This is a genomic window from Emticicia sp. (genome assembly GCF_049241225.1).
GTDB lineage: Bacteria > Bacteroidota > Bacteroidia > Cytophagales > Spirosomataceae > Emticicia.
Map to the genome: position 1 here is coordinate 1 of NZ_JBMLRC010000129.1, position 42,935 is coordinate 42,935.

The 42,935-nt window shown below is 36.3% G+C and carries 34 protein-coding genes; 12 read left to right on the forward strand and 22 right to left on the reverse strand.

Translation table 11 applies throughout. The features are described 5' to 3' along the window. Positions 1 to 855: alcohol dehydrogenase catalytic domain-containing protein (locus tag ACOVO2_RS07840; protein WP_421769427.1), on the reverse strand; the 855-nt coding region annotated here is incomplete at its 3' end. Beyond that, a complete protein-coding gene (locus ACOVO2_RS07845; protein WP_421769428.1) occupies positions 852 to 1,658 on the reverse strand; it encodes a phytanoyl-CoA dioxygenase family protein in 807 nt (268 codons plus the stop codon). The genes ACOVO2_RS07840 and ACOVO2_RS07845, both read right to left, overlap by 4 nt. 322 nt (positions 1,659 to 1,980) lie before the next feature. Here ACOVO2_RS07845 and ACOVO2_RS07850 point away from each other — a divergent pair, with 322 nt between their 5' ends. Together ACOVO2_RS07850 and ACOVO2_RS07855 are read left to right on the forward strand one after the other, a co-directional pair. Next, positions 1,981 to 2,823, forward strand: coding sequence for an AraC family transcriptional regulator (locus ACOVO2_RS07850; RefSeq protein ID WP_421769429.1), 843 nt, complete (start codon positions 1,981 to 1,983; stop codon positions 2,821 to 2,823). 29 nt (positions 2,824 to 2,852) lie between these two features. Further along, complete coding sequence (locus ACOVO2_RS07855; RefSeq protein ID WP_421769430.1) at positions 2,853 to 3,311, forward strand: hypothetical protein; 459 nt, start codon at positions 2,853 to 2,855, stop codon at positions 3,309 to 3,311. Between the two features lie 210 nt (positions 3,312 to 3,521). Here ACOVO2_RS07855 and ACOVO2_RS07860 read toward each other — a convergent pair whose 3' ends face one another. The 4 genes from ACOVO2_RS07860 to ACOVO2_RS07875 form a co-directional block, all read right to left on the reverse strand. Continuing rightward, entirely contained in the window at positions 3,522 to 4,943 is a 1,422-nt protein-coding gene (locus tag ACOVO2_RS07860) for an amidohydrolase (RefSeq protein WP_421769431.1), read from the reverse strand. Between the two features lie 100 nt (positions 4,944 to 5,043). Beyond that, on the reverse strand, positions 5,044 to 5,886 hold the full coding sequence (locus tag ACOVO2_RS07865; RefSeq protein ID WP_421769432.1) for an alpha/beta fold hydrolase: 843 nt from the start codon (positions 5,884 to 5,886) through the stop codon (positions 5,044 to 5,046). 92 nt (positions 5,887 to 5,978) lie between these two features. Then, entirely contained in the window at positions 5,979 to 7,082 is a 1,104-nt protein-coding gene (dprA, locus tag ACOVO2_RS07870; RefSeq protein WP_421769433.1) for a DNA-processing protein DprA, read from the reverse strand. Positions 7,083 to 7,207: 125 nt separating this feature from the next. Continuing rightward, entirely contained in the window at positions 7,208 to 8,311 is a 1,104-nt protein-coding gene (locus ACOVO2_RS07875; protein ID WP_421769434.1) for an endonuclease/exonuclease/phosphatase family protein, read from the reverse strand. A gap of 150 nt (positions 8,312 to 8,461) precedes the next feature. Between ACOVO2_RS07875 and ACOVO2_RS07880 the strand changes: the two genes are divergently transcribed. The 4 genes from ACOVO2_RS07880 (at position 8,462) to infB (ending at position 14,255) form a co-directional block, all read left to right on the forward strand. After that, positions 8,462 to 8,917: a hypothetical protein gene (locus ACOVO2_RS07880; protein WP_421769435.1), complete on the forward strand. Its 456-nt coding sequence runs from the start codon at positions 8,462 to 8,464 to the stop codon at positions 8,915 to 8,917. 183 nt (positions 8,918 to 9,100) lie between these two features. Continuing rightward, the gene (rimP, locus tag ACOVO2_RS07885; protein WP_421769436.1) at positions 9,101 to 9,622 is read left to right on the forward strand and encodes a ribosome maturation factor RimP; all 522 of its coding nucleotides are present in this window, start codon (positions 9,101 to 9,103) and stop codon (positions 9,620 to 9,622) included. Between the two features lie 125 nt (positions 9,623 to 9,747). Further along, a complete protein-coding gene (gene nusA, locus ACOVO2_RS07890; RefSeq protein WP_188766274.1) occupies positions 9,748 to 10,992 on the forward strand; it encodes a transcription termination factor NusA in 1,245 nt (414 codons plus the stop codon). A 197-nt stretch (positions 10,993 to 11,189) separates the two neighbouring features. Next, positions 11,190 to 14,255: a translation initiation factor IF-2 gene (gene infB, locus ACOVO2_RS07895; RefSeq protein ID WP_421769437.1), complete on the forward strand. Its 3,066-nt coding sequence runs from the start codon at positions 11,190 to 11,192 to the stop codon at positions 14,253 to 14,255. 49 nt (positions 14,256 to 14,304) lie between these two features. On the opposite strand, the gene ACOVO2_RS07900 is transcribed toward infB, so the two are convergent. The 5 genes from ACOVO2_RS07900 to ACOVO2_RS07920 form a co-directional block, all read right to left on the reverse strand. Then, positions 14,305 to 15,015, reverse strand: a complete 711-nt coding sequence (locus ACOVO2_RS07900; RefSeq protein ID WP_421769438.1) for a hypothetical protein — start codon at positions 15,013 to 15,015, stop codon at positions 14,305 to 14,307. A 98-nt stretch (positions 15,016 to 15,113) separates the two neighbouring features. Further along, on the reverse strand, positions 15,114 to 15,944 hold the full coding sequence (locus ACOVO2_RS07905) for a mechanosensitive ion channel family protein (protein ID WP_421769439.1): 831 nt from the start codon (positions 15,942 to 15,944) through the stop codon (positions 15,114 to 15,116). Between the two features lie 76 nt (positions 15,945 to 16,020). Further along, the gene (locus ACOVO2_RS07910) at positions 16,021 to 16,314 is read right to left on the reverse strand and encodes an HPF/RaiA family ribosome-associated protein (RefSeq protein ID WP_421769440.1); all 294 of its coding nucleotides are present in this window, start codon (positions 16,312 to 16,314) and stop codon (positions 16,021 to 16,023) included. A 9-nt stretch (positions 16,315 to 16,323) separates the two neighbouring features. After that, complete coding sequence (locus ACOVO2_RS07915; protein ID WP_421769441.1) at positions 16,324 to 17,697, reverse strand: HAD-IB family phosphatase; 1,374 nt, start codon at positions 17,695 to 17,697, stop codon at positions 16,324 to 16,326. A 6-nt stretch (positions 17,698 to 17,703) separates the two neighbouring features. Beyond that, on the reverse strand, positions 17,704 to 18,654 hold the full coding sequence (locus tag ACOVO2_RS07920) for a universal stress protein (protein WP_421769442.1): 951 nt from the start codon (positions 18,652 to 18,654) through the stop codon (positions 17,704 to 17,706). A 278-nt stretch (positions 18,655 to 18,932) separates the two neighbouring features. On the opposite strand from ACOVO2_RS07920, the gene ACOVO2_RS07925 reads away from it, so the two are divergent. Together ACOVO2_RS07925 and ACOVO2_RS07930 are read left to right on the forward strand one after the other, a co-directional pair. Continuing rightward, positions 18,933 to 19,610 carry a response regulator gene (locus ACOVO2_RS07925; RefSeq protein WP_421769443.1) on the forward strand — a complete coding sequence of 226 codons (678 nt, stop codon included), beginning with the start codon at positions 18,933 to 18,935 and terminating at the stop codon, positions 19,608 to 19,610. Beyond that, positions 19,607 to 20,977 carry a HAMP domain-containing sensor histidine kinase gene (locus tag ACOVO2_RS07930; RefSeq protein WP_421769444.1) on the forward strand — a complete coding sequence of 457 codons (1,371 nt, stop codon included), beginning with the start codon at positions 19,607 to 19,609 and terminating at the stop codon, positions 20,975 to 20,977. Before ACOVO2_RS07925 ends, ACOVO2_RS07930 begins: the two co-directional genes overlap by 4 nt. Before the next feature lie 47 nt (positions 20,978 to 21,024). Here the strand turns inward: ACOVO2_RS07930 and rny are convergent, their stop codons facing one another. The 8 genes from rny to ACOVO2_RS07970 all read right to left on the reverse strand — a co-directional run bounded on the left by rny (position 21,025) and on the right by ACOVO2_RS07970 (position 28,981). Then, positions 21,025 to 22,632, reverse strand: coding sequence for a ribonuclease Y (rny, locus tag ACOVO2_RS07935; protein WP_421769445.1), 1,608 nt, complete (start codon positions 22,630 to 22,632; stop codon positions 21,025 to 21,027). 263 nt (positions 22,633 to 22,895) lie between these two features. Next, positions 22,896 to 23,192, reverse strand: a complete 297-nt coding sequence (locus ACOVO2_RS07940) for a cell division protein ZapA (protein WP_421769446.1) — start codon at positions 23,190 to 23,192, stop codon at positions 22,896 to 22,898. Between the two features lie 125 nt (positions 23,193 to 23,317). Then, entirely contained in the window at positions 23,318 to 23,695 is a 378-nt protein-coding gene (locus ACOVO2_RS07945) for a hypothetical protein (RefSeq protein WP_421769447.1), read from the reverse strand. A gap of 52 nt (positions 23,696 to 23,747) precedes the next feature. Further along, positions 23,748 to 24,923 (reverse strand): trans-sulfuration enzyme family protein, encoded by a 1,176-nt coding sequence (locus tag ACOVO2_RS07950; protein WP_421769448.1) that lies wholly within the window; start codon positions 24,921 to 24,923, stop codon positions 23,748 to 23,750. A gap of 57 nt (positions 24,924 to 24,980) precedes the next feature. Then, entirely contained in the window at positions 24,981 to 25,550 is a 570-nt protein-coding gene (locus tag ACOVO2_RS07955; RefSeq protein ID WP_421769449.1) for a 1-acyl-sn-glycerol-3-phosphate acyltransferase, read from the reverse strand. Positions 25,551 to 25,678: 128 nt separating this feature from the next. Next, a complete protein-coding gene (locus tag ACOVO2_RS07960) occupies positions 25,679 to 26,830 on the reverse strand; it encodes a site-2 protease family protein (protein ID WP_421769450.1) in 1,152 nt (383 codons plus the stop codon). A gap of 34 nt (positions 26,831 to 26,864) precedes the next feature. Further along, complete coding sequence (locus ACOVO2_RS07965) at positions 26,865 to 27,485, reverse strand: HAD family hydrolase (protein ID WP_421769451.1); 621 nt, start codon at positions 27,483 to 27,485, stop codon at positions 26,865 to 26,867. Between the two features lie 149 nt (positions 27,486 to 27,634). Beyond that, complete coding sequence (locus ACOVO2_RS07970) at positions 27,635 to 28,981, reverse strand: sigma-54-dependent transcriptional regulator (protein ID WP_421769452.1); 1,347 nt, start codon at positions 28,979 to 28,981, stop codon at positions 27,635 to 27,637. 782 nt (positions 28,982 to 29,763) lie between these two features. Between ACOVO2_RS07970 and ACOVO2_RS07975 the strand changes: the two genes are divergently transcribed. The 4 genes from ACOVO2_RS07975 to ACOVO2_RS07990 all read left to right on the forward strand — a co-directional run bounded on the left by ACOVO2_RS07975 (position 29,764) and on the right by ACOVO2_RS07990 (position 37,389). Then, the gene (locus tag ACOVO2_RS07975) at positions 29,764 to 32,154 is read left to right on the forward strand and encodes a DUF4114 domain-containing protein (protein ID WP_421769453.1); all 2,391 of its coding nucleotides are present in this window, start codon (positions 29,764 to 29,766) and stop codon (positions 32,152 to 32,154) included. Positions 32,155 to 32,796: 642 nt separating this feature from the next. Then, entirely contained in the window at positions 32,797 to 33,102 is a 306-nt protein-coding gene (locus tag ACOVO2_RS07980; protein WP_421769454.1) for a LytTR family transcriptional regulator DNA-binding domain-containing protein, read from the forward strand. A gap of 751 nt (positions 33,103 to 33,853) precedes the next feature. Beyond that, a complete protein-coding gene (locus tag ACOVO2_RS07985; RefSeq protein WP_421769455.1) occupies positions 33,854 to 34,939 on the forward strand; it encodes an FIST signal transduction protein in 1,086 nt (361 codons plus the stop codon). After that, the gene (locus ACOVO2_RS07990; protein ID WP_421769456.1) at positions 34,939 to 37,389 is read left to right on the forward strand and encodes an ATP-binding protein; all 2,451 of its coding nucleotides are present in this window, start codon (positions 34,939 to 34,941) and stop codon (positions 37,387 to 37,389) included. Before ACOVO2_RS07985 ends, ACOVO2_RS07990 begins: the two co-directional genes overlap by 1 nt. Before the next feature lie 203 nt (positions 37,390 to 37,592). Here ACOVO2_RS07990 and ACOVO2_RS07995 read toward each other — a convergent pair whose 3' ends face one another. From ACOVO2_RS07995 to alaS, 3 genes are all read right to left on the reverse strand, one after another. Beyond that, positions 37,593 to 39,722, reverse strand: coding sequence for an ATP-binding protein (locus ACOVO2_RS07995; protein ID WP_421769457.1), 2,130 nt, complete (start codon positions 39,720 to 39,722; stop codon positions 37,593 to 37,595). Then, positions 39,719 to 40,258 carry a heme NO-binding domain-containing protein gene (locus ACOVO2_RS08000; RefSeq protein WP_421769458.1) on the reverse strand — a complete coding sequence of 180 codons (540 nt, stop codon included), beginning with the start codon at positions 40,256 to 40,258 and terminating at the stop codon, positions 39,719 to 39,721. Before ACOVO2_RS08000 ends, ACOVO2_RS07995 begins: the two co-directional genes overlap by 4 nt. 559 nt (positions 40,259 to 40,817) lie before the next feature. Continuing rightward, a partial coding sequence (gene alaS, locus ACOVO2_RS08005; RefSeq protein WP_421769459.1) for an alanine--tRNA ligase occupies positions 40,818 to 42,935 on the reverse strand: 2,118 nt, incomplete at its 5' end.

A 42,935-nucleotide genomic window follows, 5' to 3' on the forward strand; every position in this document is an offset into this window, starting at 1 on the left:
GGCCATGCCTGCATTGCGAACCATCGCCAACGGAGCAGCCCCAAGTTCAGGAATAGCAGTACACTCAAAGGCATAATCAGCTCCTCGTCCGTTTGTCATAGATTTTACAACCTTGGCGGCTTCGGTCAAGCCTTTATCATTTTTTTCTGCCAACACCGTGTGCGTTGCACCGTATTCTTTGGCCATTTCGAGTCTTAACGGATTAATATCTACGGCAATGATTTTACCAGCACCCGAAATCCTCGCTCCTTGAATCACATTCAACCCAACCCCCCCCGTACCCAAAACCACTACCGAACTACCAGCTTTTACTTTTGCTGCGTTTACAACCGAACCGTAGCCAGTCATTACGCCACAGCCCACAATAGCCGCTGATGAAAAAGGCATTTCGACGTGCATTTTCACACAAGCAGCTTCTCGAACGAGCGTGTATTCCGACATCGTTCCGAGACTAAAGGCCCGTTCGATTGGAGTATCGTTAAATGTAGTTGAGGTAAAAGTGGCGTGTCCTTCGCTTACCTTATTACCTGCCGTTACGGCCGAGTTTCGCTCGCAAATGTGCTGGTTACCTTCTTGGCATTGAAAGCATTCGTAGCATGGTATGGCCCAATTGAGCATGACTTTATCGCCAACTTTGAGCGATTTTACATTTACCCCGATTTGCTTTACAATTCCTGCTCCTTCGTGGCCCATGACCAAAGGCTTACCCCACGACTGAGAGTCCCAGTCGGTATGGCAAACTCCAGCGGCTTTGATTTCGACCAAAACCTCATCGCCTTGTGGCTCGGCAACTGATATTTCTTGAATGGAAAAACTACCTTTTCCATCCGCAACTGCGGCTTTGCAATGTATCATTTGCTGTAAATTACGGGGTTCAAGTAAGTATCAATCACTTCACCGACTTTCGCACCAGGACACCACACTTCCCAGTCTTTTTTCTGATTTTCGTTTTCTGGCTCTTTCAAAATCATATCTCTGTCCATGTAAATCATGGTCATTACTTTGCGGATTTGGTCGGTATTATTTGCCCCTGCACGGTGAAAAACCCAACCCGAATGGAAACTTACTTCGCCCAAATCATACGGCTCAATTACATGCTTAAAGTCGGTTACTCGCAGTTTTTGCTGAATTTTTTGCTCGCTATCGTCGCTGATGGCCAATTCACGTCCTTCGACAATGGCGTGGCTACCCGCACTAAATTCTAAAGGCCCCATTTCGAGCGGAACAGGCTGCAACGGAATCCAAGCCGTAACGGTTTTGTCAGAACTAAGCGGCCAATAATACTGGTCGGCGTGCCACGGTGTAATGCCACCACCAGCTTCTTTAAAAAGAGCTTGGTCGTGGTAAAGTCTTGCACCATCGGCTTGCATTAATTCGGCGGCAATTTGACCCAAACGTTTGCTCAAAACAAACTCTTTGCAGGTTTCGTCTTCACGCCAGAGGTTAAAAATCTGTAAAAATGCTTTGCCGTAAGTATCTCTTTGGTCGAGCGGCTTATCTTGTTTATTGATTTCGTTTACTTTTCGGGTAATTGCCTCGCCGTAATAGGCCAATGTTTCAGCATCTAATACATTTTTTAGCTTGATATAGCGATTTTTTTGATAAAACTCAATTGCTTCGACTGGAAGCTGATAAGTTTCGTTTAATAGACTTTTCATTGCTTAGATTTATTAAGATATATTTAAGTTATAACCTATAAAATTCATCGTAAAATTAGAACGCTGATGACGCTGATTTATACAGATTTACGCTGATTTTTAAATTAATTTTTGCTTTTATCTGCGAAAATCAGTCAAATCAGCGTCATCAGCACGGTACGCCGTAGCGGTTCCATTTTTTGAAGGCTACAACTTACTTTAAGATAGATTTGATGCAAAGTTGAATAAATTTTATTTAGTGAGATTTGAGTTTTTTTTCATATAATTGTCTTATATTATCATGATTATTGAAAATTGAGTCGAAGAATGCAAAAATGAAACTATGAAAGCAGTTTTTGAGCAATTAAATACCGAACAATCAAGTTCATTTATTTTCCGAAAATTTGATGTCCCGAAGTTCGATGCTCCGTTTCATTTTCATCCAGAGTATGAATTAACCTTAATTTTGAAAGGAGAGGGGCAACGCTACGTTGGGCAACAAGTACATGAGTTTTTTGCAGGAGATTTAGTTTTTTTAGGAGCAAATCTGCCACATTGCTGGATTAACCAAGCCATCGAGAATGAAAATGCTTCGGCCATTGTGATACAGTTCGGTGACTTATTCTTAGGAAAAGGAATAGTTGAATTACCTGAAATGAAAAAAGTACAAGCTTTTTTAGAAAAATCGAAATCTGGTTTTGAAATTATTGGTAAAACAAAAGAGATTCTCACCGAAAGGATAGTATCGTTACAGCATAAAACTTCCTTACAAAAAATCGCTGGCTTATTAGAAATCTTCGATATACTGAGTCATTCAACTGAAATTATAACAATCGATGATTTCTTTTTCGAGCATCAGTATAATCAATCGGAGACGGCACGTTTTCAAAAGGTTTTTTCGTATTTGATTGAAAATTTTAAAGAAGAAATCACCCTCGAACAAATTGCCAATATTGCTGATTTATCGCCAACGTCGTTTTGTCGGTATTTTAAAAATATTACCAAGAAAACTTTCGTTGAGGTTTTGATTGAGTTTAGGCTTCAATATGCTTGTCGGTTGCTCAACAAAACCGACCTACCAATCCAGCAGGTAGCATTTGAGAGTGGTTTTGGCGATGTTCCATACTTTAACAAATTATTCAGAAAGCACAAAAATCTAACACCAAAAGAATGGCGAGGTCGATAATTCATTTTCATTGAAAATATAATAAGCAAATGGCAAACGAAAAGATTAATTTACAAACCCTTGAAGGGAAATGGTATATCATTTTATCGAATTTCCCGATGTGGTTGAAAGGTGATAAGACCAATCCGACTTTCAATTACAAGAAGGCCGAAAGAGATGGAGTTATGGGTTTGACTGATGAAGTGAGATACACTCAAAATGGTCGAACCAAATCAATTAATGGTTTTGATAAACCCTTAAATACTGAAAATACTTCGTTTGAATGGCGTGGAAATGGCTTACTTTCACTTTTATCAAGCAAATGGCAAATTTTATATGTAGATACTATCGAAAATTGGGCGATTATTTACTTTGAAAAGACACTTTTTACACCCAAAGGTTACGATGTGATTTGTAGAGATAAACAACTAAATAGCTTGATAATGAGAAAGATAGAGGAAAAACTAAGAGAGCTAAAAATCAGTGAAAAGCTAAAAAAAATATCGTGATAGATTTTCGATTCTATCACGATATTTTATATTTTTTTTCTAGAAACAAAGTCGGTTAGTTGGTATAACCTTCATGCTAAAAGTTCTATACTTATATTGTAGATTGGCGATTGATGATTTCAAATTGAAAAATTTTCAGAATTATTGTATAGTATTCAAAAATCTTCAATCATCATTCCTTTATCTACAATTTCTAAATGCTTAGGGTTTTTACTTCCTATAATCTAAAGCAGGTTTTCTATCGCCAACCATTGCTTGGTATTTGAATTCTTTCGTGCCACGAGCTTTTTCGAACTCAGCTTTTGCATCTTTTAAAATTTGTGGATTCTCAAAAAGGTCTGTAATTGTTAAAGCCATTGTTTTAGCAGCATTTACCATTCCTTTTCTTCCGATACTCATGCCACCAGCGGCCACTGCTTGCCAGCTATGGGCAGGCGTGCCAGGAACCCAAGCGGCGGTTATCACTCCAACCGTCGGAACTGTCCAGCTTACATCACCAACATCCGTTGAGCCACCACCATTTTTTTCTGCCGCCAACGGTTTTACGCCTGTGGCATCTTCATATTTCACACTTTCAATGCCTAAGCTTTTGACAATTTTTTCAGCAAATGCTTTTTCTTCAGCCGTGTATGTAAAGCCACCAACTTTTGTCAAATTTGCGTGCATGACCTGTGCAAGAGTTTCGTTGGGCAATAATTCATAAGTTCCGCCAGTCAATTCCCAATCAGCACGAGTGCCAGTTCCCATGGCTGCACCTTTGGCTGCATTTTCGATTCTCGACCAAACATCCATTACATCGGTTCTGCGTGGACTACGAGCATAATAATAAACCTCCGCAAAATCGGGTACAACATTTGGTGCTTTGCCACCATTTGTAATTACGTAGTGAATGCGTGTGTCTGATGGCACGTGTTCACGGAGCATATTTACCATATTGTTCATTGCCTCGACACCATCTAGAGCCGAACGGCCTTTTTCGGGCGAAGCTGCCGCGTGGGCTGAAATACCGTAAAAACGGAATTTTCCTGATTTATTTGCCAACGATGTACCAAAACTCGCACTATTCACCGACATTGGGTGCCAGTGAACCACAGCATCAACATCGTTGAAAAGCCCTTCACGAACCATATAAACTTTTCCAGAGCCACCTTCTTCAGCAGGTGTTCCGTAAAAACGAATAGTTCCTTTGATATTATTGGCTTTCATGTATTCTTTTACAGCAATTGCGGCCGCTGCCGATCCTGTGCCAAATAAATGGTGTCCGCAAGCGTGGCCAGCAATTCCGCCAACTGATTTTTGGTCAGCTGTTGAATCCTGTGATAATCCTGGAAGTGCATCAAATTCTCCTAAGATACCGATAACTGGTTTTCCTTCGCCAAATGTTGCCGTAAAGGCCGTAGGAATTCCCGCCACACCTTTGTCGATTTTAAAACCTTCTTTACTAAGAGTTTCCTGCAAAAGTGCCGAACTTTTTGTTTCTTGATAACCTACCTCGGCATAATTCCAGATTTGTTTGGCAATTCCGCCATAATACATTTCTTTTTTACTAATACTTTCGAGCATTTTGTCTTTGGGCGATTGGGCAAAAATACTCACACTTACCAATGAGCATAGAATAAAGAGTTGCTTCATGTTGTTAAAGAAGATTGGTTAATGGTTAATTTTTTTAGTCCACGGTCTACAGTCCATTGTCCACAGTGTTTACTATTGACCATCGACTATCGTCTGTGGACTACTTAAATATTTCTTTTTTCACCAGATCGGGCCTTGAACTTGAAATTAGATGACCTGATTCGGGAATAAATATAAATTTAGCATTTTTTCCGATAAGCATCTTTTTTGCGAACGAAAAATTTGTTGTGTCCACAATCCAATCTTTTCCTCCGGCCATTACCGTTACCTCCGAATTGATTTTTTGCCAGTCGTTTTTGAGTATTTTTAACTCTTTTATATGTGCGTATTTTTCATCAGTGGCGGTGTTCATGCGTTCGGGCAAAAACCAACGTACCAAAAAGACTTTTCCAAACTTCGAAAACCACCAAAACTTCTCAGTATCGGGGTCTATTGCTGGTGAAAGTAGTATAATCTTTTCGACTCTATCGGGGTACATCGCTGCCAACTTTGCCGCCACCGGAGCTCCATACGAACGCCCAACTACAATCGCTTTTTTGTTTGAATGATTACTTTTCAAGGCCAAAATGATACTTTTTGCTTGCTCTTCTAAACTGTACGTCTTTTTCTTAGGGCGTTTTTGAGATTTTCCGTAACCCGGGCGGTCAACTGAAATCAAATGAAAATTATGTTGAAGCAAACTGTCGTCTAATAAATTTAGGTAACCATCCCACGAACCTGGGGCTCCATGAACGAATAATACGGGTTGAGCAGTATCAACTCCGAAAGTTACGAAGTGAAGCTTTGTTGAATCATTTTCTATGATGTGAAACAAGGGTTTTGAAATCCGATTTGCGTAATGAGCTTTCAACTCTTTTTCGGTCAAAATCCATCGACTAAAGCACGAAACAAAAACTGTACTAAGCGTCAGGAATACAAAAATAAGTTTTAGACGAGATTTCACTTTAATACTTAATTGACTGATTATAAACAATGATAACAGTCATATTAACGCAAATTGAACATAAAACGTTTTGTGTTAAATGAAATTTAACATTATTTCAAGCCGAACTTTTTGCCTGGCATTGCCTTAATGATGCCCTGAAATTCGAGATTGAGTAGGAGCGAAGCCAGTCGGTTGAGGGGAACTTGTGTTTGCCAACTAAGCTCATCAATCTGCATTTCGCCGTGTGAGCGTAGGTGCGAAATCACCTGAGCTTCTTCGTCGGTAAACATGCTTAGATCAACATCGTCTTTCTTAAATTTGATATTATCAGGGTTTTCTTCTAAGTCCCAATTGAGTGCCTCAACGAGGTCATCGATTTTTGTGAAAATATTGGCCTTATTTTGTTGAATGAGTTTATTACAACCTTCGGAGGTTTTATAATTTAAAGTGCCAGGAACTGCAAAAACCTCCCGGTGATAATTATTAGCAAACTCGGCGGTAACCAAAGAACCGCCTTTTGCGGCTGACTCAATTACAATGGAAGCATCGCTAAGCCCCGCAATAATTCTATTTCGAGATAAAAACATATTTCTGATGGGTTGTTTCCCGAATGGATGTTCAGAAACAATGCCACCATTAGCCACGATTTGCTCAATGTATTTTTCGTGTTGCGAAGGATAAATGATATCAATTCCGCTGGCCATTACAGCAATTGTAGGTAAACCAAAATCAATGGCCGCTTTGTGTGCCGTAATATCAATTCCATAAGCTAAACCGCTAACTATTAGTGGATTATAGGGTTTTGATTGTTCAACAATGCTTTCGGTTACTTTTTTGCCATAATCAGTTGCTTGGCGAGTTCCAACAATACCAATCGAACGAAAATGGTCTAAACATGAAGTTCCACGATAATACAAAACGGCAGGAGCATCATAAAGTGGCTTTAGACGAGAAGGGTAATTTTTATCCGTCGAAAAGAAAAGCTGAACTCCTTGTTTTTCAGCTTCTTTGAGCGTTTTTTCGGCATCGGTAATTAATTCCTTATTTTTTAAGCCTTCAATAACAGTTTTGCCTACTCCCGGAATTTTTAGCAATTTATCAGTTTTTGCTTTAAAAACATTTTCAGCCGAGCCACAATAGCTAATAAGTTGTCTGAAAAATACACTTCCTACACCATCGACATTCGATAAGGCAATCTGATAAATTTTCTCCATGCTTTAAAATAATGAATGATTGATAGAATAATTGAATGGTAGAGTGAAGACAATAATTTTAACCTTTCAGAATAAAGGTAGATTGTTTTTAAGGTAAGTTCTTATAAATTCACTCATTGTACCATTCAATCATTCAAAATTAAATATTCTCCCCAAATTGGGTAATGATCAGAATAAGGTATCTCCGAAAATGTTTTAAAACGCTTTACTTCTAGTTTTTTTTCATCAAAAAATAAATTGTCGATTCTCAAAAAACCTGGTTTTTTATGATAGGTAAAACCAAACCCACGGCCAGCATCTTCAAAACTATTACTTAAATATTGTCTAATTTTACCGTAGGCAAATCCGTAAGGCAATTCATTTAAATCTCCGCAAACCATTACAGGATACGGGCTTTCTTCAATCCATTTCTCTAGTTCCTTTACCTGAATCGCTCTGTCTTCAAAGCCTCCTTTTAGTTGGTGATAAATAGTTTTTGCTTCCTTTTTGGCTAATTCTTTATCTTCTTTGGCTTCAAGCACTTTCTGGACACGCACCCCCATCGAGCGTAATTGTACATTTATGACTCGAATCGTATCTTTTTTTATGACAATATCAGCCGATAGCAAGCCATTATGATTGATCGACCAATGTTTTTCTTGTTTTCTTATAATAGGGTACTTAGAGAATATAGCCAGTCCGATTTCTCCTTGTCCGCGATCATTACCAGGTGTTGAGTGAACATAAGTATAATATTTATGAGTCCCTCTAAATTTTTTAATTGTTCTAAACTGCGGAAAGCCATCCCAGTTGTATAATTCTTGTAGGCATTTAATATCAGCTTCGATACTAACCGCCTTTTTTACAAGATTAATCGCATTGGTAGTATCATGCTCATGTACATAGGTTACGGCATCGCACCACATCATATTATAGCTCATTACACTAAATCCTTTGCGGGTATCACGGCTATCAATATTATGCCATGTAATGGTTCGGAAGATGAAAGGATAGCCGATTAGTAGTATGATTAAAGACAAAAGTGCTCTCGGAGATAACCTGATTGCCCAAATAAGAAAGAAAATAAGATTTGCAACTAGAACGAAAGGCATTGACATCATCAAGAAACCCGCCAACCAATGTTTTACGCTTACCGAATAGCTCAACTGATATACCAATAAAGTATAGATTGCAAGCAATATATTCAGGAAGAATAAAAAACGTTTAATTATTTCTCTAATCAACTGCATGGTTGGGTTGGGGCAATTTCTGTGCCTAAAATTACTACCTAAACTCGACTTTCAGAAACATATACGATAAAAAAGCAGATAAACTAACATTTAAGTTCGTTTGAAAGCATAAAATAAACGAGATTTGTGACTTCAACATTTAATATGTTTATGAAAAACAAAGTCTTCGAATGGATAAAAAGATATTTGCCTGCCGAAATAATCTCAATTATTCTGACACTAGCTTCATCGGTTTTTACCTATAAACTCACAAAGAATAACCTCACAACTGCTTTGGTAGGTACTTGGGTGGGTAATATTGGATATTTCGGAACAATTCTTTTAACTGATATTTTCCAAACAAATCGTGCATTAGCATACAAAAATAAGCCATATACTTTAAAAATCTTTGGTCGGAATATTCGAGCATTATTCGTAGAGTTTGGAGTTGCTGAGTTTTTCGATAGTTTGTTCGTAAGACCAACCTTGATGTATTATTTGCCCGTTTGGCTAAATGATGTTTCTTTGGGAGTAATTATAGCCAAATTTACCGCTGATATTACATTTTATGTGCCTGCCATTGTTGCTTATGAGCTATCTAAGAAAAAACTTCGTCGTTTTGAATAGAACTTTAAAAAGATGCAATGTTATTATCTAATAAAATTTGTAAAATATTTAAAAATTGTCTATATTTGCGATAGAATTGTGAAAAAGGAGGAGCGAAGCCCTCCTTTTTTTCTTGTAAACTTGTTTCATTATCAACAATAACTAGTAGTAGAATAGGGCTTTTTGGCCAATATACCTACTCAAATGAAAATCAGTTTACCAGTAACCGATATAATTGCCAGTAAACAATATATGAATACCAATACCGAAGTAAAACAGAAAGTAGAGCAACTTCTAGAGCCTTTACTCGAAAATGATAAATTTTTTATTGTTGATATAAAAGTATCGTTATCGAAAGTACACAGTAAAGTTACGATTCTGCTTGACTCCGATGAAGGTATCAAAATTGATGAATGTACAGCCATTAGCCGTCAATTGGGTACTGATATTGACGAAATGATGCCCGAAAAATATACGCTTGAGGTATCGTCTCCAGGAGTAGATTTTCCGCTGAAATCAGAGAGAATGTACCGTAAAAATATTGGACGTAGCCTGAAGGTTATCCAAAATGATGGAACTGAAATAAAAGGAGTCTTAGAAGCCGTAGAAGCTGAGCAAATCACAATTATTGAAGACAAAAAGCGTAAGAAAAACGAAGAAATTGTGCCATTGGTCATTTCTTTCGCAAATATTAAACAATCAGAAGTAATTATATCTTTCAAATAAAATTAGTAACTAAAAATATTTTGAACAAAAATTAAGATGCAATATTTGATTTTTGAAGTTTTTACGCAAAAATCATTCTCAATCGCTATGGCGAAACATCTTAATTCTTAATTGAATACTAAGCTATGCACAGTGGAGAATTAATAGCATCGTTCTCAGAATTTGCTCGTGAAAAAAACATTGACCGACCAACCATGATCAAGGTTTTGGAAGATGTTTTCAGAACAATGATTCGCAAGAAATTCGGTTCAGACCATAATTTTGATGTGATCATCAATGCCGATAGTGGCGACTTAGAAATGTGGCGTACACGTGAAATCGTTGACGATAATTCTGAGGATATTTGGGATACTGATAAAATTATGCTCTCAGAAGCACAAAAAATTCAACCTGACTTTGAAATCGGCGAAGAAGTAGCCGATGAGGTTAAGTTAGAAGATTTTGGTCGTCGTGTTGTGCAAACTGCACGCCAGACTTTGATTCAAAAAATCAAAGATTTAGAAAAAGAAATGCTCTACATCAAATACAAAGATTTGGTTGGGGAGCTTATTATCGTTGAAGTATATCAGATTTTAGGTAAAGAATTAGTTTGTCTCGACAGCGAAGGCAATGAATTAGTACTTCCAAAGACTGAGCAAATACCAAAAGATAGACCACGAAAAGGAACAAGTATTAAAGCGGTAGTTCATAAAGTTGAAATGAACAACGGAACTCCTCGCATTACGCTTTCTCGTACTTCACCAGTATTCCTTGAGCGTCTATTTGAACAAGAAATACCTGAAATCTTAGATGGTTTGATTTCGGTTCGTAAAATTGTACGTGAGCCAGGCGAAAGAGCCAAAGTTGCCGTAGAGTCTTATGACGACCGCATTGACCCAGTAGGAGCATGTGTAGGTATGAAAGGTTCAAGAATTCATACAATCGTAAGAGAATTAGAAAACGAGAATATCGACGTTATTCAGTGGACTGATAATCTTAACTTGTTGATCTCGAGAGCTTTAAGCCCTGCTAAAATTAGCAATATTCAGGTTGACAACGAACGCAAGCGTGTGGCCGTTTACTTAAAACCAGATCAAGTGTCGTTGGCTATCGGTAAAGGCGGTATGAATATCAAGTTGGCTGGTAAACTCGTTTCGATGGAACTTGACGTATTCCGTGACATCGAAGGCGAAGAAGACGAAGAAGACGTTGATTTGTCAGAATTTGCTGATGAAATCGAAGATTGGGTACTCGACGAATTCCGTAAGATTGGTCTCGACACCGCAAAATCTGTATTGGCTATCTCAAAAGAAGATATTGCCCGCCGTACAGAGTTAGAAGAAGAGACAATCGACGAAGTTTTAGGAATTTTGAGTCGAGAATTTGAATAAATCGAATACAATACTGTGATTTAGAACGAAATAGATAACTATAAATCATATATTCTTGATAATCAAGAATATACCGTTTACATTTGTAGTATTGAATTCAAAAGCACAAAAACTGAAGTTCTCCAAGGTTTTTGGACTTGGAAAAAAGAGTAATTAATCTCGCAAGGGATAACAAAAACAGATTTTTAAATCATTTTATGACAGAACAAAAAGAAATGCGACTCAGCCTTGCGGCAAAGAAACTCAACGTTGGTATTGTAACTATCGTTGAAAAACTTGCTGGAAAAGGACATCGTATTGAAAATAATCCAAATGCCAAACTCAACTTTGAGTTATTGAATATTCTCGCTAAAGAATATAATAATAATTCGTTGCTTGAAGATGGAGGTTCGACAAAACCAGTTGAAGAAGCGAAAGCAAATCCAACTTCTGCTGGTAATTCTGATATTTTATATTTCCGCCAACAAGCAAAAGTAGAGGAGAAAAAAGAAACAGAACCAACCAAACCTGCTGAGCCCGAAGTGATTCGTGCCGAAAGCAAAACTCATGGTCTTACTATCTTGGGTAAAATTGATTTGGATAAAAAGCCTACTCCAACACCGCCTCCGGCCCCAGTTCCGCCTCCAGTAGTCGAACCAGTGAAAGAAGCAGTAGTTGAGCCAGTAAAACCTCAGGTTGAAGAAAAACCAATTGAGGTAAAGGTAGAGCAACCAAAACCAGAGCCAGTAGTTGAGCCAAAACCAGTAGTGGCGGAAGTACCGGCACCAGTTGTGCCCCAAGAGCCAGCTAAACCACAGGAAGTGGCCCCAGTTGTTGAGCCACCAAAAGTTGAGGTTGTTGCTAAACCAGAGCCGCCAAAACAAGAACAAAAACCTCAGCAACCTAGCCGTCAGGAATTCCCGCCACGCCAACAACAAGGTGGCGGACAACGACAACCAACTGAGCGTCTTGACCCACGTCAGCCATATAGAGCAGATCAACGCCCGCCTCACAAGGCTGAGCCAAAACCTGCTCCTGTAGTTCCTAAAAAGAGCATTCCAGAAGATATTGATATTGAAGAAATAATCGAACCAGAATTGATTCAAGCAAGAGGTGAAAAACTTCAAGGTTTGAAGGTTTTGGGTAGAATAGAGCTTCCAGTTGAGAAAAAATCAACTGTTGCAGAAGACAGAGACAAACGTAAACGTAAACGCAAACGTGTAAAACGTGGCGAGAAAGTTACGGGTGCAGATGCTGTCGTTACGCCAAAACCAAAAGCTCCTGTTGCCACTGGTAATACAACTACAAATAATGCGTCTGCCAAAAAAGGCGATCCTAAGAAAAAGAAAGAACGCAAAGAAGAGGTTTCACAGGTTGAAGTAAAAGAGCAAATCAAACAAACGATGGCTCGTATGCAAACCAAAGGGCCTGACTTCGGAGCAAAATATAGAAAGGATAAGCGTAGGTCACGTGCCGACCAAGAAGAACAACGTGCTTTACAAGAGCAAGAAGAAAGCAATATCTTGAAAGTAACCGAGTTTATCTCGGCTGCTGAATTGGCTTCTTTGATGGATGTTTCGGTAACCGATGTAATTTCGGCGGCAATGAAGATGGGTATGTTTGTATCTATCAACCAACGCCTTGATGCGGAAGCAATCCAAATGCTTGCTCTTGACTTTGACTACGATGTACAATTTATCACTGCTGAAGAAGAAGTGAAAGTTGATACGATTGAAAAAGAAGATGCTGAGGAAGATTTATTGCCGAGAGCTCCAATCGTTACAATCATGGGTCACGTTGACCACGGTAAAACATCATTGCTCGATTATATCCGTCGCACAAAAGTTGCATCGGGTGAAGCGGGTGGTATTACACAGCACATTGGTGCTTATGATGTGGAAATCAACGAAGGTCCGAATAAAGGAAAGAAAATCGCATTCCTCGATACTCCTGGTCACGAAGCCTTTACGGCCATGCGTGCAAGGGGGGCTAAAATCACCGACGTTGTAATCGTTGTGGTAGCAGCCGATGATAGTGTGATGCCTCAAACACGTGAGGCTATCAACCACGCTAAAAATGCAGGTGTTCCGATCGTATTTGCAATCAATAAAATTGATAAGCCAGGGGCTAACCCAGAAAAAATACGTGAAGATTTATCGAAAGAAAATATCTTAGTTGAAAGTTGGGGTGGTAAATACCAAGAACAAGAGGTTTCGGCCAAGAAAGGTATTGGTATCAATGAACTCCTCGATAAAGTATTGCTCGAAGCTGAATTGCTCGAATTAAAAGCAAATCCTGACCGTACATCTGTAGGTACAGTAGTTGAAGCATCTCTCGATAAAGGTCGTGGATATGTAACCACAGTTCTCGTACAGAACGGTACATTGAAAGTTGGAGATGTTATCTTGGCAGGTCAATACTTCGGGCGTGTGAAAGCAATGGTGAATGCAACAGGGGCAAGAATTAAAGCTGCTGGTCCATCAACTCCAGTGCAGGTTCTTGGTTTACCAGGAGCTCCACAAGCAGGTGATAGATTCAACGTGATGGATTCGGAGCGTGAAGCACGTGACATCGCTAACAAACGTGAGCAAATCAATCGTGAGCAAAGTATCCGTGCTAAAAAACACATTACACTCGAAGAGATTGGACGCCGTAAAGCAATCGGAAACTTCCATCAATTAAATGTTATTGTAAAAGGTGACGTGGATGGTTCGGTAGAAGCCCTTTCTGACTCATTATTGAAACTTTCGACCGAAGAGGTTCAAGTAGCGATTATTCACAAAGGTGTTGGTCAAATTTCAGAATCAGACGTATTGTTGGCTTCAACCGCCGATGCAATCGTAATTGGTTTCCAAGTAAGACCATCGAATAATGCTCGTAGAATTGCTGACCAAGAAGAAATCGAAATCAGATTATATTCTATCATCTACGATGCAATCAATGAGATTCGTGATGCGATGGAAGGCTTGTTAGCTCCTAAAGTTGAAGAGTCAATCGTTGGTACAGTCGAAGTTCGTGAAGTGTTTAAAATCAGTAAAGTTGGTACGATTGCAGGTTGTTATGTAACTGATGGCTCGATTAAGCGTAACAATAAAGTAAGATTGATACGTGAAGGAATCGTAATACACGAAGGTGAGATTCAACAATTGAAACGTTTCAAAGATGATGTAAACGAAGTGAAATACGGTTTTGAATGTGGTTTGAGCTTGAAAGGCTTTAATGACATCGAAATTGGAGATACACTCGAAAGCTTTGAAGTAAAAGAAGTAAAACGTAAGCTATAATATAGCTTTAGCAATAATAGGAATGCCTCTCAATTTTGAGAGGCATTTTTTATTGGCTTATATGCTGCACTAAAGTACGTTTGGCAATCGGCAGGAGGGTTTCCTCTAATGGAAATGCGAGTTCGGTTTCGATAGAATAAACAGCTGGATTTGGCATACTTTTTTGCTGCTTTATTAAATTGATTTTAATATTTTCGTAGCTATTTACAAAGTTTCGCTCCCATTCTGATATAAAAGTTGTGCTTAGCGACCGATATTTTTCATTATGACGCTCGAATAAGGTTAGACGGTACGAATAAACTCTTGTGCTACGTCTTTGTCCGGTGCATAAGAAAAAATACCCTTCATCTAGTTTGAGCGGAATGATACCTACCGGTGTGATGGAAAGCTTGCTTTCTACAAAATCATAAATTTCACTTCCTACAGAAATTGCATTTTGGAATCGTTGACTGGCATAATGAATAATCTCTTCAATTTCCTGCATGAGATTATTATCAGCAATCATTTCTTCGTAAATCAACTCTAAATTTTCGATCTGTATTCCCGAAAGACGTTTCGGAAAGTGGTCTTTTAAAAAGTTTTTGTTATTTCTAAAAGATACCAAATTGTTATGATGAAAAAAAAGATCAGAGAGTTGTGGATACACTTTTGAGTTATCGAAGCATTGCTTCACTTTTTTTAAGTAAGCCAAAAGTGTATATTTTTTGGCCTCAAAATCAATCGTACCATCTACCATCCAAGTTTCAGATAATTTGTCCATAGTATTTTTGAAATTGTTTATTATCCAAATTTATAAGAGAATTTGAAATCTCAAAGAGTTTTGGATAAAAAAATCATAGAGTTTTGAATCAGCATGTTTTACAGGCCTTTTTGATGTTCATTTACTGCAACTTCTTGTTGTGCAACTGGTATTTTAATTTTATGCTTGTTGAAATGCTCAAAAATGCTAAAACGTATATCACTACTGATGTTTTCTACCCTGAATAAATCTTGGGTCCAGAAAAAAACAGAAAAAGTCAGTGTAGATTCGCCAAATTCAGTAAATCTTACAAAAGGCTGTGGGTTGGGAAGAACCGATGGATTTTTATCGATTAAATCAAGCACAATATCTTTTACTTGTCGAATATTTGGTTGATAATCAATCGTTGCTTGCACTTCAAATCTGGAGGTATCACTTAGGTGAGTCCAATTTTGAATTTGACTCGATGTAAGCATTGAATTGGGAAGAATAATATATTTATCGTCACGGGTGATGGCAGTAGTGGTGCGAAGTTTTATTTCCTTGATTTTACAAACCAAATCGTTGACAACAATCACATCGCCCACTTTTATCGAAGCATCAATCAAAAGAATAATTCCCGACACAAAATCTTTGAAAAGTGTTTGTAAACCAATGCCCAAACCAACCAGAAGAGCTGCCGAACCCGCTAAAATCACCGAAATATCAAGTCCAACTACTTGTAAGCCATTCGCTACTGCAAAAGTGATAATGATATATTTGAAAAGACTATAAAGTGAATATTTCTTTCCTTCTTCAATTTTTTTGGTGCGATAAATTGTACGTTTTGTTAGATAAAGTGCGATTACAGCGAAAATTACCAAAAGAAAAATGCCTAAAATTGATGAAATACGAAAATCGAACGCACCAATTTTGATGATAGAATAATTTAATACCTCTTGAAAATTCATATGGTTTGTAGATTTAATTTGCTATGATGAAGTATAGGTGGATTTTAATGTTTTATAAGTTATAATTTTTTAGGTGTCAAGAATATTTAACTTGCTTACGTTTAAGTTTTCGGTCCATTGAAGCAATTGCCCTCACAATACTTTCTTCAAACGAGAGACTATGTTTTTTTATGAACTTATTTTCGGCGGGGAGCGTCACAATAATTTCACACCATTGATTACTTAGGTCATGTTTTGCTCCTGTTCGTAGTACAACTTTTACTCCAATGATATTTGATTGGTGAGTCGTTAATTGATTGATTTTGTCTCTTACAAAATTTGTGAGACCTTCACTTGCTGTAAATTGAGGTGTTTGAATGATTATATTCATAGTAATTAATTAAAATAGAAAACTCATAACTTCTTGAAAATCAGGCTTTTTGATTACATAGTCGGCAACTTTGTCTAGTCGTTTGTCAGTGGAGCAGAAAGAAATTCCAATACTCGCTTTATCAGTTAGGCAAATATCATTTGCACCATCGCCAATCATCATAGTTTCAGATAGTGCAATATTATAATGTTGGCAAATATGAGCTAGTGCATGACTTTTGCAATAATCGTGTTTGCAAATGCTGTGTTGATGAGGAAGAAAAAACGAAGGGATTTTTACTTCGCCAGTTGTATGGCTCCTCGAAAATTCAAGTTCGTTGGCAAGGCTGAAATCTACGCCAAGTTTATTTTTCAAATGATTGGTGATACAATCATAGCTATCAGAAATAATTCCAACGATATAGCCGCTTTGTTTGAGATTTTCTACCAATGTCAAGGCATTTGGCGTAATTTTTATTGAATCAGCCACATCGAGTAGCTCTTTAAGCGATTTTCCTCGTAGGAGCTTTGCAATTTGTTTGGTGCGAAGTATTGGATTTGTTTGTGTTCGACCTATTTCTTGGAGTTGCTCAGCAAAATCGAATGCAATGGCGGCGGTTTGGATAAAACTTCCTCTAGTGATTGTATTGTCCATATCTAAAATGGCAATTTTCTTCAACTTTCTGAGATTTTCACTGAGAGCAAAATCCATTTGTTCACGTATAACCTGTATATGTTCGTAGGTTTTAAGGTCTTGAAAGCCCATATTTTTTGATTTTTTCAGAATAACAGAAGCCACCTGCCGAGACATTTTACCCAACGACTCAACACTTTGCATACGATTCTCTATATGCCCGATGTTTACCTCTTCGATTCTGACATTCATTTGAAACATATCCAATAGAATTCCTATATCAACTCCATACCCTTCTTCAAAGTTAATCTTTCTGAAATGTTCTTTTTTTCCTGCTATCATGCCACTTAATGGCTGCTTGAAAATCGGGAAGTCTGGGTAGAGTATCGATAACAAGGGTTTTGCTACAAGTTCGGTAACCCTTCCAGCCTGACGCGTAAAATAAGATTTCACGAAGTCAGCTCGGTCTTCTATAATTGGTAGTGTCAGTAAATCTATAATATCACTCGAATATGTTGTGATATCCGCATCTAAAAATGCAATAATTTCATTCTTTGCCATCAAAACCCCATCTTGCATTGAGGTGCCTTTACCAAGTTTGGTGCTGGTTATTACTTTACAAGCATATTTTTTAGCTATTTCTATGGTTTGATCCTCTGATTTATCATCAACCACTATGATTTCTGAAACATTCGCCGACAGTTTTGCAGTTTCTATGACACAACCAATCGTTTTTTCCTCATTTAAGGCAGGTATTATAACAGTTATCATGTTTTTTTAATTTAAATGATGAATATTTGAAATTGGTGAAAGAATTAATTCAGATGAAATATTCGATTTTGAATCGCTTTCAGTTTTTTTTTGTGACGTTTTGATAGTAGTTGTATTTATATATAAAACCGGATGTTGGGCATAGTTTATGATTTTTTGAGTGTAAGTTCCCCCAAAAAGTTCTCGCCAATCACCATCTATGTTTGCGTTTATTACAATCAAATCAGCATGATTGAATTGGGCATATTCTAAAATAAAATTGGCAATATTGCTACAAAACACTGTTCTACAACTCGAAGAGATCCCCTTTAATATTAGTTCTTTCAAAATAGCTTCAACTTTTTTTGAAACTACCTCAAATGTTGAAAAATCATAAAAGTCAACAACGCCGAGCAGTTCGATTTTCGTTTGGTTTTTCTGGATAAAACTTGAAGTTATTGCATATTTTTCATCTATTCCTTCCACATTTCTTACTGGAAAAAGGATATTAAAAAAGTGCGTAGCTTCAAAATGAGATGGAATTGTAAGTACTGGACAGCTCGTAGTTTTTATAGTTTTAAAGGTATTACTTCCGATCAGGAGGTTTTTTATGGGCGAATTGCCATGAGTTCCCATGATTATCAAATCAATATCTTGTTGATGCCTCATTTCCTCAATTGTTTCAGATATCGATCCTATTTTAGTATGTGAAAATACAGCTATCCGATTTTTTTTTCTGATCGTGTTTGCCAAATTATCAATGGTGTGTTTATTAATTTTTTCAAGATCAACATAATTTTCGTAAGCAGTTCCAAATGGAATTTCCCCGATCATCGATATGAACTGCGGAATTATAACGTGCAGTAAATGTAAATCGGCGTTATGCTTTATAGCAACCGAAATAGCCATATTGAGTGCATTATCTGCATTTGGCGAAAAGTCGGTCGGAAAAAGAATATTTTTTATTGCTCCGTGCATAGTATTATATGATAAAGTGTAAGAGATGATTAAGTATTTTTGAAAATTTTACTTATCGGTGTATAAACAATCCCTGTTTAAAGTTGACAGAGTTTGTTGGCTACAGTATTAGCTTCAGATAGCTGTGATATATATTTTTTTAGTTTCTTTTCAAAAAACTGATAATCAAAGGTCGATGGCAATACTTAGAGAGTACTTAACCAATTATTAGAAATTTATTAGATGTTTTTTTTATGGAGAAACCATAACTACATTTGATTATATTTTGAATAATTACTATGAAGATTTTGGTTGTAGAAGATGAACCAAAGACGTTGCAAGCGATTCGACAAGGGTTAATCGAACATTACTACGAAGTTGATATTGCTTATGATGGACTTGTTGCCAAACAATTAGCCCTAAGGAATTCTTATAATTGTATAATTTCTGACATCATCATGCCTGGTTTGAATGGTTGGATGTTAGTTCAAGAACTTCGGCAACATGGTATTCAAACGCCGGTTCTTTTACTTTCTGCTTTAGGAGAAAGTGAAGATAAAATTGCTGGTTTTGATGCAGGGGCTGATCAGTATTTGGTAAAACCATTTCTGTTTGCTGAGTTATTGGCCCGAGTTAGAGCTCTAACTAAGCGAGGAACAGAAACACTCATTACCAGTGATGTTCTTAAGTTTTCTGACCTTGAAGTAAATCTTGATACCAAGCGTATTTATCGAGCCGGAATGGATATAGAGCTCACAGCACTTGAGTTTAGATTATTAGAATATCTATTACGTAATCAAGGTAGGGTGCTATCGAAAAATCAGATTGCTGAAAATGTATGGGATGTAAACTTCGATAAAGGCACTAATTATATTGAAGTTTATATAAATTATTTAAGAAAGAAGATTGATAAAAATTTTGAAAAAAAATTAATTCATACTGTTTTTGGGATGGGTTATGTATTAAAAGAAGAATGAAATTAAGACAAGAGATAACTCTGCGGTTTTTAGCTTTGGTGATGACCATCTTACTAATCACAATGATTTCGGTGTATCTTTTTACGTACTATTTTTTGCATAAAAATTTTTATCGAAGACTTAATAATCGTGCCGAAACGGTAGCTGGATGGCTGAGCCAAACCATTGAAAATAGAAAGGATATTGCATTTTTGGAAAGCCTACTGAAAAACAGAAAAGACCAGATAACAGCCGAGGAGATATTAGTATATGATAATGATACCGATAAGGTGGTATTTTTATCAAATGTTGCTCAGATTAAGGTCATAGAAAGGAGTATCCTGGAAGAAATTCGAGAAAAAAGTAAGATAGAGTTCTCAAACAATCAGTTGTATGGTGTTGGTATTTTATACGAACGAGCCAAAAAAAAGTATATTGTCATTGCAATGGCTAAAAACCAGTATGCGGAGGAGTTTCTTTTTCAGATGCGATGGATGATGCTCGGACTCTGGACATTCTCAATTGTTTTCATAGGCATAATTGGATGGTATTATGCAAAAAAAACGCTCGAGCCGATTGAAAGCATAGGAGTAGAGTTGAATAAAATATTTCCACAAAATTTAGATAAAAGACTCGAAATAAGTAATAATAAAAACGAAATCAGTAACCTGACTGTTACCATTAATCAGTTGTTAGATAGGGTAGAAGAAGGGTTAGGGCTACAAAAAATGTTCATCGGTAATGTTTCACACGAATTACAAAACCCACTCACTCGTATTAGTTCACAATTAGAAGTAAGTCTATTTAAAGAAAGAAAACCTGAAGAATACCAAAATACGATTTACTCAGCCCTAGAAGATATTACAGATTTAGTGAAGTTGACTCAAAATTTATTGAAATTATCACGAATTAACGTCGAAAATAACAAACTATTAGCAGAGAGTGTGCGTATTGACGAATTATTGTTCGATGCAAAAGCTTTTGTCTTAAAAAATAATCCTTCCTATAAAATTGAAATTAATTTTGATGCATTACCTGAAGAACCTGATCATCTGTGTATAATTGGTAATACCTCCTTACTTAAAATTGCTTTTGTAAATCTAATACAAAATGCATGCAAATTTTCGGCCGATAACCAAGCCACTATTAACCTAACGGCTACTGATTTTTATAAAGTAATTCATTTCGAAGATAAGGGAATCGGAATTGACCCACAGGAAATTCCTTATATATTCCAACCTTTTTATCGATCAATCAAGACTTCCCAGACAAAAGGTCATGGGATCGGGCTATCATTAGTTGATAGAATTATAAAAATGCACAACGGAAAAATTGAAGTGAGTTCGAAGTTAGGTGATGGAACTAAATTCTCAGTGATTTTCAAATAAAAAGGCGATACATCGCTGTATCGCCTTTCAGAAAAAAATAACTTATCTTATTTTGCATACGCTACGCTTCTCATCTCACGGATAACCGTTACTTTGATTTGGCCAGGGTATTGCATTTCTTTTTCGATTCTTTGTGAAATATCAAATGAAAGTTTACTTGCAATTTCATCAGTTACGTTTTCAGAGTCAACAATTACGCGTAGTTCACGACCTGCCTGAATAGCGTAGCATTTCTCAACACCATTATAACTCAAAGCCAAGGCTTCCAAATCACGCAGACGCTGTACATAAGACTCCATCATCTCACGTCTTGCTCCTGGGCGAGAGCCCGAAATTGAGTCACAGATTTGAATGATTGGCGAAATCATTGATGTCATTTCGATTTCATCGTGGTGAGCACCAATCGCATTGATAACTTCTGGGTGCTCTTTGTATTTCTTTGCCAATTCCATACCCAAGAGTGCGTGTGGCAATTCTTGTTCTTCGTGCCATACTTTACCAATATCATGTAGTAACCCTGCTCGTTTGGCTAACTTTGCGTTTAGACCAAGTTCTGAGGCCATTGTGGCACACATCTTGGCAACCTCACGCGAGTGTTGAAGCAAGTTCTGTCCGTACGACGAACGGAAACGCATTCTACCGATCATTCGGATTAATTCTGGGTGCAGACCGTGTACGCCCAAATCAATTACAGTACGTTCTCCAATTTCGTTGATTTCGTTTTCGATATCTTTCTTGGTTTTGGCTACAACCTCTTCGATACGAGCTGGGTGTATACGACCATCTTGAACCAAGCGGTGCAAAGATAAGCGGGCAATCTCACGACGAACTGGGTCGAAGCTAGAAATTACGATTGCTTCTGGTGTGTCATCAACGATCACCTCAACCCCAGTTGCAGCTTCCAGAGCACGAATATTACGTCCTTCACGGCCAATCACTTTACCTTTAATTTCGTCGCCTTCGATGTTGAATACCGAAACGCAGTTTTCGATGGCTTGTTCGGCAGCTGTACGCTGAATGGTTTCGATGATAATTTTCTTCGATTCTTTTGTGGCAGTCAATTTTGCTTCTTCGATTGTCTGCTTAATAAAGCCCGAGGCACGAGTTTCAGCTTCACCTTTGATAGCATCAATTAGTTGTTGCTTGGCTTGGTCTGCCGTTAGATTCGCAATTTTCTCCAATGCTTCAACTTGCTGTGCGAGCATAAATTCTGCTTCCTCTTTGCGTTTATTGGCCAGATCCATTTGTTTTTTGGCAGCTTCAGTTTGATCATTCAACTTATTTTGAAGCACCTCAAGTTCTTTTTCTCGACGAATATTCTGTTGCTCTAATTGGGCAGCTTGCTGCTTCGATTGAACAGCCTGTTGCTCCATTTGTTTTACACGTTGCTCGTTTTGCAAGATGATATTTTTGCGTTTGTTTGAATCATCTTCAAATTCAGTTTTCAGTTTTAAGAAATGCTCTTTTGCTTCCAACATTTTATCTTTTTTAATGTTTTCAGCAGTAATTTGGGCATTTTTTATCACTTCATTTGCTCTAATCTCGGCGTCGGCGTCTTTACTTTGGAATGTTTTTTTGAGCAATGCTCTACCCACAAAAAAACCAATTGCCAAAGCAATTAAGTCGGTGAGGAGCATCATTAAAATATTAGACATTTGATAGTTTTGTTAAATAATTTATAAATAATTAGGGAATAATAAGTTCAGTATTTTGAAATGATAGCTTGAGTTTTTTAGCATGATAAAAATACTAAAAATTGCCTTTAAATACCACTCACAAGCTGAACTAATTAAACATAACAACTTTCTAAGGCTCTGTGGTCTAGCCTGACAAGTAAAAATAAGAAGAAATTTATGAAACTTAAACGAGGAATAAATTATATAAACCGCAAAAGTGTTGTCGATCAGTATTTTTATTCTCAACCAAGAGTTAGGCGTTGGTCAATATCATCAAGCCTTTGTTTGAGCGATTGTTGCAAAAGTTTATATTTATCTTGGTTTTTTTGAGATTCGACCATGCCTTCGATGGCCACTGTCAATAAAAAATCCATAGAATCCATTTCTCCGCCACTATGACTTTTACTAAACGTATCAAGGCGTCGGTTGACTACGATGGCTGCTTTTCTAAAATATGGCTCCATTTCGGGATGAACTTTGAGTGTAATGACTCTATTCGATACTTTCAACCCAATTTCTATTTTTTCAGCATCTGCCATTTTACAACCAATCTTTAATTGTCAATTAAAAAAAATGATCTTTTTGATTAATAATTTATTAGAGCTTCGCTCATAAAGTGTTTATAATCAAATCATTTAATTATTCATTACACGATCTCACTTGATTATTCTTCGTTTAATAAAGCAATACACGCATCAATCTCTTGTATTAGTTCAGTGATTGTTTTCTTTATTTCTACGCTGTCTGCTGACTTTTTAGCTTTATTTGCTACAATTTTAACACTTTCTTTTTGAATTTCTTTACTTTTTTCAAGAAATTCTTGTTTTTTTAGTTTCTCATTAAGAATTGCGATCTCTTTTTTATGTTCAGATACGCTTTTCTCTAATTTATTTATGTGTGATTTTAATGCCAAGATTTCTTCTTGAGCTTCTGCATTCTCTGAAAATAAATTATTGATGAGTTTATTGAAGCGAGCAAACGTTAGTGCGTTTTCTTGCTTCATAATTTCCTCCATATACTTTTGCTCAACAGTGTAGCTCATCTGTTTGGTTTATTTTAGTAGTCTAATACTCTATTTTCGACTATTCGAGATACTACTTTGATTGAGATTTTTTTGCTGCTTGCTTAAAATCTGCAATTAAATCTCTGATATCCTCTAAACCTACTGAGCAGCGAATCAAGCCTTCTGTTATACCAAGTTTAGCTTTATCTTCTTTCGAAAGCTTTGAATGAGTGGTTGTATTAGGATTTGTGATTATGGTACGAGAGTCACCCAAGTTGGATGAATTTGATGCAATTTTTATTAGTTGTGTAAATTTTTTCACTCTCTCAAATCCACCTTCTAATTCAAACGTTACCATTGCTCCGCCTGCTTTCATTTGTTTTTTTGCCAGGTCGTATTGTGGATGAGTTGTTAAATGTGGGTATTTTACGTTTTTAATACCCTCCATTTTTTCCAAGGCCTTGGCTAATTTGATGGCATTTTCACAATGACGGGCCATGCGAATTTCGAGTGTTTCAAGACTTTTCGATAAAACCCATGCATTAAATGGAGACATTGACGGCCCCGTATGACGGCAGAAGAAACGAATCGGAGCAATGAGTTCTTTAGTTCCTGTAATGATCCCGCCCAAAACACGACCTTGGCCATCCATAAATTTAGTGGCCGAGTGTACAATAAGATTAGCACCAAAATCGGTTGGTGTATGAATAATTGGCGTTGCGAAACAATTATCTACGTAATAAATGAGGTTATGTTTTTTAGCCAATCGGCCAATCATAGCCATATCTACTAATTCAAGTCCAGGATTTGATGGTGTTTCGAGATAAACCATCTTGGTATTTGGCTGAATGGCGGCCTCCCAGTCGCTTTCTGGAGCCGTGGCATCGAGGTAGGTATGCGTAATACCCCACTTCGACAAGATTTGTGTTAGAATCTGGTGAGCAGATCCAAACAAGGCACGCGATGCTACCACGTGGTCGCCGGATTTTAAATGAGCTGCAAAACCCGCAAAAACTGCTGCCATTCCTGTGGCTGTAGCAATTCCCTCTTCACAATTTTCAAGCATACAAACCTTATCAACAAATTCTTGTACCGACGGATTCGAGAAACGAGTATAGATATTACCCTCGAGAGTTTCGTCAAAAAGAGCTTTACCTTGCTCAGCATCCTCAAAACAAAAACTACTTGTTAAAAATAATGGTGTTGAATGTTCTCTATATTGTGAGCGTTTGGTTTGAATTCTTATTGCTTTGGTTTGTTTTTCCATATTTTTTCAATCATTTATCTTTGGTGTTTAGGTCAGAGGGTTGGGCAACTGTGCTTTTTATTCATCAAACTTGCCGGCTTTATAATTTTTTATCCAATCTTTATCCACGCCACCAATTGATTCGAAGAATGGTATGAAATATTTCTTCATATCAGCTTCAAAATCTCCTGAGGTCTGGAATGGTTCTGCAAAAATAACAGATTTGCGAGGGTAATCAAAGCCTGACATCACAATTGGCACTTTTGCTTGGTGAGCCATGTAATAAAACCCGGTTTTTAGCTTACTTACATTCTTACGAGTCCCCTCGGGAGCAATCGCAACCAGTAGTTTTTCTTGACTATTGAAAGTATCGGCCACTTGTTGAACAAAATTGGTGCTTTTGTGGCGATATACCGGAGTACCTCCTAAAGCACGAAAAAGCCAGCCAAACGGAGGCTTGAAAAGCTCAGCTTTTCCGAGGTATTTTATATCCAAACCTATGGTTGGACGAGTACAAAGTCCTACGAAGAAATCGGAGGTTCGTGCGTGAGGAGCAACTACAAAAAGTCCTTTATTTAGGTTATAAGGTGTATTTAATACTTTCCAACCCAATAGGCGAAAGGTCGTTTTAAGTATCCAGTTTAGCATAGAATTTTGATTGGTGATTTACGAATGACGATTTACGAATTTTTTGCTATACTAAACATTATTTTCGCGATTTATTCGTCATCGTCACGGCGAACCGTTCGTAAATCGAATAATTCGTCATTCACTAATTATGGTAAATTTTGAATGATGATAAATGGTTTTGGGCTAAAACAAATAACAAAAATAAATAAAGCTAGCCATCCTAAAATCTTTCTTTCTAGCGTCAATGGTTGGGTATCATAGGTTTTTGGATGATAAACGCCCAAGAAACGCCCAATCATAAGTCCAAATGCTAGAAAACCCGAGTAGCCCTCGATCGTTGGGAAAAAATAAGAAACTACCAACTGAAAGGCCACTACCGAAAGTGCAATAAGCCAATTGGTGATTAGATTATCGGTTATTTTTGAAAAACACAAATAATTGAAAAGGATAAAAAGAACAAACTTACCAATTAGCTCAACAAATATTTGCGTATCTTGAGTAGTAAATTCATGAGCATTAAAAAAGCCCAAACCGGCATAAAACACAAATCCAGTAAATAAAATTGGCGAAACGATATTGAAGGCACGGTCGCCGATTAAGCCGTAAAGTATATGCCCTCCATCGAGTTGGCCAACTGGGAAAAGATTGAGGGCTGTAAAAAATAAAGACAAATAACCCGCAAAAATAATTGGGTAGTTGGTATATAGATAAGGGTGGGGGAGTTCGCCTGTTGCTACAAACTGCTCAAAAAAATTGAAAAGTATGCTGTCTCCTAATTTGATTGAAATATAGTCGGGACTTGTTTCAAGGAATTTTCCGTAGTCGTTTCCATATTGTTTGAAAACCGGGAATAATTCGAACACATAATTAAGGTTTGGTAGGTGTGTAAAACCATACCAGAGCACAAATATTGCTGCTACAAAACCTGCCAATGGGCCAGCAATGCCAATATCAAAATATTTTACCCGAGAATTAATGCGTTCCTTGATTCGAATGAACGCACCAAGTGTACCAAAGGTTGAGGTTATACCGCCAAACCAGAGGGGAATATAATAAGGCAAAGTAACATCTGTTCGATGTTTTTTTGCAATAAAGTAATGGCCAAATTCATGTACAGTCAGAACTCCTAAAAAAGGAACTGAATATTTTAAGCCTTCAAAAAACTCATTCCAACCTAAAGTATTTTCACCAAAAAAAAATGGTCGTCCGTAAATCCATTCAGCACCTGTAAGTGTGGCAGATATAAAAGTTAGTATGAATAGAGATATTTGTATTAGGAATGTACGCTGCTGATTCATTTGTTAGGTTTGTTGTATGCCACAAAGTAACAACTTAAAATATGTTTTTACAATATTCTACAATAGAAGTAGGGGGTTCAACTAAAATTGTTTGTATTCCGATTGCTTTTGCCGATTCGATGTTATGCAAATTATCATCAAAAAATATTACTTCGTTGGGTTGTAGTTTATTGGCCCTTAATACTTCCAGGTAAATCTCGGTATCTGGTTTCCACATACCCATTTCATAAGATAAGTAAAGTTTATCGAATATTTCATCCAAGTTACGAATACCATATGTTTTTTTTAGATAATGGTTCGAAGCTGTTATATGGATGTTGTTGGTATTGCTTAAAAGATAGACAGGATATTTTTGTCGAATATTTTGAACTAATTCAATTCTATCGGAAGGGATGTCGAGTAGGATTGCATTCCAGGCAGTATCAACTTCGTAGTCGGATAATGGAAAACCCAGTGTTTGGCGTATTACCTCCCTGAATTCTTCATCCGTAAATTGCCCGCTTTCGTATCGTCTGAAAATTTGGTCTTCGGTTATTCTTTTTTCGATATATGCTACTGGTTTTGAGGTAAATTTTGCGAATGACTGATAGATTCGTTGAAAATCGATATTAATAATGACGTTTCCGAAGTCGAAGATAACGGCTTTGAATTTCATATAATTTTAAATAGGGATTGTTAGTGTTTATGTTTAGTGTTGGATGCTTAAAAGAAACGACTTGTAGCGTAGATTATTTTATACTCACAAAAATAGCAGCCATTTTTGGCTGCTATTGTACATAAAATTGACGTACAGCACTCTGTATTTTATAAATCCCCGCTTTTTAGCATATTATAGATTGTTGATTTACCAATGTCTAACTTGTCGGCAACCAACAAAACATCATCATCGTATTTATTCAAAAAATGTCGAATAATACGTCTATTGTATTCTTTCAACGTTACTTCTTCGATCAAAAATGCACCCTCAGGTTTTATTGAATTAAATGTAATATCTTCTGCAGCAATCTGGTTATCGCTGGCCATAACACAGGCGAGTTCGATGATAGCTTTTAATTCACGGACATTACCCGGGAATGAATAACTTAATAGTTTTTGTGAAGCTTCAATCGAAAGACTTAATTTGGGTAAGCGATTTTTTTTAGAATATTCTTCGATAAAGAATTTTGATAGTAAAATTATATCATTCCCGCGTTCACGTAGTGGAGGGAGGGTTAAGTTTAAACCTAGCAAACGATAATATAAATCTTCTCTGAAATTTCCTTTCTGAACCTCCTCAGCCAAGTTTCGGTGAGTTGCCACAATTATTCTACAATCAATTTTTATGAGTTGATTGCCGCCTATTCTGGTAACTTCTTGTTCTTGTAAAACTCGTAAAATTTTGGCTTGCATTGTAAGTTCCATTTCACCAATTTCATCAAGAAACAGTGTTCCTCCGGTTGCTTCTTCAAATTTTCCTATTCTACGATTCATGGCACCGGTAAATGCTCCCTTTTCGTGTCCGAATAATTCGCTTTCTACCAAATCTTTTGGAATTGCAGCCATATTTACCGCCACAAACGGTCTTTTATTTCGTGAAGAGTTATGATGAATAGCTTTGGCTACGAGCTCTTTACCCGTACCTGTTTCACCATAAATTGAAACGTTTATGCTACTTTTAGAAGCTTTTTCCATCAAATTAAATACTCTTTGTAAGGCAGGGCTATTACCTTTGATGGCATTATCAAACTCGTACTTTTCACGTACTTCTTCACGAAGTAGTGAAATCTCGGCTCGTAATTGCTGCGTTTCCTTAATTTTAAGCATCGAATTCCAAAGACGTTCTTTCGTATTTTCATCCTTTACTATATAATCATAAGCACCGCTTTTTAGTAATTGAACAGCCGTTGCGATATCCTCTTGGCCAGAAATAATAATAACCGGAATATCCGAGTATTCTTTTTGGATCCTCTTTAAAACTGTTTCTCCGTCCATATCAGGTAGAGAATAGTCGAGCGTAATGGCAATTGGTCTTCGATAGATGTTATCAAGTAATGACTTGCCTGTCTCGAATTTCTCAACTGTATAGTCAGGATTTAATGTTAAATGGTATTCTAGCATTGCACCGTAGAAAGCATCATCTTCTACTATGAATATCGTTTGAGTGTTTTCCATTAGTTTGATAGTCCAAATTTTATTCAATTTCCATAAAATATTTTTTATTTCCAAATTATGGAAGGTTATGTAAGTTGTATATTTTTATAAGTAATTGATAGACAGTGTTTTATATTTTTTTTGAAAGCTGGCAGAAAAATTGGTACGTTAAAATATATTGATAAATTATAAGTAATTATGAAAAAAAGCATCTTTCAATTTTCCATAAAAAAAATGCTTTAAAGCTTATTGAGCCACTTTACTGTATTTTTTTCTTTGTCAAAATTTAGGTGAAGTAAAAGAATTATTCAATGAGATTTTCTTTTTGATTTTATCGTAATAGCTTTACGTATACCGCAGGAAGGAAAAAAGTTGATGCCCTAACTGAAATTCAGTCCAGTATGTATTAGTCAACCATTGTTTGGTTGATTTATCAGATGAAGAGAAAAGCAAAAACTGCATTTAATTGTAAAAACTAGGTGCGGAAAAGTACGTAAACAAGCCATTTAATCTGAAAGAATAAAGATTTTTTGGTAATGAGAAACCAAAAATGGCCATAGTGGTGTCTGTAGTTACATTTAGGTTTGTTTTTTTATAAAAATCTTAAGTGTAAGTTAAAGAAGTTGATTATCTAATGATAGAATATGCTTTTTTTAAACTGATTCCTGAAGATTAGCATATCGATTTTTTTAATAGCATTTATTAATCAGCTTAAATTTATAAATATCATTTGATAGGTATCCGACTATAAAGATAACTTACAGCAATCTAATAAAATTTTTGAATCATAAAGACTATTAATAATGAAAACCTTTATTTTTTTGATTTTTGTGTTGTTTTGCCAACTAACCTATTCTCAAAGTGCATATACCTACATGGGCACATTTACATCGAATGGTGTTCCAAATTATTTGGATGGTCGTGATAATGTATCAGCTAATTTTATTTCAAGAATAAATGCCTCTTTGCCTGAACGATTTCCTGTTCCGAGCTATAATCCTCAATATATTGCTAACGGAACACAAACAAATATAGAATTGACGCAAGAGGCCGATGTTTGGGTAACTTTTGTATCAGAGGGAGCTGGGTATATGAATGTTTTAGGTTATTATACTTATAATACTTCAAGTCCATTAACAACACCTCCTAACAATAGAGACATCAAAATAATTTTTCCTAATGTTTCAGCATTAGGTAGTGGAGGTGGTCTTGTGGCGGGTGATAGAGTAAAACTTGGAACTTTTCCTGCTGGCACTGGCATTGGTTGGGTTTTATTGGCAAACGCATGGAAAGGAGGTTTGACAGGGGTTGGAACACCACTGTGGACTTTATATTCAGATAAAATGTTCAACCCAGAGGCTGTCGATGCACTAAAATTTCATAATGTTTTATTATTTGATGCAGAAACCAACAGAATTGTGTTAGGATTTGAAGATATTAGAAGAGATTATTCCTCATGTGATAATGATTTTAATGACGCAATTTTTTATATCACGGCAACTCCAAATACTGCGATTTCGAGAGCAAATATGAATGAAACCGTTGAGGTTGGTTTTGGTTTAAGTTCTGGAAATGACGGTGGTTTGGAGAGTAATGGTACTTTAGCGGAAAAGATAACTTTAAGAAATATCAATAAAGGTCTTATTAATAAAATTCCAAGTTCGAATACGGTTTTTTCAAGTAAAAATCTGTTTTCGGCATCAAAAACTCTAGATAGTAAAAATCCTAACGCCTTAGAAAGTTACTTTCCAATAATTGGAAATGATAGTTCTACTGCTTATTTGTCTTCGCCTACCGATTTAATCCAGATAACCAATGCTGTGGAGGTACTTTCAGCCGATTATTATAAAATAGCTGATAGGACCGGGGTGGTTTTAGCTACTAAAACATTAACAGAAGTTTACAGTCATTCAAAAAGTATTTGTGACCGCGTTGGCGGTTCAAGTTTAGAAAGCGTAAAGCTTATTTATATATTAGGAAAGTACCCGGCTAATTTGATCTCTTTAAAAAAGAATAATACAATTGAGTATGCCCTTTGTTTTTCAATGAGAAATGTTGAGGCAAATACTTTCGAATACAACAGCCACTGGAATATAGAAGATTTTCCAACAGGATACATGTATATTAATTTTCAAGTTTGGGGTAAAACTCCAGCCGATGTTTTCTTTTTAGTAGAAGAAATACTAAATCGTTTTGAAATGAGACAAATGATTGTTGGGACTCATAATTATTCTCCTTTTCCTGATGTATTGATGAAAACTGGTAGTTATTCTCAAGGAAAGTTCAAGTTTGAGATAATAAATCCTTCAAGAAGAACTGGGACTCTTAGAGTGGCGGGTACTTTTAGGCCTTCGGAGATGACAAGCTCTAAAGATTATAATCAAACAGTAGATTTAAATGGTCAAACTACACAAAAATTTGATTTAGACACGAAAGGAGTATTTGATGCCGGACTTGTCATAAAACTAGATGGTCGTTCATTATCCGACAATGTGTATTTGGCAGATGGGGCTTGGATCGCAAATTTTGAACAACAAAATGTTAGTAATGCGATGTTGAAAATAATGCCACAAGATGGAATACAAACAGGAACGGAAAAATATTGGGTAGAAAGAGGATTTGAGGCAAAAGGTGATGTTAAAAACTACTATTCTGTGCATCGTCCTCTACGCTTAGGATTGAACCCTGTTGACTTAAGTGAATATAATTACCTAACTTTTACAGCATCTGGAGTAGGTGAAATCGAGATAGTAATCAGTAGAAATGGTATTAGAGAATGGGGCGAACAAGCTAGATTTAAAATTAGAATTTCGCAAAATGCTAGAGTTTACAGTGTAAATCTCAATAATGTTGTTGGAGTAGATGGACTCCCGATTAACAAAACTGATATTACTGCTTTGACTTTCTCGGCAATTAGTGATAATATTTCATTTATTCCATTTGATTTTAAGTTTAATCAATTGGCTTTTATAAAAACTGATGATTGTGAAATAAATAAAAAAGTAAACTCTACAGCACATTCGGTTGAAAAGTACGAGTCTGTGGGTACTATGTCTGTAAAGAATGTTAATAAAGCAGAGTCAAAAGTTGCTTTAAGTTCGACAAATGCGATCGAATTCCTTCCAGGATTTTCGACCGAAGCTGGGGCTGTTTTAAAAGCAGAAATTAAAGGTTGTGAAAGCATCAAATTTTAAGGAAAATAGTAAAATTATTGGAATTGATCAGCTATTTATAGGTATTTTCTATTTATGCGAATCAACACTTTAAATTAATTTTTAAAGGTCTTTGTAGTGACTTTGAATTGAGTGACTAAATACAGTGTAATTTTAGTAAGTACAACATTTTTTTCGTGTCCCTCTCTCACCATCGGAGAGGGAACTAAATCAAAACCTACACTAACTTAGTTTACAATGCACTAAACAAAATTTTAAGGAGATAAACTTGTCTCGGCTTGAAATAGGTTTACATAGATGTTTAGTCATAGTGTGAAAAAGAGTTTTTATAAATACTCGGCACTTAAGCCTTAGAAACTAGCTAAGTCTTGAGGTAATTGTTATAAACTGACCATATTTAGTGTTTTGATTTTTAGTAAAATAGCTATCATTTGCCGAAGCACAGAACCATTGATTGACAAACTACTGTAGCTAAGCATTAATTTACTTTTTCTTCAAAGAGTACTTAATTGTAGGTGTTTTTTTATTTTGATTGTTGGCTGCATTGTTACTAAGCCAAATACAAAGGTGATGATTTCTGGGAAAGGTAAAAATCGATGAATACGCTTTAATCAATCAATGCATCCAAACGATAAAAGTTTTAGCTCTATATAAAATACCTGTATGAAACGGATCTCAAGACTACTCAAACCACAAGAACATCATAAAGTAATTTACATTAAGCACCTCGGACGGGAGCCTTATAATGAGGTGAAATTTGACTGTGGAAAGACGCTAATTGTCAGTTATAGTCTTCGTTATTGGCACAGTGTTTTTCAAGACTTTCAACGTATCAATAAGAGCGTGCTAATCAATCCAAGTAAAATCATTAGCCAGCAAGGCGAATCAGAAGTTGAACTTGAAGATAACTCAAAGTTTATATTTTCACGGCGTAAATACAAGTACAAAAACTTACAATATAATTCATGAAACTAATTTTAATAGCACCGTTTCAACCGAATTTATTAGATAGATGTTTAAAAAGTAGGCTCAACCCCTATGTAAACGTGAATTCGAGATTGAAATGAATATAAAGTGCTTATAATTAATATGTTACAAGTGCGGGAATACTCCGTAAGGGTTAAACATTGGTAGAAAAAAATAACCAAAGCTCTCCTAAGTTGTTCTAATGGCGAGTATTAAGCAACTATATTGGGTGTTTTCAACCTACACACCTAAGCCCAAGATGATGTAGTTTTTTGTAAATGTTTCGATCAACGCCTTTGTCAACTTTTCAATACCGATATTAGTTAAGTCGTATTCCATCCATACAAAAATAAATTCGAGAATCCCTAGTAAATGTTGTTTACAATGTTTCAATAGACTGTCGTATCGTAATTTACCGAATGCCAATGTGCTATATTGAAAGCCCATGGGTTTAGTCAGCTGTTTTGAGTATTGTCATTCGTTGTTCAAAAGTACATAACCGATAAGTTTATGTAGTGCCAATAATAATTTGTTAGCGTACGTCAAATAATAAATTTGGAATTATGTTGGTAGTTTTCTGATCACTCATAAACCCTATTGAAGAGAGATTAAATAATCTATCTAATTATTCCAAAAAATAGAAATATTTCCATATATTGGAGTAAAGTTATTTCTAATATCGTTGATTATCAGTGGTTTAGTTATTTGGTATGTTTTCTGTCATTATATTATTAACATGTGAACCTATTGAAAAATGTATTTAAAAAAATGTGCCGATATTTCTCAGCAAACAATTGATAGTTTTAAGCTGAGTAACAATTGCTTGCTGGTCTTAATTGCTGAGAAGTCAGCAGATCAGGCAAATATACTAATCGAATTATTAGCTAAGAATGGACTAAAGTTTTTTGGCGGAATCTACCCTACCATTATTTATGAAACCAATAATTATGATGATGGGATTTTGTTAATTGAGCTGCCTTTTGTGAAACAGGTAGTTAAATTTTCGATGAATGATGAGTCAACTTTTAGGGAAATAGAGAATCTAGAGGAGATAAATACTGCAATCTTACTGATCGATGCTATGGTTGCTGAAACAGACCTATTACTAAAGAGAGTGTATGGTCTGCTCAATAATGAAATTAATTTGGTTGGCGGGGGAGCAGGGTTCATGAGCTTTGTGCAACAACCATGTATATTTACAGAAGATGGAATTTTTGATGATGGAGCAGTATTAGCTCTTATGAGTAATAAAAGTAAGATTGGTGTAAAACATGGTTGGCAGGAGTTTGCGGGGCCATTTGTGGCCACTTCTACCGAGAAAAACATTATCAAAGAGCTAAATTGGAGGCCTGCATTTGAAGTTTATAAAGAGGTAATTGAAGCAAATTCAAATAATAAGTTTAGCGAAACTAATTTCATAGATATAGCTAAAATCTTCCCCTTTGGCATATTTAAGGAAGGTGCTGAGTATGTCGTTAGAGATCCGATTTCCATTAATAGCAATGATGAAATCATTTGTATCTCTGAAGTTCCAGAAAATTCAACATTACAGATTCTTACTGGTGATCCGGAAAAACTCATTGTTGCAGCACGTGATGTTGCTAACCAAACTGTTCAAGATGAAGGTTTGGAAGGTTATTTAATGGTTTTTGACTGCATTACCCGTGTGATGTACCTCGATAATCGGTTTGTTGAAGAACTATCAGCTATGCGTGAGGTGTATGATGGAAAGCAGTGTAAGATATTGGGCGTTTCCACTTTAGGAGAAATTGCATCTTCAGGCACGGGATTTGTAGATTTCTACAATAAAACGATCGTAGCTAGTAGCCTGTGTGAATAATGGAAACAACCAACAAAATTGATATTACCCGCGAGATTTCTCTTTTATATGAATTATCACTTTCGATCGGGAATTCACTCGATTTGAAAAAAAATTGTGCCGACTTTCTAAAAGTCTGGATGCGACAGAGAAATATTGACTTTGGTTCTATATGGTTTAATAATAGTGTATTGGGGTTACCTAATTCTGATAACTTCTCATTGATCTATGCTAACCCAGAATTTAGAACAGATAAAAAGGAGATTACACTTAACCACTATTTTATGAGTTATCTCGAAGAAAATGGCAGCGTATGCGTTAATAGCGATACGCTCCATTTTCAAGAGATAATAACCGAAAAAAACATTACTGACGGTTGCTATTGGATAATTACTCTACAAGATTTGGGCTTTATAAAATTGTATTTTAGTCCAAAAAATCATTCTCAAGTTGCTTTTGATTTAAGTGAAGTAAAAAGGGCAAGCAAAGTAATACGCAAACTTGGTATTACTTTGCAATCTTGCCTTTTACATGACCAGGTTTTTCGTTATCAAGAAGAACTCAAGAAATTGGCTGTTGTTGCTGAAAAAACCGATAACGCTATTGTAATTTCGGATGCATTCGGAATGATAGAATGGGTCAATGAGGGTTTTAGTCGAATAACTGGTTATCAACTGGAAGAAGTTAAAGGTTTATCACCAGGCAGAATTTTGCAAGGCAAGGAAACCAATCCTGAAACTATAAAATATATCGGCGAGCAATTGCGTTTGCGAAATAGCTTCAGAACAGAAATTATAAATTATACAAAAACTGGCCAAAAATACTGGGTCGAGCTTTCGATCCAAGCTATTTATGATAACAACGGCAATCTAACCAACTTCATAGCAGTCGAATCTGATATAACTGCACGCAAGAAATACGAATCAGAACTCAGACTGGCAAAAGAAAAGGCTGAAGAAGCAAGTCGAGTCAAGCAAGAATTTATGGCTGTCGTTAGCCATGAGATTCGTACCCCACTCAATGCGATTATGGGCATGACGAATCTGATTCAGAAAACAAACCTTAGTCCACTACAAGCAGACTACATAAATACTGTTCAGATATCGGCTGAAAACCTGCAAGGAATCATTAATTCAATCCTAGATTTTTCTAAAATTGAGGCTGGGAAAATAACCCTTCAACAAATTCCTTTTAATATTAAAAAAATATTACAGAATATAATCAATGGAAATGAGTTAAAGGCTGAGCAAAAAGGGATTGGTTTGTTTTTAAAGTTTGATGAAAGGCTTGGCGTAACACTTCTAGGCGATTCCATTCGTCTGAGTCAAGTATTGCTCAATTTGGTGAGTAATGCCATAAAATTTACCGATACTGGTAAGATTACTGTTGAGGCCCGAATTGTGACAAAAATGAACAATGCACTAGTTGTTGAATTTTTGGTGTCGGATACTGGAAAAGGAATTTCGCCTGAAAAACATAAGCTTATTTTTGAGAGCTTTACACAAGAGGATTCGAGTATTAGTCGAAAATACGGTGGTACTGGTTTAGGCCTAAGTATTTCAAAACAATTGGTCGAATTGATGGGTGGAGATTTACGTGTAAAAAGTGAATTAGGTGAAGGTTCCACATTTTCATTTGTGCTTGGATTCCCGATTAATCAAACACAAATGGAAGAAGTTAAGCAAAGTAATCTCACGAGTAATTCCTTGATTGGTAAAAAAGTATTACTGGTTGAGGATAATGCAATGAACCAGTTTTTTGCCCAGAAACTACTCGAAGGATGGGGTATGAAGGTAGAAATTGCTCAGAATGGACTTGAAGGCGTAGAGAAATTTAGGGCAAAATATTTTGATTGTATTTTGATGGATATACAAATGCCCGAAATGGATGGTTTCCAGGCAACGAAAATTATTCGTGGAGAAAATACGCATATTCCTATTATTGCACTTACTGCAATGATAATTGACCAAGAGTTAGAGCACTTTAGTAAAATTGGAATGAATGACTATATTGCTAAGCCTTTTGTTCCCGATGTACTGATGCAAAAATTGATAAAGTATACCTCTTTACCACAAAATTTTTCAATATCATCACCTAAAACTAAAGTTGAAGATGCCGAAAAATATTACAATAATCAGCTCCTCAGTCAAATGATGAAGGGAAATGCTGTCCAGATTCGGCAAATGGAAATATTATTTGTACAACAATCAGAGGATGCGATCAAGCAATTTGCAGAACTATATGTAAAACGAGATTACAAACAGATTGGTCTGCTAGCACATAAGATCAAGGCATCGATTGATATGCTCCAGATTACTACACTCAAACAGCCAATTCGTGAATTAGAATCTTTAGGAAAACAAGAGGTTGATTCACCTAAATTCTTTAATTTGATAAAACTCACGAGTGATGTTTTACAAAAAGTATGTGAGGAAATTCATGATTCACATTTAGGTATAAGCCAAAACTAACTTTGTTAGGGTCTTGGGCAATTTTAGTATCTGTAGCTTAGGCTTATAAGAAGGTACAGGGTGGTACAAAAGCTCCATGTTTCGGAATTTTTTTACCACCCTTTTATTCGAATATTTTTAAGATATTTTGGTTGATATGTGTAAACCCTTTCTTTACTGGTTTTAGTTTAACATTCTTGTATCAAAAATCAATCTTGAAATATTCATGAATTTAACATTTCACATTCTTTTTCAATCAATCCGATTTTTTGATTGAAAACATGTTCTATTTCATGGTATGTTTCCTTGATGCCGGCATAATCTTCATTATTTTTTGCTTTCTTTTCTAAGACTTGGAGCATCTGGGTCATCTCAGGTAGCCCAACCATTGTAAAAGATGGTTTTAGTTGATGAGCAAGTTTTCCGATCTCGGTTATATTTTGTTCTTCAATTATTTTTTTAAAAGAGGTAAATTGCTTTGGCACCGTTCGTAGGAATAAATCAAACATAGCAGCTGCATATTTACGATCATTACCATATACTTTCGTAAGATAATCTGCTTGTAGGCTTATTGGTGCAGAAGGGTGTTCTATTTTTATATTTTCATTTTTGACCTCTTCATCTGAGGTGATTTCACGATGAGGATTCAATTGAAGTCGTTGTTCTAAAACTTCACGAAGTTGATCCGGAGTGAATGGTTTTGTTAGGTATGAATTCATACCTATTTCGAAGGCGTAATCAACTTCATCGCTCAATGCTGAGGCTGTTAGGGCAATGATTGGAATATGTTGATTATGGTTACCCTCCAGTTGTCTGATTGCCATCGTAGTTTCATAACCATCCATCTCGGGCATTCTGATATCCATTAAAATGATATCAAAATCTTCATTTTTTATAAAATCAAGAGCTTCTATTCCATGATTAGCAATCTTGTAAGACATTTTCCATTTAAGCAATAAACCTTCGACATACTTTTGGTTGATTAGGTTATCCTCAACAACTAAAACGTGATAGTTCTTCCAATCTTCAGAAACCGACGCGGATATAGCATGTAATTTTTGATTTTTTTGTTTGCTATCTTTTAGCGGTAGTGTAAAGGTAAAAGTTGTTCCCTCATTGAGGGTGCTTTCTGCTGAAATTTCCCCTCCATGAATATTGACCAGTTGCTTTACAATCGCTAATCCTAAGCCTGTTCCACCATATTTTATTTTTACATCTTGATCGGCTTGCTTGAAACTATCGAAAATTCTTCCCAAACTTTGTGGACTAATTCCGATCCCTGTATCAAATACTTTTATTTCGGTCATCAGAAAATCTCCGAGTTTACATAGTAATGATACTTGCACACCGATTTTACCTTTTTCAGTAAACTTAACAGAGTTACTCAAAAGGTTCATTAAAATTTGTGTCAAGAAAGTCGAATCTCCGATTACATCATTCTCAATTTCTTCATCAAACTCAAATATTAACTTTACGTCTTTTCCTTGAAGTCGAAGTCTAAAGGTTTGTAAAGTGCTGTTAATAAGGTCTTTAAGGCTAAATGTTTGTTCGGTTAATTTCATTTCACCAGCCTCAATTTTAGAAATATCTAATACATCGGATACTAAATTTAGTAACAAATCTGCCGAATAATTTATTGCACTTAAATACTCTACTTGCTTTTTGTTTGGATTTGTATCATACAGTAAATGAGTCATCCCGATAATAGCATTGATCGGTGTTCGTATTTCATGACTCATATTAGCCAAGAAGCGTTTTTCTGCTCTACGGGCATCTTCTGCTACTTTTCTTGCTTCCTCCAATGCTTCTTGAGTTCTTTTTCTATCGGTGATATCGAGGTGGATGCCAACAGAACCAATAACTTTTCCGTTGCTATCAATAATAGGGGCACCACTAACAATTACCCAAATGATCTCACCATTCTTCTTTTTAATAGGAATCTCATACACGCCAGTTTTCCCATCCAGACGGTTTGCGTTTTGTTCGGCAATGACCCTTTTAAAATCTTCTTCAGGCAATAAAAAATTTGAAGCATTTTTTCCTATAAGCTCATTTTCTTCATAACCAGTTAATTCACAGAAACTTTTATAGGCTTTTGCAATTACATCATCGTTATCGACTTCAATTAGACCTAAATCCATGTTTTCGATAATCCCACGATATTTTTCTTCGCTGTATTGAAGTGCTTGTGTTCGATCTTGTACTAGTTTTTCGAGAGATTCATTTAGTTTTTTTAGATTTTCATTTGCTTGATACAAATCTAAGGCCTTGGCTTCTAGTAACTTTTCTGCTTCCAGACGAGCCTTTTTTTCCCTCTCAATTTTTCGTTTCAATATTTCTACTTCCTGACTCATAGCTTTCTAATCGTAAACTTTACAATAGATCTATCTTCAGATACATTTTGCATTTCGATCGTTGCTGGCTCCTGAAAATGTTCAATAGCAGCTTCAATCAGGCCATCTGCTAGATCTGCCATTTTACGATCTGACTTATAATGCATTTCGAAAGTGTTATTATCGATTCTGAGCGTATCAAACTTTGGTAATTCAGCGTCTGGGTAAAGTTTCTTGACTTCTACGTGTATATACTTATCTATTTGTTCAAAAAAATCAAATGAATTATCGATATCTTTAAAAAAATGTGGGTAGCCTGCCATGAAAATACCAAATAAATGTTTCCCATAGGCTTTAAGTAGTTGATCAATCGGAATATTGGTTCTATCACTAAGCCCAATCACTAATTTTACCATTTCGCTATGGTCGTAGGTGCCAACCGCAGTATAACTACCACCAGATGGTAGATCAGACGACTCAATAATGTCGTCCATTATTTCATAGCCGAATTTTGACTCAACCATTTCGATAAATTCTGTAAAAACAATTCCTTTCATGATGTTAGGTTTAGTAATTTGTATACAGTTAAAACTAGCAAAAATCGTGCAAAAAAATAACCTTAACCAGTCTTTTTATAATTATTAGAAGATTCTAATTTCAATCAGCTTGTCAAAGGTATGGTTTTTGTAAATATCTGATTTTAAGAATAGTATATTTTTTTAGATGCAAAAAAATGTAGACGACTTAATGATTGATTTATCAAAAACTGATTCTTTAAATGAGTCGAAAAGCATTACATTTTTAGGAATTTGCAAATGTTAGCATATTCGAATTATTGAAAGGTGTGAAAAAGTTGATGAACTTAAATTTCCGCTAAGCAATTATTTAATAATGCATTTTGTGTCTTTCTAATGATTAAGATTGCTAAGAATCGAAGCGTTTTTAGCAGCCTAAACTAAATAATCAAAATCTCAAAGCTTTATTAAGTATATAAAATCAGTAGTATGAGTAGAGAGTTGTTATGAATATTTTTAATAACCGCTTTTAAAAAAATAGTTTAGAGTCTTTGTTGCAAAAGGTATAAAAAAAGGGCGAACATTTCGTTCGCCCCAATTATTATACAAAACTTTTTCCTTTATCAATGGCTCGCTCAAGGCCGCTGGCATCACTACCACCTGCGGTTGCGAAGTATGGTTGGCCACCGCCGCCACCTTTCATTTCTTTAGCAAGTTCTTTCACGATATTTCCTGCGTGAAGGTTTTTCTCTTTCATTACTTCTTCGTCAATAATCACTGCAATTTGTGGTTTTCCGCCAAATTCTGCACCAATTACACCGTAGAAACGCTCCACTTTATTTTTTAGGTCAAAACATAATTGCTTTAAAGCATCAGCCGATGGTACGCTTACTTTTGCTGTAATTACGTTTACACCGTTGATATTTACCGCAGTTTTTGCCAACTCATTTTTCAATTCTTGGAGTTTTTCGTTTTCGAGAGCCTCAACTTTTTTCTGTAAAGCAGTTTTCTCAGCTAAGAGATTTTCAACGGCTTTAATCAAATCGTTGTTTCTTAAAATCTCTTTTAATTGATTGCTGATTGATAATTGCTCACCGATAACTGAAAGTGCTTTTCCACCAGTAATTGCCTCAACACGACGCACCCCTGCAGCTACCGAACCTTCAGAAATAAATTTGAATAAACCAATTTTACCTGTTGAAGAGGCGTGCGTGCCTCCGCAAAGTTCCACCGAGAAATTCGGGTCGAAAATGACTACTCTTACGAAATCACCGTATTTCTCACCGAAAGTTGCTGTTGCACCCAATGCAATGGCATCAGCAATCGGCATATTTACTTTGGTTTCGAGTGGAATATTCTCACGGATTTTCTCGTTTACGATGTCCTCAATTTTTCCTAATTCTTCGTCAGTCACTTTAGCAAAGTGCGAGAAGTCAAAACGAGTAACGTTATCATCTTGGTAAGAACCTTTCTGCACAATGTGCGTACCCAAAACCTTACGCATAGCCGCCAGCATCAAGTGCGTAACGGTATGGTTAGTTCTGATTTTATCACGGCGTTCTTCGTTGATATGTGCCACAACCGTTCCTGCATTTTGCAAGATTTCGTCGAGGTTTTTATCTCTTGAAATATGAATAAACAAATCGTTCTCTTTCTTGGTATCTACGATTTGAATACTTTGTCCCCCTTTAGGGGTTAGGGGTATAATTGTACCAGTATCGCCCACTTGACCACCCATTTCGGCATAAAAAGGCGTGCGGTCAAGCACAATATGGTATTCTTCACCAGCTTTAGTTTTTACTTTACGGTATTTAATAATCTGAGCTTCGGCCGAAACTTCATCATAGCCCACAAACTCAAAATCAGAACCTTCATTCAATTCAACCCAATCGGTTGCTTCTTTAGCTGAATCTTGTCTTGAACGAGTTTTTTGCTCCAATAATGCTTTTTGGAAACCCTCTTCGTCGATTTTTAAGCCTTTTTCTTTTGCCAAAAGAGCCGTTAAGTCAACTGGAAAACCAAAAGTATCAGATAATTCAAAAACTATATCACCACTAATAATTCCATTTTCTGGATTGATGGCTTCAAATCTTCTGATACCCGTTTCGAGCGTACGTAAGAAAGATTTTTCTTCTTCTTCCACTACACGAGTAACAAAATCTTGTTGAGCCTTCAATTCTGGGAAAACATCGGCAAATTGCTCGGCCAAAACTGGCACAAGTTTGCTCATAAATGGCTCATTGAAACCTAAATATGAATAACCATAACGAACAGCACGACGCAAAATTCGACGGATTACATAACCCGCTTTGGCATTAGAAGGCAACTGTCCATCGGCAATCGTGAAGGCAACCGCACGAAGGTGGTCGGCAATTACTCGCATCGCTACATCAACATAACTGTTCGATGATAGCGTACCGTTTTCGCCATATTTCAAACCCGACATTTGTTCAATTACTTGAATCGTATTTTGGAAAACGTCGGTATCATAATTCGATTTTTTGCCTTGAATCGCCATACACAAACGCTCAAAGCCCATGCCTGTATCAACGTGTTTAGCAGGAAGCGGAACTAAAGATTTATCAGCTTTACGCTCAAACTGCATAAATACGTTGTTCCAGATTTCTACCACTTGCGGGTGGTCGTTATTGACCAATTCTTTTCCGCCGAGAATATCAACTTCTGCTTGGTCACGAAGGTCGATATGGATTTCAGAACA

What these genes read in the sequence shown, in the direction of transcription:
- ACOVO2_RS07845 (WP_421769428.1), bottom strand. Translation starts at nt 1,658, where the DNA reads ATGAAAAGTCTATTAAACGAAACTTATCAGCTTCCAGTCGAAGCAATT.
- ACOVO2_RS07850 (WP_421769429.1), top strand. Translation starts at nt 1,981, where the DNA reads ATGAAAGCAGTTTTTGAGCAATTAAATACCGAACAATCAAGTTCATTT.
- ACOVO2_RS07855 (WP_421769430.1), top strand. Translation starts at nt 2,853, where the DNA reads ATGGCAAACGAAAAGATTAATTTACAAACCCTTGAAGGGAAATGGTAT.
- ACOVO2_RS07860 (WP_421769431.1), bottom strand. Translation starts at nt 4,943, where the DNA reads ATGAAGCAACTCTTTATTCTATGCTCATTGGTAAGTGTGAGTATTTTT.
- dprA (WP_421769433.1), bottom strand. Translation starts at nt 7,082, where the DNA reads ATGGAGAAAATTTATCAGATTGCCTTATCGAATGTCGATGGTGTAGGA.
- ACOVO2_RS07875 (WP_421769434.1), bottom strand. Translation starts at nt 8,311, where the DNA reads ATGCAGTTGATTAGAGAAATAATTAAACGTTTTTTATTCTTCCTGAAT.
- ACOVO2_RS07880 (WP_421769435.1), top strand. Translation starts at nt 8,462, where the DNA reads ATGAAAAACAAAGTCTTCGAATGGATAAAAAGATATTTGCCTGCCGAA.
- rimP (WP_421769436.1), top strand. Translation starts at nt 9,101, where the DNA reads ATGAAAATCAGTTTACCAGTAACCGATATAATTGCCAGTAAACAATAT.
- nusA (WP_188766274.1), top strand. Translation starts at nt 9,748, where the DNA reads ATGCACAGTGGAGAATTAATAGCATCGTTCTCAGAATTTGCTCGTGAA.
- infB (WP_421769437.1), top strand. Translation starts at nt 11,190, where the DNA reads ATGACAGAACAAAAAGAAATGCGACTCAGCCTTGCGGCAAAGAAACTC.
- ACOVO2_RS07900 (WP_421769438.1), bottom strand. Translation starts at nt 15,015, where the DNA reads ATGGACAAATTATCTGAAACTTGGATGGTAGATGGTACGATTGATTTT.
- ACOVO2_RS07905 (WP_421769439.1), bottom strand. Translation starts at nt 15,944, where the DNA reads ATGAATTTTCAAGAGGTATTAAATTATTCTATCATCAAAATTGGTGCG.
- ACOVO2_RS07910 (WP_421769440.1), bottom strand. Translation starts at nt 16,314, where the DNA reads ATGAATATAATCATTCAAACACCTCAATTTACAGCAAGTGAAGGTCTC.
- ACOVO2_RS07915 (WP_421769441.1), bottom strand. Translation starts at nt 17,697, where the DNA reads ATGATAACTGTTATAATACCTGCCTTAAATGAGGAAAAAACGATTGGT.
- ACOVO2_RS07920 (WP_421769442.1), bottom strand. Translation starts at nt 18,654, where the DNA reads ATGCACGGAGCAATAAAAAATATTCTTTTTCCGACCGACTTTTCGCCA.
- ACOVO2_RS07925 (WP_421769443.1), top strand. Translation starts at nt 18,933, where the DNA reads ATGAAGATTTTGGTTGTAGAAGATGAACCAAAGACGTTGCAAGCGATT.
- ACOVO2_RS07930 (WP_421769444.1), top strand. Translation starts at nt 19,607, where the DNA reads ATGAAATTAAGACAAGAGATAACTCTGCGGTTTTTAGCTTTGGTGATG.
- rny (WP_421769445.1), bottom strand. Translation starts at nt 22,632, where the DNA reads ATGTCTAATATTTTAATGATGCTCCTCACCGACTTAATTGCTTTGGCA.
- ACOVO2_RS07940 (WP_421769446.1), bottom strand. Translation starts at nt 23,192, where the DNA reads ATGGCAGATGCTGAAAAAATAGAAATTGGGTTGAAAGTATCGAATAGA.
- ACOVO2_RS07945 (WP_421769447.1), bottom strand. Translation starts at nt 23,695, where the DNA reads ATGAGCTACACTGTTGAGCAAAAGTATATGGAGGAAATTATGAAGCAA.
- ACOVO2_RS07950 (WP_421769448.1), bottom strand. Translation starts at nt 24,923, where the DNA reads ATGGAAAAACAAACCAAAGCAATAAGAATTCAAACCAAACGCTCACAA.
- ACOVO2_RS07955 (WP_421769449.1), bottom strand. Translation starts at nt 25,550, where the DNA reads ATGCTAAACTGGATACTTAAAACGACCTTTCGCCTATTGGGTTGGAAA.
- ACOVO2_RS07960 (WP_421769450.1), bottom strand. Translation starts at nt 26,830, where the DNA reads ATGAATCAGCAGCGTACATTCCTAATACAAATATCTCTATTCATACTA.
- ACOVO2_RS07965 (WP_421769451.1), bottom strand. Translation starts at nt 27,485, where the DNA reads ATGAAATTCAAAGCCGTTATCTTCGACTTCGGAAACGTCATTATTAAT.
- ACOVO2_RS07970 (WP_421769452.1), bottom strand. Translation starts at nt 28,981, where the DNA reads ATGGAAAACACTCAAACGATATTCATAGTAGAAGATGATGCTTTCTAC.
- ACOVO2_RS07975 (WP_421769453.1), top strand. Translation starts at nt 29,764, where the DNA reads ATGAAAACCTTTATTTTTTTGATTTTTGTGTTGTTTTGCCAACTAACC.
- ACOVO2_RS07980 (WP_421769454.1), top strand. Translation starts at nt 32,797, where the DNA reads ATGAAACGGATCTCAAGACTACTCAAACCACAAGAACATCATAAAGTA.
- ACOVO2_RS07985 (WP_421769455.1), top strand. Translation starts at nt 33,854, where the DNA reads ATGTATTTAAAAAAATGTGCCGATATTTCTCAGCAAACAATTGATAGT.
- ACOVO2_RS07990 (WP_421769456.1), top strand. Translation starts at nt 34,939, where the DNA reads ATGGAAACAACCAACAAAATTGATATTACCCGCGAGATTTCTCTTTTA.
- ACOVO2_RS07995 (WP_421769457.1), bottom strand. Translation starts at nt 39,722, where the DNA reads ATGAGTCAGGAAGTAGAAATATTGAAACGAAAAATTGAGAGGGAAAAA.
- ACOVO2_RS08000 (WP_421769458.1), bottom strand. Translation starts at nt 40,258, where the DNA reads ATGAAAGGAATTGTTTTTACAGAATTTATCGAAATGGTTGAGTCAAAA.